The following is a 55580-nucleotide window of genomic DNA, read 5'->3' as shown; positions in this document are numbered from 1 at the left end:
AAAGGGGCGGATCGGTGGCCGATATCGAAGCAGCGCGCAAGGAGTTCCAGCGGATCGACACCGACGGCGACGGTTTCATCACCGCCGCCGAGTTCAAGACCGCTCTGGCCCAGGGGGGCGACTGGAACGTCACCGAGTCGGTGGCCGAGGTCATCATCAAGACCCGCGACCTCAACGGCGACAAGGTCCTGTCGTTCGACGAGTTCTGGGCGTACCTGAACAAGTGACGCTCGCCCGAGGGGCGCCGGCGCGGTGTGCGCCGGCGCCCCTTCGTCATGCCCGGCGGCGGTATCGCCCCGGTGCCCTGCCGTACTCCCGTTTGGAGCCCGGCTCGCGCTCCTCCAGCTCCATGCCCAGCAGTTCCACGGCCGCCCGCAGCGAGCGGTCGGCGCCGACCGGGGCCGGCAGGTGCACGACCTCGGGGAGCTCGGTCAGCAGGCGGTGCGTACGACCGCGGTCCAGCGAGGCCGCCGGCACCGTCGAGGAGTCCGGCCGGCACACGGGCAAGATCGTCGTCCGCGTCCGAGTCACCCGTTCGGACGGCTCACGGAATAGCCTGGAGAGGGCCGGGGTTGTCGCCGACCAGACGTATGCGTGTGCATCGACCCGAAAGGCAAGGCCTGTCATGAAGATCGGCATCATCGGCGCGGGCAACATCGGCGGCAACCTCACCCGGCGGCTGACCGCCCTCGGGCACGACGTCTCCGTGGCCAACTCCCGAGGCCCGCAGACCCTCACCGAGCTGGCCGAGGAGACCGGCGCGACGCCGGTGCCGGTGGAGGAGGCGGCGCGGGACGCGGAGATCGTCGTCGTCACCGTCCCCCTGAAGGCCGTTCCGGACCTGCCCTCCGGCCTGCTCGACGGGGCCGCCGAGGGCGTCGCGGTAATCGACACCGGAAACTACTACCCGCAGCAGCGCGACGGGAAGATCGCCGGGATCGAGGACGAGGGCCTGACCGAGAGCCGCTGGACCGAGCGGCAGATCGGGCACCCCGTGATCAAGGCCTTCAACGGCACCTACGCCGTCGACATCCTGGAACGCCCGCGCCCGGCCGGCGCCCCCGACCGGCAGGCCCTCCCGGTGGCGGGCGACGACGAGGCGGCCAAGCGGAAGGTCAGGGCGCTGATCGACGAGCTCGGCTTCGACACCGTGGACGCCGGCGGCCTCGACGACTCCTGGCGCCAGCAGCCGGGCACCCCGGTGTACGGCCTGCGCGAGGGCGTCGACGGGGTGACGAAGGCGCTGTCCGAGGCGAGCCCCGAGCGTACGGCGGACTTCCGGGCCTGACGCGGTCGGCTCAGACGATCTCCAACGGCCGGTGCGGCCCCTCCGGCAGCTCGACCCCGACCGGATCCCCGGGCCGCACCACGCCTCCGCGCAGGACGACACCCATGATCCCGGCCCGGTGCCGGACCGCACCGTCCGCGCCCCGCCCGACCACCTGCTTCAGCAGCCCGCTGCGGAAGTTGTCGATCTGCAGACACGGGTTGCGCAGCCCGGTCACCTCGACGACGGCCTCGTCCCCGAGCCGCAGCAGCGCGCCGACCGGCAGGCCGAGCAGGTCGATCCCCCGCGTGGTGACGTTCTCCCCGAGCTGCCCGGCCGCGACCTCGAACCCGGCCTCCCGGACCTCGCCGAACAGCTCCTCGTGGATGAGGTGCACCTGCCGCAGATTCGGCTGCGAGGGGTCCCGGGCCACCCGCGACCGGTGCTTCACCGTCACCCCGGCGTGCACGTCACCCTCGACACCGAGCCCCGCGAGCAGCGTGATGCTCTCCCGGTTGGGCTTGGTGAACGAGTACGTCTCGTTGCTGCTGACCGCGGCGACCGAACCACCCGACATGAGAATCTCCCCTCGTCCCTACGGGGAATGATCTCTCACTCAGGCGCCCGCGGCCCACTCCTTGAGCGCCGCCTTGCTCGCGAAGTCCGCCACATCCTTGTCGTGCGGTTCGCTGGAGTACTGGTGGAAGCGCCACTTGGCCTTGATCCGGGGCTTGCCCGCCGTGACGTAGTCGGCGATCCAGAGGCCGTCGCCGGCGTACGAGGTGCGGTCGATGTCGAGCCAGAAGTTCCTGTTGGCGTAGAGGATCACCCGGTTGTTCGGCCTGAGCGCCTTCACCTTGCGGATGAACGAGTCCTTCTCCGCGTTGCTCGCGTGCGTCCCGGAGCTCGTCGTCTCCCAGTCCACGGCGAGGATGTCGCCCGCCTTCTCGGGGGCGTGCTTGACGAAGTACTCGGCCTGGGCCTCGAGGTTGCCCGGCCACAGGAAGTGGTAGAAGCCGACGACCAGACCCGCGTCCCGGGCGGTCTTCGTCTGCGCGGCGAGTCTCGGGTTGACGTACGAACGGCCCTCCGTCGCCTTGATGAAGGCGAAGGAGAGGCCGTCCGTACCGTACGAGGCGGACTGGAACGCGCTGACGTCGATTCCGTGCAGCATGGGGGGACTCCCTGAAGTGCTGTGGTGGGGAGAGGAGTTGCGGCACCCCATACTTTAGGACGTCAACTTCTCGCGGCCACCGAACTCAGCACGGATGCCGGCTTCGCCGCCCAGTCGGAAGTGATCAGACTCGCGTGGTCCGCGGCCAACAGCGCCAGCCGGGCGGCCACTTCGGCGTCCGTGGGTGCGGTCGAGGAGATCGCCGGGGAGACGCCGGCCGCGTCCGTCATGATCAGGATGTAGTGGTTCGCCGAGTAGAAGGACGTGTCGTAGCCGTTGTTCACGTACGACGCCGCGTCACCGTCGAAGAAGACGAACCACGGCCGGATGGAGCTGTCGTAGCGGGCGGTGCGCGGGTCGCCGCCCGCCGCGCCGAGCACCGCGGGGAAGGCCTGCGCCGCCGAGATGTTCCCGGCCGCGTACAGGTCGCGCAGGTGGTCGCCGTACTCCTCGTCGGTCCAGTAGTGGTCGAAGGGGTTCTGCTGCTCGACCGTGCCGGGGATGAGCTCGAAGAGGAACTTGCCCTTCATCGCGTCCCGCGTCGGCCACGCGTTCGCCTTCGCCGCCGCGTCGAGCGTGGAGTAGGAGGAGCCGAGCAGGTCGGCCGGCCTGAAGACGCTGCCGCCGAGCTTGCGCGAGACCAGCGTGTCGAACTCGTCGGGGCCGAGGCCGACGTTGTTGTTGAACCCCACCTTCATCTCGACCTTGACGACGACGGGAGCGTGGTCGGGGTGGAGCTGCTGCCAGGCCGCCATGTTGTCCAGGCAGCTGCCGAGGTCCTGGTTGCGGCTCTTGCTGTAGAGCTCGCTCGGCGTGGCCGCCTTCTCGCAGTTGTTGTCGTTGCCGAGCGGGTTGCTGTGGCTCACCCGCCACCGCCTGCTCAGACTGTCCGCGTACACGTCCAGCTCCAGCAGCGAGGCACCGGAGTCCAACGCCTGTGCCCAGTAGGTGTACTTGGCCTTGTCGTACGCGTTGTGCGTTCCGATCGCGGTCGTCTCCGAGAACTTCGGCGACGCCGCCTGGGCGTTGCCCGGTACCGCCATCAGCATCGCGGCCGCGCCCAGCAGCGCCGCCCACCGTCTCACCACGCGCATGCGTCAGATCCCCTTCGCCGTCACCGAGTTGGCGGCAGCGTAGGGGCAGACGGTTACTGATGGGTAGACCCGGGTGGAACGTCATTCTCCGCCAGGCGGAGGGGAGTTCAGCACTCGATGATGTTCACGGCGAGTCCGCCGCGGGCGGTTTCCTTGTACTTGACGCTCATGTCGGCCCCGGTGTCCTTCATGGTCTTGATGACCTTGTCGAGGGAGACCTTGTGGGAGCCGTCGCCGCGCATGGCCATCTTCGCCGCCGTGACCGCCTTCACCGCGGCCATGCCGTTGCGCTCGATGCACGGGATCTGGACCAGGCCGCCGACCGGGTCGCAGGTCAGGCCCAGGTTGTGCTCCATGCCGATCTCGGCCGCGTTCTCGACCTGTTCGGGCGAGCCGCCGAGGACCTCGGCGAGGGCGCCCGCCGCCATCGAGCAGGCCGAGCCGACCTCGCCCTGGCAGCCGACCTCGGCGCCGGAGATGGAGGCGTTCTCCTTGAACAGCATGCCGATGGCGCCGGCGGCGAGCAGGAAGCGGACCACGCCGTCCTCGTCCGCGCCCGGCACGAAGTTGATGTAGTAGTGCAGGACGGCGGGGATGATGCCGGCCGCGCCGTTCGTCGGCGCGGTGACCACGCGGCCGCCCGCCGCGTTCTCCTCGTTCACCGCCATCGCGTAGAGCGTGATCCACTCCATCGCGTGCGCCAACGCATCGCCCTCGGCGCGCAGTTGACGCGCCGACATCGAAGCCCGGCGCCGGACCCGCAGGCCACCGGGCAGGATGCCCTCCCGGGACATGCCGCGGGACACGCACGCCTGCATGACGCGCCAGATCTCCAGCAGCCCGGCCCGTATCTCCTCCTCGGTGCGCCAGGCCTTCTCGTTCTCCAGCATCAGCGCGGAGATCGACAGCCCGGTCTCCTCGGTCAGGCGCAGCAGCTCGTCGCCGGTCCGGAAGGGGTACTTCAGCACGGTGTCGTCGAGCTTGATGCGGTCCGCGCCCACCGCGTCCTCGTCGACGACGAAGCCGCCGCCCACCGAGTAGTAGGTCTTCGACAGCAGTTCGGCGCCGGAGGTGTCGAACGCCCACACCGTCATGCCGTTCGCGTGGTAGGGCAGCGCCTTGCGGCGGTGCAGCACCAGATCGTCGTCGAAGGAGAACCCGATCTCGTGCTCGCCGAGCAGCTTCAGCAGCCCCGCGGTCCTGATCGACTCCACGCGCTCGTCCGCCGTCTCCACGTCCACCGTCCGCGGCGAGGCGCCCTCGAGACCGAGCAGTACCGCCTTGGGCGTGCCGTGCCCGTGGCCGGTCGCGCCGAGCGAGCCGTACAGCTCGCAGCGCACCGAGGCGACGGAGGGCAGCAGGCCCTCGTTGCGCAGGCGGCGGGCGAACATGCGCGCCGCGCGCATCGGGCCGACCGTGTGGGAGCTGGACGGGCCGATGCCGATCGAGAACAGGTCGAAGACCGAGATGGCCACGGGTACTCCTCAGTGCAGGGGTGGCGGGGCACCCGCTCACGGGTGCCCCACCGGGGACTTACTTGTTCAGGCCGGCGTACAGCGGGTGCTTGTCGGCCAGGGCCTCGACCCGGGCCTTCAGTCCGGCCGCGTCGTACGACGGCTTCAGCGCCTCGGCGATCACGTCGGCGACCTCGGCGAAGTCCTCCGCCGTGAAGCCGCGGGTCGCCAGCGCCGGCGTACCGATCCGCAGCCCCGACGTGACCATCGGCGGGCGCGGGTCGTTCGGAACCGCGTTGCGGTTGACCGTGATGCCGATCTCGTGCAGCCGGTCCTCGGCCTGCTGCCCGTCCAGCTCGGACTCGCGCAGGTCGACCAGGAGCAGGTGCACGTCCGTCCCGCCGGACAGGACGTTCACCCCGGCCTCGCGGGCGTCGGCGGCCGTCAGCCGCTCGGCGAGGATGCGCGCACCCTCCACCGTACGCCGCTGGCGCTCCTTGAACTCCTCGCCCGCGGCGACCTTGAAGGACACCGCCTTCGCCGCGATCACGTGCTCCAGCGGACCGCCCTGGAAACCGGGGAAGACCGAGGAGTTCAGCTTCTTCGCGAAGTCGGTGCTGCGCGCGAGGATGATGCCGCCGCGCGGGCCGCCGAGCGTCTTGTGCGTGGTGGAGGTGACGACGTCCGCGTAGGGCACCGGGTTGGGGTGCAGCCCCGCCGCGACCAGGCCCGCGAAGTGGGCCATGTCGACCCACAGGTACGCCTCGACCTCGTCGGCGATCCGGCGGAACTCGGCGAAGTCCAGCTGCCGCGGGTACGCCGACCAGCCCGCGATGATCACCTTCGGGCGGTGCTCCTTGGCGAGCCGCTCCACCTCGGCCATGTCCACCAGGCCGGCGTCGTCGACGTGGTACGCGACCACGTCGAACTGCTTGCCGGAGAAGTTCAGCCGCATCCCGTGGGTGAGGTGCCCGCCGTGGGCGAGGTCCAGACCCAGGATGGTGTCGCCGGGCTTGGCCAGCGCGAACAGGGCCGCCTGGTTGGCGGAGGCGCCGGAGTGCGGCTGGACGTTGGCGTACGCGGCGCCGAACAGCTCCTTCACCCGGTCGATGGCGATCTGCTCGGCGACGTCGACGTGCTCGCAGCCGCCGTAGTAGCGCCGGCCGGGGTAGCCCTCGGCGTACTTGTTGGTCAGCACCGAGCCCTGGGCCTCCATGACCGCCAGCGGAGCGAAGTTCTCCGACGCGATCATCTCGAGGGTGGACTGCTGGCGCCCGAGTTCGGCGTCGACCGCGGCCGCGATCTCCGGGTCGAGCTCGTGCAGGGACGTGTTCAGGACAGACATGCGTCTACGGCTCCTCAGCCGGCGTTCTGGGCGGTGTACTCGTCGGCGGAGAGCAGGTCGGACGGCTCCTCGGTGACCCGCACCTTGAACAGCCAGCCGCCCTCGAAGGGGGCCGAGTTGACCAGGGACGGGTCGTTCACCACGTCCTCGTTGATCTCGGTGACCTCACCGGTGACGGGGGAGTACAGGTCGCTGACCGACTTGGTCGACTCCAGCTCGCCGCAGGTCTCGCCCGCGGTCACGGCGGAGCCCACCTCGGGAAGCTGGGCGTAGACGACGTCGCCGAGGGCGTTGGCCGCGAACTCGGTGATGCCGACCGTCGAGACGCCGTCCTCGGCGGCCGACAGCCACTCGTGCTCCTTGCTGTAGCGCAGCTGCTGGGGGTTGCTCATGGCCTGAATTCTCCTGTACGCGCGGGAGTGCTGGTGAATGGGGGACTGCTGGAAACGCGAGTGAGCAGGGCGGATGTGCTCGGCGTCACGTCCGTGCGGGAAGCCGCCCGCTCCAGTGTCTACTTCTGCCGCTTGTAGAAGGGCAGTGCCACGACCCCGTACGGCTCGTGGCTGCCCCGGATGTCCACGCCGACCCCGGGCGTGCCCGGCGCCGCGTGCGCCGCGTCGACGTACGCCATGGCGATCGGCTTGCCCAGCGTGGGGGAGGGGGCGCCGGAGGTGACCTCGCCGATCACCTCGCCGCCGGCGACGACCGGGTACCCGGCGCGCGGCACGCGGCGGCCCTCGGCGACCAGGCCGACCAGGACCCGCGGCGGGTTCTCCTGCGAGCGTGCGGCGGCCGCCTCCAGGGCCTCGCGCCCCACGAAGTCGCCCTCCTTGTCGAACTTCACCACCCGGCCCAGGCCGGCGTCGAAGGGCGTCAGCGCGGTGCTCAGCTCGTGCCCGTACAGCGGCATACCCGCCTCCAGGCGCAGCGTGTCCCGGCAGGACAGTCCGCAGGGGACGAGCCCGGCGCCCTCGCCGGCCTTGGTCAGCGCCTGCCACAGCTCGACGGCGTGTTCCGGCCGTACGAAGAGCTCGAAGCCGTCCTCGCCGGTGTAGCCGGTGCGCGCGATGAGCGCCGGGACGCCGGCGACCGTGCCCGGCAGGCCGGCGTAGTACTTCAGGCCGTCGAGGTCGGCGTCGGTGAGGGAGGCGAGGATGCCGGGGGACTCGGGGCCCTGCACGGCGAGCAGCGCGTAGGCGTCCCGGTCGTCGCGCACCTCGGCGTCGAAGCCCGCGGCCCGCTCGGTGAGGGCGTCCAGGACCACCTGGGCGTTGGAGGCGTTGGCGACGACCATGTACTCGGTCTCCGCGAGCCGGTAGACGATCAGGTCGTCCAGGATGCCGCCGTCGGCCCGGCAGATCATGGTGTAGCGGGCGCGGCCCACGCCGACCGAGGCGATGTTGCCCACCAGGGCGTGGTTCAGCAGGGCGGCCGCCTGCGGGCCGGTCACGGTGATCTCGCCCATGTGGGAGAGGTCGAAGAGGCCCGCCTTCGTCCGCACGGCGAGGTGCTCGTCGCGCTCGGAGCCGTAGCGCAGGGGCATGTCCCAGCCGGCGAAGTCGGTCATCGTCGCGCCCAGCGAGCGATGCAGGGCATCGAGCGCGGTACGGCGGATTTCGGTACTGCTCATCGGACGGTCGTCTCCCAGGGCGTTGAACATGACGGACGAGGTCATGACGGGCGAGGTCGTTCCTCCCCATCTGTCATCGGAACCTGAGAGGTTCGCCATGACCGCGGACGGCATGGCTTGCACCGTGGGTGGGACCGCCGAGGACGGCGGCCCGCTTTTCAGATGTGCCTCGCCCGCGCGGTAACGGGGCCTGAGAGATTCAAGGGAGGGACTTGCTCCTTCGGCGCCCCAGCGACGCAGACGTACTGGGGACTCTCCCGCGCGGATTCAAACGGCCGGTATGCAGTTGGCGCGCACATCATTGCACGCCCCGCCCGGCCCGTGGCAGGCCGCATCTGTAACAGGCCTGTGGCGGGAAAAGAACCGAACCGCGAGAGATCCTGCATTACCTTCCCTTTACAAACAGTGGGGAGAAGCTTTCCTGGCCCCGCAGGAAGGACGATCACGGTGAACAGGACCACGGTGTACGCCACGACCTCGGCGGTCACGCTGCCCGAGCAGCCCGCGGCCCCGGCCCGCGAGCGGTGCGGCGAGGGACCGGCGCGGGTCGTCCGAGACCTCCGTGACCGCTCGGGCCGCAGTCCGCACGCCCTGCTCTTCGGCCCCCGTGACGTCGTCGTCGTCACCGGCCTGCCCGGCAGCGGCAAGTCCACGCTGATGAGCCGCGCGGTGCGGGGCGTACGCGTCGACTCCCAGGACACCCGGGACCGCTGGGAGGCCCGCGCCCCGCGCCTGCTGCCGTACGCGGTCTACCGCCCGCTGGTCCGCCTCGCCCACTTCGCCGGCCTGCGCCGCGCCCTGCGGCAGGGGAAGGGCGTCGTCGTGCACGACTGCGGCACCCAGGCCTGGGTCCGCGACTGGCTGGCCCGCGAGGCCCGCCGCCGGGGCGGTGCCCTGCACCTGCTCCTCCTGGACGTCACCCCGCGCACTGCGCTGGAGGGCCAGCGCGAGCGCGGCCGGGGCGTCTCCCGCTACGCCTTCCTGCGCCACCGCACCGCGGCCGCCCGCCTGATCCGCTCCGTCGAACGCGGCGACCTCCCCACGGGCGTCACCACAGCCCTCCTCCTGGACCGCCCCGCAGCGGACACCCTCACGAGAATCACGTTCACCGCCTGACCGGCGGCGTCGCTGCGGGCTCGGGGGGCCTCGGCCTGGGGGCTCGCGCGCGGCTCGCAACCCGCCCCCCACCGGCGGCCCCGCCGCGCGCGTCGCGGCGCGCCCCCGAGCGGGAGTCGGCGCGTGCGCGGAGGGGCTCAGTGACGGCCTCGGCCCCGGCGCTCGTGCCCGGCTCGCACCCCGCCCCCGCCCCACCGGCGGCCCCGCCGCGCCCGCGCCGCTGGGCGTGAGTAGGCGCGTGCGCGGCCGGGGCCGCTGTCGGCTCGGGGACGGCCTCGGCCGAGGGGCTCGGGCCCGTCTCGGGGCCCGCCCCCCACCGGCGGCCCCCGCCGCCAGACTCACCCGCCTGCGCGTCGCGGCGCGCCCCCGAGCGCGAGTCGGCCCGTGCGCGGGGAGGGCCCGCTGTCGGCTCAGCGACGGCCTCGGTCCAGGCACCCGCGCCCGTCTCGCAACCGGCCCCCCCCACTGGCGGCCCGCCACGAGAACCGCCTCGCCGGGCGCGTCGTGGTCCGCCCGCACCACTGCGCGTGAATCGGCGCGTGCGCGGAGAGGGGCTGCTGCCGGCTCGGCGACGGCCTCGCCCAGGGGCTCGTGCCCGTTTCGCACCCCGCCCCCGCTCCACCGACAGCCCCGCCGCGAGGCCCGCGCCACCGGGCGTGAGTCGGCCCGTGCTCGCAGGGGGCGGCTGTCGCCTCAGCGTCGGCCTCGGCCCCGGCGCTCGTGCCCGGCTCGCACCCCGCCCCCGCCCCACCGGTGGTCCCGCCGCAAGGCTCGCCCGGCTGCGCGTAGCGGCGTGCCGTCGAGCGCGAGTCGGCCCGTGTGCAGAGGGGGCCGCTGTCGGCTCAGCGACGGCCGCGGCCCAGACGCTCGCACCCGCTCGCACCCTGCCGCGAGGCTCGCCCCGTCGCGTGCGTCGTGGCACGCCCGCGCCACCGGGCAGAAGTCGCCCCGTGCTCGAGCAGGGCCCCGTGTCGGTCGTACCCGCTAGCCTTGCCAGCCTCAGCAGTGGTTCTCAGCAGGCGGTCGTAGACAGATGGACTTCCCAGCGGATCTCCCCGCGGACTTTCCCACGCAGGCGCACCCCCATCCGCACGGCGGTTGGCCCGGCAACGAGCTGGAGGAGGTGTTGTCGGCCTCCCTCGGCGTGCCCTCCGCCGGCGGCCGGATCATCGAGGTGCTGGGCCGCAGCTACCTGTGGATCCCGCTGCCCAACGGCGGCGCGGAGACCGGCCCCGTCGACCTGCCCACGGTGGAGCTGGAGGGCCAGGCCTTCGTCCCGGTCTTCAGCTCCGAGGAACAGTTCCGGCAGGTCGTCGGCAGCCACATGGCGTACACGATCGCCCCGGCCGTCGACTTCGCCCGCGGCCTGCCCCCGCAGGTGGGCCTGATCGTCAACCCCGACGGCGTGGTCGGCATCCCCCTGCCGCCCGCCGCGGTCGCCGAGCTGTGCCGCGTGGGCCGCACGCCCCTCGACGGCCCCGCCGCCGGCGGCCGGGTCAAGCTCTACGAACCGGACTGGCAGGACGACCCGATCGACTTCCTGGCCGCGGCCTCGGCGGAGTTCGCGGAGACGGGCGTGGTCGTCACGGCCCGCCGCTGCCTCGCTGCCGTGGAGACGGCCGACCCGGTGATGTTCGTCGGCGTGGAACTCTCCCAGTGGGAGGGCGACCTCAGGGCCCTCCCGCTGCAGGCCCTGGAGAGAGCGGTGACCCGGATCCCCACCCAGTGGCCGGTGAACCTGGTCCTCCTGGACGTCACCGACGACCCGGTCGCGGTGTGGATGAGGGACCAGGTGCGGCCTTTCTACACGAGGGACCACCTCTAGACCGCGCGGCGGCGACGCCCTACGCACCACGGGTCCGGAGCCACCGGGCGCTTAAGCTGTCACTCAATGCGGGGCAACTTCTCGAAGGGGCGGTACGACAGGTGAGCGCGAGCCTCAGCGGCAGCGTCGAGCACATGCTGCGCCAGGTGACGCCCGGGCGCTACGACGCCTACGAGGCACTCCTCCGCGCCCTCGCGACCCCCGGCTCGGGTCAGATCTGGATGCTCCTGTGGCACGGCCAGGCCGGCTCGCCGGACGCCCAGTACGGGAACATGGAGGTCGACGGCTACGGCTACGCCCCCTGCGTCACCTCGGCCCAGGAACTGAGCGCCAGCGGCTGGAACAGGTCGTACGAGGTGGTGGACGGCCTCGACGTGGCCCGCACCCTCTACCCCGACCACTTCGGCCTCTGGCTCAACCCGCACGCCCCCGGCGGCGGCGTCGGCATCCCGTGGCTGGACCTGCGCCGGGTCGCCACCGGCCTGGAGCGCCAGCCGGCCGGGCCGCTCCGGCTGTCGGAGCCCGCCATCGAGATCCCGCAGTTCTACGCCCTCCTCGCGCAGAACGCCCACCGCACCCCCGCCGTACGCTCTCTGCGCCGCGCGTGGGTGCAGCCGGCGCTCGGCGCGCCGTACCTCGCCATCGGCCTGGACGTGTACGACACCAGCCCCGGCGCCGTCGACTCCGTCCGCGCGATGATGCAGCAGTCCGTCGGCGCCGTACCCGACGGGCTGCCGGTGTCGACCGTGGCGATGTCCGACGACTACGACCCGGTCGCGCTGTGGATGCGCGCCAGTGCCCGCCCCTTCTACGACCGCGAGGCCCACGCCCCCGCGGCCGCCCCCGCCCAGGCGCCCGCGGCGGGCTACGGCTACCCCCCGGTGCGGGGCGGGTACTGAGTGTCCGCTTGGAGCGACACGGACTGAGACGCGCGGCTTTGGTTCAGACCGGAGAAGACGTTCTTCGCGCGTAGATACAGCCGACTGATCCACTTGTAAACCAAATGTCCGAAAAAATTCCCGTCCGGCCCCCGTTACCCACTGTCCGGATAACGGAACCCACCAGCCCGCATCACGTTTACGCATCCATTCACCGCCAAGTCTGGCAACAGATCGCCAAAGCGTTGAAGACTCCCGCTCCAGGGGACTTCGTCCCCGTGTACGACGGCTGATCACGCCGCCACAGCGGCAAGTGCGGGCCGGCCACCGCCGGTTGAATCGAAGAGGGGTCCCTGCCAGATGACGGCACCATTGCACGAGCCGACTGCGGAAGCGGCCCCGAGCGCGGCCGAGGAAGCAGCGGTTGCCACAGCCGGCGCCAAGGCCGTACAGGGTCGTTCCCTGGGCCGGATCGCCTGGGAGCGCCTGAAGCGGGACAAGCTCGCCCTGTCGGGCGGCGTCGTCGTGCTCCTCCTCATCCTGGTCGCGCTCTTCGCCCCCCTGATCGCCCACGCGTACGGTCAGGACCCCGACGCCTACCACGAGAGCCTGATCGACCCCCTGTTCAGCACGCCCAAGGGGTCCCTCGGCGGCATCAGCGGGGAGCACTGGCTCGGTGTCGAGCCGGTCAACGGCCGCGACATCTTCGCCCGGGTCCTCTACGGCGCCCGGATCTCGCTCCTCGTCGGCTTCCTGTCCGCGATCGTCGCCGTCGTACTCGGCACGATCCTGGGCATCCTGGCCGGCTTCTTCGGCGGCTGGGTCGACTCGGTCATCAGCCGTGTCATGGACGGCCTGCTGGCCTTCCCGCAGCTGCTGTTCATCATCGCGCTGGTCTCCGTCATGCCCAACGAGATGCTGGGGCTGACCGGCTCCAGCGTCCGTGTGTTCGTGATGATCCTGGTCATCGGCTTCTTCGGCTGGCCCTACATCGGGCGAGTGGTGCGCGGCCAGACGCTCTCGATGCGTGAGCGGGAGTACGTCGAGGCGGCACGGTCCCTGGGAGCCGGGCGGTTCTACATCCTGTTCAAGGAACTGCTGCCCAACCTCGTCGCACCGATCATCGTCTACACGACGATGATGATCCCGACCAACATCCTCACCGAGGCGGCACTCAGCTTCCTGGGTGTGGGCGTCAAGCCGCCCACGTCCTCGTGGGGACAGATGCTGTCGACCGCGATCGACTACTACGACTCGGACCCGATGTACATGATCGTCCCGGGCGTAGCGATCTTCATCACCGTTCTGGCCTTCAACCTCTTCGGTGACGGCGTGCGGGACGCGCTGGACCCGAAGGGTTCCCGCTGACCGCCCCACCGCAAGCGTCCCGTGGCACCAGCACGGGGTCTCTCATCAAATCCGGAGGATCCGAGATCGTGACTACCCAACGCACCTCAGGGCGGCGCAAGCAGGCGTTGGCCGCTGCTGCCGCGGTCGCCGGGCTGCTGACCTTGGCAGCGTGCGGCGGCGGCAACGACAAGGGGGGCTCGTCGTCCGGCGCAGCCGGCTTCGACGCCGCGAACAACAAGGTCGCCCAGGCCTCGCAGGTCAAGAAGGGCGGCACCCTGAAGTTCGTCAGCACCCAGGACGCCGACTTCTGGGACACCACGCGCGGCTACTACGGCTTCATGTGGGACTTCGCGCGCTACTACAGCCGTCAGCTGCTCACCTACAAGACCCAGCCGGGCGCCGAGGGTGCGAAGCTCACCCCGGACCTCGCCACCGACATGGGTCAGGTCTCCTCCGACGGCAAGACCTACACCTTCCACCTGCGTGACGGCGTCACGTGGGAGGACGGCAAGGCCATCACCTCGCAGGACATCAAGTACGGCATCGAGCGCGTCTGGGCGCAGGACGTGCTGTCCGGCGGTCCGATCTACCTCCAGCAGATGCTCGACCCGAACAACACCTACAAGGGTCCCTACAAGGACACCTCGAAGGACAAGCTCGGTCTGAAGGCGATCTCCACGCCCGACGCCAAGACGATCGTCTTCCACCTGCCCAAGGCGAACTCGGACTTCCCCGAGGTCCTCGCCATGGTCACGGCGTCCCCGATCCGCCAGGACAAGGACACCAAGGCCAAGTACACGCTGCACCCCTTCTCCTCCGGCCCGTACAAGTTCCAGTCGTACAGCCCGGGCAAGGGTCTGGTCCTGGTCCGCAACACCAACTGGAAGGCGTCCTCGGACCCCGTCCGCAAGGCGTACCCGGACAAGATCACGCTGGACATCTCGTCCAACCAGAACGACTCCGACCAGCGTCTGATCAACGGCGACTACGACATCGACGCCAGCCAGACGGGCCTCGGCCCGCAGGCGCGCCAGATCGCCCTGAAGCAGCACAAGGGCAACCTGGACAACCCGGTCTCCGGCTTCATCCGCTACGCGGTCTTCCCGCAGACGGTCAAGCCGTTCGACAACATCCACTGCCGCAAGGCCGTGATCTACGCCGCCGACCACGTGTCGATCCAGACCGCGCGCGGTGGCCCGGTCGCCGGTGGTGACATCGGCACCAACATGCTCCCGCCGTCGGTCGCCGGCTCCGAGGGTCAGAAGTACGACCCGTACGGCATCTCCGGTGCCAACAAGAACGGCAACGCCGACCTGGCCAAGAAGGAGCTGAAGGCCTGCGGCAAGCCGAACGGCTTCAGCACCACCATCGCCGTCCGCAACAACAAGGCGCAGGAGGTGGCCACGGCCACGTCCCTGCAGGCGTCGCTGAAGAAGGTCGGCATCAACGCCGACATCTACCAGTACGACGGTTCGCAGAGCTCCGGCATCATCGGCGCCCCGGCGAACGTGGCGAAGAAGAAGCTCGGCATCATCATCATGGGTTGGGGTCCCGACTTCCCGACCGTCCAGGGTTACGGCATCCCGCTGTGGAGCAGCCACTACATCCTGCAGAGCGGCAACAACAACTTCGCCATGATCAAGGACAAGACGATCGACGGCCTGTTCGACCAGTACATCGGTACGCAGGACGAGGCGAAGAAGACCCAGATCGCCACGGACATCAACCACAAGGTGAGCGAGGGCGCGTACTACCTGCCCTTCACCTTCGAGCGCCTGCTGAACTTCCGCTCCTCGCGGATCGGCAACGTCTACACGTCGAACGCCTTCAGCGGCTACTACGACTTCGTCAACATCGGTCTGAAGTCCACGAAGTAAACCCGGCACACCCGCCGAACGGCACGAAAGGCAGGTGAAGGCCGGCGCGGCGGGACCGTGGGCCACCGGAAGACCTCCGGCGGCCCGCGGTCCTGCGGCGGGCCGTTAGCTGTGCTCGCTTACCTCATCAGGCGGCTCTTCGCCGCCGCAGTGATGCTGGTGGTCATCATCCTGGTGGTCTTCTGCATCTTCTTCCTCGTCCCCAAGTGGGCGGGCGTGGACATCGCCTCAAGTTTCGTGGGCAAGCAGGCCGACCCGGCGTCGGTGGCAGCGGTGCGCGAGAAGCTGGGACTGAGCGACCCGATCTTCGTTCAGGTCTGGCACTTCTTCAAGGGCATCTTCGTCGGCCGCACCTACTCGGCCGGCGGCGACGTCACGCACTGCGCCGCCCCCTGCTTCGGCTACTCCTTCCGTACCGAGCAGGACGTCTGGCCCGTGCTCACCGACCGCTTCCCGGTGACCCTGGGTCTGGCGCTCGGTGCCGCCGTGCTGTGGCTGGTCTTCGGTGTCGCGGCCGGTGTGCTCTCCGCGCTCAAGCGGGGCAGCCTGTGGGACCGCGGCGCGATGGTCATCGCGCTCGGCGGTGTGTCCCTCCCGATCTACTTCACCGGTCTGCTGTCGCTGGCGATCTTCAGCTACGGCCTCGGCTGGATCGACGGCAAGTACGTGCCCATCACCGACAGCTTCACCGGCTGGCTGGGCGGCATGATCCTGCCGTGGGTCACCCTCGCGTTCCTGTACGCGGCGATGTACGCCCGGATCACCCGCGCGACCATGCTGGAGGTCCTCGGCGAGGACTACATCCGCACGGCGCGCGCGAAGGGCCTCAAGGAGCAGGTCGTCATCAGCAAGCACGCCATGCGCTCGACGATGACGCCCATCCTGACCATGCTCGGCATGGACCTCGGCGCCCTCATCGGCGGCGCGATCCTGACCGAGACGACGTTCAGCCTGCCCGGCCTCGGCCAGGCCGTGCTCAACGCCATCAAGACCCAGGACCTGCCCATCATCCTGGGCGTCACCCTGATCACTTCTCTCGCGGTGCTGATCGCCAACCTCGTGGTGGACGTCCTGTACGCCGTGATCGACCCCCGAGTGAGGCTCGCATGACGGAACTGAGCAAGAGCGGAGCTGCCGTGGGCGAGCCCACGAGCACCTCGCCCGCCCCGACGTCCTTCCTGGAAGTGCGCGACCTGAAGGTGCACTTCCCGACCGACGACGGCCTGGTGAAGTCCGTCGACGGGCTCTCCTTCACGCTGGAGAAGGGCAAGACCCTCGGCATCGTGGGCGAGTCCGGCTCCGGCAAGTCGGTGACCTCGCTCGGCATCATGGGCCTGCACACCGCCGGCCAGTACGGCAAGCGCAAGGCGCAGATCTCCGGCGAGATCTGGCTGGACGGCACCGAGCTGCTGTCCGCCGACCCGGACGAGGTGCGCAAGCTGCGCGGCCGCGAGATGGCGATGATCTTCCAGGATCCGCTGTCGGCCCTGCACCCGTACTACACGATCGGCCAGCAGATCGTGGAGGCGTACCGGATCCACCACAACGTCGACAAGAAGACCGCGAAGAGGCGCGCGGTCGAGATGCTCGACCGGGTGGGCATCCCGCAGCCGGACAAGCGGGTGGACAACTACCCGCACGAGTTCTCCGGCGGTATGCGCCAGCGTGCGATGATCGCGATGTCGCTGGTGAACAACCCCGAGCTGCTCATCGCGGACGAGCCGACGACCGCCCTGGACGTGACCGTCCAGGCGCAGATCCTGGACCTGATCCGGGACCTGCAGAAGGAGTTCGGCTCGGCGGTCATCATCATCACCCACGACCTGGGCGTCGTCGCCGAGCTCGCCGACGACATCCTGGTGATGTACGGCGGCCGCTGCGTGGAGCGGGGTCCGGCGGAGAAGGTGTTCTACGAGCCCCGCCACCCCTACACCTGGGGCCTGCTCGGCTCGATGCCGCGCCTGGACCGCGAGCAGCAGGAGCGGTTGATCCCGGTCAAGGGCTCCCCGCCCTCGCTGATCAACATCCCGTCCGGCTGCGCCTTCAACCCGCGCTGCCCCTACGCGGACATCCCCAAGGACAACGTCACCCGCACGGTCCGCCCCGAGCTGACCGAGGTCGGCAGCCAGCACTGGGCTGCCTGCCATCTGACGCAGGAGCAGCGGGAGCGTATCTGGATCGAAGAGATTGCGCCGAAGCTGTGAGCGAGGACAAAGCTGTGACCACTCCCGCGAAGAGCGAAGGCACGGCGGCCGTCAAGGACGGGGGCGCGCCGGGCGAGACGCTGCTGAAGGTGACCGGGCTCCAGAAGCACTTCCCGATCAAGAAGGGCCTGCTGCAGCGGCAGGTCGGCGCCGTGCGCGCGGTCGACGGCATCGACTTCGAGGTCCGCTCCGGCGAGACCCTCGGCGTCGTGGGCGAGTCGGGCTGCGGCAAGTCGACGATGGGCCGGCTGATCACCCGGCTGCTCGAACCGACCGCCGGCACCATCGAGTTCGAGGGCAAGGACATCACGCACCTCGGCGTGGGCGGTATGCGCCCGATGCGCCGCGACGTGCAGATGATCTTCCAGGACCCGTACTCCTCGCTGAACCCGCGCCACACCATCGGAACGATCGTCGGGGCCCCTTTCCGGCTCCAGGGCGTCGAGCCGGAGGGCGGGGTCAAGAAGGAGGTGCAGCGGCTGCTGTCGGTGGTCGGTCTCAACCCCGAGCACTACAACCGCTACCCGCACGAGTTCTCCGGCGGTCAGCGCCAGCGCATCGGCATCGCCCGCGCGCTCGCCCTGAAGCCGAAGCTGGTCGTGGCGGACGAGCCGGTCTCCGCGCTGGACGTGTCGATCCAGGCCCAGGTCGTGAACCTCATGGACGACCTCCAGGAGGAACTGGGCCTGACGTACGTGATCATCGCGCACGACCTCTCGGTCGTCCGGCACGTCTCGGACCGGATCGCGGTGATGTACCTCGGCAAGATCGTCGAGCTGGCGGACCGGGACTCGCTGTACCGGGCGCCGATGCACCCGTACACCAAGGCCCTGATGTCGGCGGTGCCGATCCCGGACCCGCGGCGCCGGAGCGCCAAGAGCGAGCGCATCCTGCTCAAGGGCGACGTGCCCTCGCCGATCTCCCCGCCGAGCGGCTGCCGCTTCCACACCCGGTGCTGGAAGGCGACGGAGATCTGCCGGACCACCGAGCCGAAGCTCGTCGAGCTCAAGCCCGGCCAGCAGGTCGCCTGCCACCACCCGGAGAACTTCGCGGACCAGGCCCCGCAGGACACCGTCCTGCTGACCGCGGCCAAGGAGGCGGCCGAACTGGTCGCCGACGAGGTCCTCGCGGAGTCGGCGGAGACGTCGGCGGCGGTGGCGGCGGAGGTCGCGGAGCAGGCCGAGCAGGCCGGGCCCGCCAAGGCCGAGCCCACGGAGCCCGCCGAGCCGGCGGAGCCCGCCGGGTCTGCCGAGTCCGCGAAGTCCGGTGCCGACGCGGCCGAGAGCCAGGAGTCAACCGACAAGTAACGCATGACAAGTTGGCAAAGTCATGCACATGACCGAACGGGAGAGTCAAGAGTCGTCCGTGTCCGACTTATCGGCACACGCTCGAAAGGGACGGCTCATGAAACTCTCCCGTTCGGCACGTTTAGGGGCCCTCGCTACCGCGGCGGCCTCTTTCCTTGTCGTCGCCGCGTCCTCCGCCCCCACCCCGGGCGCCCCAGGCATCGGCGACTCCTACTTCCCGCTGCTCGGCAACGGCGGCTTCGACGCCCGGCACTACGCCCTCGACGTGGCGTACAACCCGGACACCGACCGCCTCGACGGCCGTACGACCCTCACCGCCCGCGCCACCCGGAATCTCTCGTCCTTCGACCTCGACCTGCAGAAGCTGCAGGTCACCCGGGTCGAAGTGAACGGCAGACGCGCCGACTTCACCCGTGACGGCGACGAACTGCGCATCACGCCCAAGGGAGTTCTGCGCAAGGGCCGCGACTTCCGGGTCGCCGTCACCTACGGCGGTGTCCCCGAGGCCCTGAACGGCCCCATCGTCTTCGGCTCCGACTACGGCTGGATGAAGACCCCCGACGGTGTCTTCGTCGCCTGCGAACCCAACGCCGCCTCCACCTGGTTCCCCTCCAGCGACCACCCCGCCGACAAGGCCACCTACGACATCCGCATCAAGGCCCCCAAGGGCCTGACCGGCGTCTCCAACGGCCGGCTGGTCTCGACGTACGACAAGGGCGACTCGACGTACACGCACTGGCGCGAGAGCAGGCCCATGGCGACCTATCTCGCGACCGCGACGATCGGCAAGTTCGACGTGAGGACCGGCCGGACCCCGTCCGGCACACCGATCTACGTCGCCATCGACCCGGTCCTGGCGAACAGCAACAACGTCGACGTGTACGCCGTCACGGCCGCCGCCACCGACTACTGGTCGCAGGTCTTCGGCCCCTACCCCTTCGAGGAGACCGGCGCGATCGTCGACGACATGCCCGAGGCCGGGTTCTCCCTGGAGGTGCAGAGCAAGCCCGCGTACTCGGCCGTGCGCAACGAGACGACCATCGTGCACGAGCTGGCCCACCAGTGGTTCGGCGACTCGGTGTCGGTGGAGCGCTGGAAGGACATCTGGCTCAACGAGGGCTTCGCCACCTACGCCCAGTGGCTGTGGGCCGAGCACCAGGGCACCCGCAGCGCCCACGACTCCTTCCTGGCCGCCTACAACGCCCGCCCCGCCGACAACCCGTTCTGGCAGATCACCGTCGCCGACCCGCAGCGCGACACCATGTTCGCCTCCGCGGTCTACCAGCGCGGCGCGATGACCCTGCAGGCGCTGCGCGAGCGCATCGGCGACAAGGCGTTCTTCGAGCTGCTGCCCACCTGGACGCGCATCCACCGCTACGGCAACGCCAACACCGCCGAGTTCATCCGCCTCGCCGAACGGATCTCCGGCCAGAAGCTGGACGACCTGTTCCAGAAGTGGCTCTACACGACGGGCAAGCCCGCCCTGTAAAAACCCCTGCGTAAGAATGTGGGGTGCTTCAGCAACTGTTCAGCCCCTCCGTCCAGCACACGCTCGATCTCATCGGCATCTTCGTGTTCGCCATCTCCGGCGCGCTGCTGGCCGTCCGCAAGAACTTCGACGTCTTCGGCATCGCCGTCCTCGCCGAGGTCACCGCGCTGGGCGGAGGGCTGTTCCGGGACCTGGTCATCGGCGCCGTACCGCCGGCCGCCTTCACCGATCTCGGTTACTTCCTCACCCCGCTGCTCGCCGCGCTCCTGGTCGTCTTCCTGCACCCGCAGGTGGAGCGCATCCAGTTCGCGGTGAACGTCTTCGACGCGGCCGGCCTCGGCCTGTTCTGCGTCGCCGGCACGACGAAGGCGTACGAGTACGGACTGAACCTCACCTCGTCGGCCACCCTCGGCCTCGCCACCGCCGTCGGCGGCGGTGTGCTGCGCGACGTCCTCGCCAACGAGGTGCCGTCCCTGCTGCGCTGGGACCGCGACCTCTACGCGGTCCCGGCGATCGTCGGCGCCACCATGGTCGTGCTGTGCATCCGCTACGACGCCCTCTCCCCGTTCACCAGCGGCCTCGCGGTCGTCACCGCCTTCGTCCTGCGCCTGCTCGCGATGAAGTACCACTGGCGAGCGCCGCGCGCGTGGAACCGCCGCTCGACGGTGCGAGAGGAGTAGTGCCGCGCGCCCGGTGCTGGCCCATCTGCACCGACAGCCAGCGGAACGCCGGGACCACCTGCGGCCGCCACAGCGCCATGTTGTGGCCGCCCGCGCTCCTCGGGATGAAGATCACGTGGACCGTCGTGGGGGCCTTCGCGGTCTGTTCCAGGGCGACTCCCGCCTCGTAGCCGTCGCGCGGCTGGCCGGAGATGTACAGCGCGATACGGGGCGGTGTGAGCGCCTTCTTCAGCAGCAGATAGGGGTTGTTCGCCGCCCGGATCCGCAGGTTCTGCGCGGCGAGCGAGTTGCGTTCGCCGATCGGGTCGTTGTAGCCGGACATGCTGACGGCGGCCATGTAGCGGTCCGGGTGGGCGACGGCCAGCTTCACCGCGCAGTGCGCGCCCGCCGAGTACCCGGCGACCGCCCAGCCCCTGGGGGCGGGCTGCGCCCGGAAGTTGTCCGTGATCATCTTCGGTACGTCGATGCTCAGCCAGCTGTCGGCGTTGACGGTGCCGGGGATGTTGGCGCAGCCCGTGTCGACGCCGGCCAGCAGGTTGGTGCGGGGGGCGACCAGGATGAACGGCGAGACCTCGCCGCTTCGCATCAGCGGGGCCAGCTGCGCGCTCGCGTGCAGCGAGCCGAACCAGGCCTTCGCGGACCCGGGGTAGCCGGGCAGCAGCTCGACGACGGGGAACTTGTGGTGGGCGTACTTCGGCTCGCCGTACTGGGGCGGCAGCCAGACGTAGACCTCGGCGTTGACGCCGGAGACGCGGCCCTTGAGCTGGGTCTCGCGCACTCCGCGCATGCCCGGGCCGGTGGCCGCGGTGAAGTTCTGCCGCACCTTGGGCAACCGTTTCAGCGCTATGCCGCCGGTGCCGTCGGCGCCGAGGTTGGCGGCCTGCTGCACATGGTTGCCGGTGCCGAGGAGGTCGGCCCAGTTGTCGTACAGGCTGTTGGCGTTGTTGACGAGGACGAAGACGAGCGCGACCGCGGTGCCCTGGGCGAACAGCACCATGAACATCCGGGCCACCGCGCGCAGGGCTCGGGGCCCGCGCACCCGCGACCACAGGACGAGCGGCAGTATCAGGGCGACCGCGAACAGCACGATCAGGGTGTAGAGGAACGGAGTCCCGGTGAGGCTCATGTCCCCATAGAGGGCCGGGAACGGGCCCGGGTTGAGGACGAGTGCGGACACTTACCAAGAAATTGCCGGTATCTCACCCAGGAGACGGCGTCGGGCGCATGCGTCACACCGTCGTCATACTCAAAGCTACCGCTTAGTAATTTCCTGTTGTACGGTTCATCCATGCCAGAAGCAGCCTCCGCCGCGGCCCCGACGCGGGCCACGATCGGCGACAGCGAGTTCGACCGCGACACCGCGCTCACCGCGCGCGCCCCCGGCGTCTACGACATCGACCTCTCCGCCGGCTGGACCATCATCAACGCCGTCAACGGCGGCTACCTGCTGGCGGTCCTGGGCCGCGCCCTCGCGGACACGCTGCCGCACTCGGACCCCTTCACCATCTCGGCGCACTACCTCACCGCGTCCCAGCCGGGCCCGGCGGTCGTGCGCACGGAGACGGTCCGCACCGGCCGCACCCTCTCCACCGGCCAGGCCTCCCTCCTGCAGTACGACGAGGAGGGCCGCGAGGTGGAACGCATCCGCGTGCTGGCCTCCTACGGTGACCTGGACGCCCTCCCCGACGACGTGCGGACGACCGCCGCGCCGCCCGCCATCCCGCCGCTGCAGGAGTGCTTCGGCCCCCAGGACGGCCCCTCGCCGGTCCCCGGCAGCTCGGCCATCACCGACCGCCTGATGATCAAGCTGGACCCCGCCACCCTCGGCTGGGCGCTCGGCGCCCCCTCCGGCAGGGGCGAGATGCGGGCCTGGTTCGGCCTCGCCGACGGCCGCGATGCCGACCCGCTCTCCCTCCTGCTCGCGGTGGACGCGCTCCCGCCCACCGCCTTCGAGATCGGCCTGAAGGGCTGGGTCCCCACGGTCGAACTGACGGTCCACGTCCGCTCCCGTCCGGCCCCCGGCCCACTGCGCGTCTCCATCACCACCCGCAACCTCGCCGGCGGCTTCCTGGAGGAGGACGCCGAGGTCTGGGACAGCTCCGACCGCCTGGTCGCCCAGTCCCGCCAGCTCGCCCGCGTCAGGCTCGGCTGAGCGGCTTCCGCCCCAGCCACGCCGCCAGTTCCCCGTAGGTGTCGGCACCTGCGGGGGTCGGTACGGCCGACGCGAAGGGGGTGTCCGCGTCCCGCTCGGGCTCGGACAGCACCCGGCGGGCCGTGGCGAGGGCGAACTCGGCCAGTTCCGGGTCGAGCCCGAGGGGGTGGCCGAGGGACTCGGAGAGGTCCCAGGTGTGGGTCACCAGCTCCATCACGTAGCCCGACAGGGCCGCCCGGCCCGGGACCTCGCCCCAGGGCACCCGCACCGGCGCCTCCATGCGGGCATCGCTCTCCCAGGCCTTGATCACCCGCGTGCGGACCTCCTCGTACGCCGTCGTCCAGTCCTCGTCCGCGACACCCTCGGCGAAGGGGTGCACGGCCATGCCGTCGCCGCCCTCGCCGACGACCGCGATGCGCAGGCTGCCGCCGACCATGTGGGACAGAAGCGTGCGGACGTCGTACTCCACGCAGGGGGTGGGACCGTCGAGCTGCTCGGGCCGGACGGTCCGGATCAGCGCGGCCACCTGCTCGGTGGCACGGGCGTACAGGGGGCGGGGGTCGATGGCGTTCATGTGCTGCCTCTCTCTGGTGGGCCGGCCCGAAGCCGGTGGGCCGACAACCGAAGAGTCCACGGATAACCTGACAGTTTCCGTCAACATTTGCCGACGGGTTCGCGGGACTGGATCCTGGTGCCGTGAAAGCCGACCGCCTGCTGTCGATCCTGCTGCTCCTGCAGACCCGTGGCCGTGTCCCCGCGCACGAACTGGCCGAGCGGCTGGAGGTGTCGGTGCGCACCATCTACCGGGACGTCGAGGCCCTGTCCGCCTCCGGTGTCCCCGTCTACGCCGAGCGCGGGCGGCACGGCGGTATCGAGCTGCTCGCCGGCTTCCGTACGGACGTCACGGGGCTGACCGCCGACGAGTCCCGCGCCCTGTTCGTCCTGGCCGCCCAGGGCGCGCACGCGGCCCTCGGCCTGGACGCCGCCCTCGGTTCCGCGCTGCGCAAGGTGATGGCCGCGCTGCCGGCGCCGCACCGCCCGGCCGCCGAGGTGGCCAGCCGCCGCATCCTCGTCGACGCCACACGTTGGAAGGGCGGCCCGCAGAAGGCCGTCGACCTCGACGTGCTGCAGGACGCCGTGTTCGCCGACCGGCGCCTGAGGCTGCGCTACCGGCACAGCGGGGAGCAGGAGCCGCGGACGTACACCGTGGACCCGTACGGCCTCGTGTCGAAGGCCGGCGTCTGGTACCTGGTCGCCGACCGGCGGACCGAGCCGCGGCTGTTCCGGGCCGACCGGGTGCGGTCGGCGACAGTCCTGGACGATCCCGTGCGGCGCCGGCCCGGCGTCGAACTCGCCGACGTCTGGGAGGTGTTGCGCCGCCAGGTCGAGGAGCGCCCGGGCGGCCTCGACGTCACCGTCCGGGTCCGGCGCGACCGTCTCGACATGTTCCTGCGCCTGAACGCCCCGCAGCTCGCGCGGCTCCCGGACACCGACGGCGAGGGCGAGTGGGTGACCGTCGGGCTGTCGTACGGGGTGGTGGGCGAGGCGCGGCAGCTGCTGCCGTTCGCCGACAGCGTGGAGGTCCTCACGCCGCCCGAGGTGCGCGCGGAACTGGCCGCGGCGTCCGCCTCTGTCACGGCCCTGTACCAGCGGGCTGGGGACACCGATTCGTGAAGTCGCAGGCCGGCGCGGTTGGTTGACGTCCGCTTTACCTGAATCACAGGCCGGCGACAGACCGCCCTCAAGGAAGCCCTAAGCGCCGTTGATTGAGTGCCCGCCTCAGGACTCCCTCATCCTCCTTGGAGTTGTTTCTCATGAAGCGTGTGCGTCTCGTTCCCGCGGTGGCGTTGCTGGCGCTTGCGCCTCTGGCTCTGGTGGCGTGCGGCTCGGGCGACTCCTCGTCGTCCTCGGACAGCGGCAACTCCGGTCAGCAGCAGACATGTTCGGCACCCACCGGGAACGCCTCGGGCAGGCCGAGCGGTGTCCCCTCGGGTGCCCCGACGGGCACGGCCAAGCCGACCAGCACTCCCACGGGCATGCCCAGCGGCGCACCCAGCGGTGCCCCCGGCGGGGGTCAGGGAGGCGGTCAGGGCGGTCCCGGCGGCGGCATGGGCGGCTGTGGCGGTCCGGGCGGCGGAGGCCAGGGCGGCGCCGCGCCGAGCGGTGCCCCCACCGGGCAGCCGACGGCGGCGGCCACCAAGAGCTGACCGGCGCAGCGGGCGTACGAAGGGGGCGGCACCCCCGGTGAACGGGGTGCCGCCCCCTTTCGTGTCGTCCGGGGCCCCGGCCCGTTCAGTCCAACCAGTGCTGCCGTCCGATGCTGATCAGCCGCATCTGCCGGGTCGCGACCTGCGTGATCCGCTCCCGGTCCTCCTCGGTGCCGTCCAGGGCCTCCAGGAAGAGCGAGGCGGTGATCAGCATCTGGTCCACGTACAGGTGGGCCAGCATCAGCAGGTCCTCGTCGCTCCAGCCCTCGGCGTCACGGTCCTTGGCGAGCTCGGCGCTCACCTCCTCGGCGAACCGGGCCAGTTGGTCCCGGATCGCCTCCCGCACCGACTGAACTCCGCCATGTCTTTCACGGGCGATAAAACGGACATGGGCTGGGTACGCGTCAACATGACCGGCAATCAACTCAATGGCGCGTGCGATGCGTTCGTCACTGTTGTCCGCCGCGGTCACCGTCGTGCGGATCATGGGATGAAGGCTGCCCAGGGCCTCCTCGACCAGGGCCACGCCCAGATCCGCAATGGAGCGGAAGTGCCGGTAGAAGGCGGTCGGTGCGACGCCGACGGCGCGGGTGACCTCGCGCAGGCCGAGGCTGCTCAGGCTCTGCCCCTCCAGCAGGCCGAGCGCGGCGTCGAGGAGCGCCTGCCGGGTCTTCAGTTTCTGGGCCTGCCGGATGCCGAGGGTGTGACTCATGTCATCCAGTTAACAACTGTTCTCTGGATTTGAAAAGCGGGGGAACACGCTAGACTCTAGAGTCAGTGAACAACTGTAACTACAACTGTTCACCGAAACGTAACGAGAGCGTCCCTCGGGACGTCGAAGGGGGAGATCCCATGCTGTTCCTGGTCGCCGCACTCATGCTCTTCGGCGCCGTGCTGGGCACCGTCGCCCACGCGCCGTTCACCTTCACCCTGGTCGCCGCCGCCCTGATCGCCGCCTGGCTCGGCATCTTCGCGCTCCGCGAGCGCCACGGCCGCCGCACCCACTGACCCCGCCGCCCCTACGTCCTGCCGGGAGCTGACCCGCCATGCAACTCACCGCCCCTGCCAACGGCACCACCTCCACCCCGACCCGCCGCGACGCCGACGGCATGGCCGTCGCGTCCTTCATCCTCGGCCTCGTCGGCCTGCTCGTCCTGAACGTCTTCCTGGGCCCGATCGCCATCGCTCTCGCCGGCGCGGCCCTGTGGCGCGGCACCAAGCGCCGCGGACGGGCCTTCCTCGGCCTGACCCTGGGCGTGGCCGACCTCGTGGTCCTGGCGGTCGCGATGGAGATGTCCAACACCGTCTCCTGGAGCCTGTGAGCCGCGGCGGGCACCTCCCGGGGAGCCTTGGCCCGAGACCGTCGACACCGGACCCGTAGAATCGGGCCCACCATGGCTTACCTCGACCACGCCGCCACGACCCCGATGCTCCCGGAGGCGGCGGAGGCACTGACCGCCCAGCTGAGCATCACCGGCAACGCGTCCTCACTGCACGCCTCAGGCCGGCAGGCCCGCCGCACGGTCGAGGAATCCCGCGAAACCCTCGCCGAAGCGCTCGGCGCCCGCCCGAGCGAGGTCGTCTTCACCTCCGGCGGCACCGAGGCCGACAACCTCGCGGTGAAGGGCCTGTACTGGTCACGCCGCGACGCGGACCCGGCCCGCACCCGTGTCCTCGCCAGCCCCGTCGAGCACCACGCGGTCCTCGACGCCGTGCACTGGCTCGGTGAACACGAGGGCGCCACCGTCGAGTACCTCCCCGTCGACTCCCACGGCCGAGTTCACCCCGACACCCTGCGCGAGGCCCTCGCCCGCAACCCCGAGGACGTCGCCCTGGCCACCGTGATGTGGGCCAACAACGAGATCGGCACGGTCCTGCCGGTCCGCGAACTCGCCGACGTGGCGAATGAGTTCGGCATCCCGCTGCACGCCGACGCCGTCCAGGCCTTCGGCCAGGTCCCCGTCGACTTCGCCGCCTCCGGCCTCGCCGCGATGACCGTCTCCGGCCACAAGATCGGCGGCCCGTACGGCATCGGCGCCCTGGTCCTGGGCCGCGAGTACACCCCCGTACCGGTCCTGCACGGCGGCGGCCAGGAGCGCCATGTCCGCTCCGGCACCCTCGACGTCCCGGCGATCGCCTCCTTCGCCGTCGCCGGCCGCCTCGCCGCCGAGCAGCGCGAGTGGTTCGCCACCGAGATCGGCGCCCTGCGCGACAGCCTGGTCGAGGCGGTGCGTACGGCGGTGCCGGACGCCATCTACGGCGGCGACCCGGTCGACCGGCTCCCCGCCAACGCCCACTTCACCTTCCCCGGCTGCGAGGGCGACTCCCTGCTGCTGCTCCTCGACGCCCAGGGCATCGAGTGCTCCACCGGCTCCGCGTGCACCGCCGGCGTCGCCCAGCCCAGCCACGTCCTGCTGGCCACCGGCGTCGCCCCGGACCTGGCCCGCGGCACCCTGCGCTTCTCCCTCGGCCACACCTCCACGGAGGCCGACGTGGAAGCGGTCGCCAAGGCGATCGGCCCGGCGGTCGAGCGTGCTCGAGCCGCCGGGCTGACCTAGCTCACCGCGGCGAGCTAACTGTCCGTCACCATCAGGGACGCCATCATGCCCTCGTCCTCGTGCTGCAGCAGATGGCAGTGGAGCATGTACATGTAGGTGTCGTCGGAGAAGTCCGTGAACTCCATGGCGATCTCGATGGAGCCGCCGCCGACCACCTCGTAGGTGTCGAACCAGCCGAGGTCCACGCCGGTCGGATCCTCGCCGTTGATGGAGATCAACTGGTAGGGCACGTCGTGGAGATGGAACGAGTGCTCCAGCTGGGTGTCGTTCTTGATCGTCCAGATCTCCTTGGCACCCAGCGTGGTGCTGATCATCGCCATGGACGACATGCTCGTCCCCGCCGACCCGTTGATCGTCATGGTCGTGCCGCTCTGGCCGAGCGTGATGGTCCGGGCGGTGAAGTCGCTGGTGTCGTACCGGTCGATGGTGTTGAGCGAGCTCGGCAGGTCGTCCGGGGTGTCGGTGCCGGACGCGGTGATCGCCAGCACGTCGTAGGTGCCGCTGCCGCCGCGCACCCAGCCGGTGGTGACGACGGCCTGGAGCGTGACCGCGTCCGACAGGTCCAGCACGAACTCCGCGCGGGCGCCGGCCACCAGCCGGATGCTGGTCACCTCGGTGGCCGCGGTGAGATAGCCCTGGTCGGTGGCGATCTGGTTCAGCGTGCCGCCGTCGCTGCGCTGGATGGTGATGATGTCCGACGGCGAGGCGTTCAGGCACCGGAAGCGGGTGCGGGTCTTCGTCGCCGTGAACGTCAGCGTGGTGTCGTCGACGTTCGTGCCGTTCAGCAGCAGCGGGAAGCTCAGACCGCTGCTCAGGTAGCCGGTGAGGTTGTACTTGAGGTCGCCGCTGCTGTCGGTGGCCAGGCTCTGGAAGATGAGCGGGATGTCGTCGGTGCCGTAGGTGCTGGGCAGGTCCGAGGACGCGGTGGAGTCGTCCTCCACGATGATCATGCCGGCCAGGCCGTGCACCGCCTGCTTGGCCGTGGTGCCCAGGGCGTGCGGGTGGTACCAGAGGGTCTTGGCGTCGTCCTTGACCGTGAACGTCGGGGACCAGGTCTTCCCGTCGGCGAAGGCGACCTGGGGGCCGCCGTCCATCTTGGCCGGGACGTGCGCGCCGTGGAAGTGGACGGTGGTGTCCTCGCCCAGGCTGTTGGTGATGTCGAGCAGGACCGTGTCGCCCTTGGTCCACTTCATCGTCGGGCCGAGGAAGGACTGGTTGTAGCCCATCGTGTCGCTGGTGACCCCGGAGAGGACCTCCGCGGTGCCGGTCTTCGCCTCCAGGGTGAAGGTGGTGGTGCCGTCGGAGGTGGTGCCCTCGAGGAGGTCCGGGACGGTGAGGGTGGCGGTGGCGGTCGCCGCGCTCGCCTTGTTCCTCCCCGCCTCGGTCAGCAGGGAGAAGGCGCCGCCCGCCCCCGCGACCGCGCCGAGTCCCACCCCGGCCATGCCGCCGAGGAACCTGCGCCGGTGCATGCCCTTGCCGCCGGAGGCCCGGCCGGCCTTGGTGTGCCTGGTCTTCTTCTCGCTCCTGCTGCCCGCGTCGCTCGTGCGGCGATCGGGCTCGGTGATGTCAGCCATGGCCCGGGATGTTTGACCCGAGGGCTGTGCGAGGACTGGGCCGAAGTTAGGAGCAGGCCGCACGCGCTGTGAACGCGCCGTGAGCGGGAGGTCACTCAACTCACCTGAGGAGACTGCCGAGTTGGGGTCCCGCAGGTCACCTCCGCCGGGCGGGACGCAACGGACACGCGGCGCACGCCCGCTACCCACAGCATCACGATTTCATCACTGCCTACGGGCCTGTTCGGCCCGCCGCACGAGACGTATGTACCGGTCCCAGTCCCAGTACGGCCCCGGGTCGGTGTGGTCCGTCCCCGGCACCTCCACGTGCCCGATGACGTGCTCCCGGTCGACGGGTATGCCGTACCGCCCGCAGATCCCCGCCGTCAGCCGCGCCGAGGCGGCGTACATCGCGTCCGTGAAGGAGGACCTCCGCTCCACGAAGCCCTCGTGCTCGATGCCGACGCTGCGTTCGTTGTACTGCCGGTTGCCCGCGTGGTACGCCACGTCCAGCTCGCGGATCATCTGGGTGATCCGCCCGTCCCGGCGGACGATGTAGTGGGCCGCGGCCTGGTGGGCGGGGTCCTGGAAGGCCTTCACCGCGCTCGCGTAACCGCCCTGCGTCACATGGACGACCACCCGGTCTATCGGGTAGTCGTCCGGCCGGTCCGCCCGCCGGAAGTTCCCCGGCGAGGCCCCGACCCACCGCGCGCCCCGGAAGTCCACCGCGCCCGCCACCCGCGGCTTCTCCACGCCCGGCAGCCGCCACCACAGGTGCGACAGCTCCTCGCGGGCCAGCGCCGCGGTGCCGACGGCGGCGGCCGCCCCGCCGACGATCAGCGCGCGCCGCCCCAGCCGCCTGTCGGCGTCCCCGGACCTCTTCTCCGCCCCCATGTGATCGTCAACGGATACTCGCGGGCCCCGGTTCCCGGACCCCCGTACCCTTGAAGGGCTATGACTGACATCCCGCAGCCCACCCGCCCCCTCCGCGTCCTCGCCGCCATGTCCGGCGGCGTGGACTCCGCCGTCGCCGCCGCCCGCGCGGCCGAGGCCGGCCACGACGTGACCGGCGTCCACCTGGCGCTCTCCGCGAACCCGCAGTCGTTCCGCACGGGCGCGCGTGGCTGCTGCACCATCGAGGACTCGCGCGACGCCCGCCGCGCCGCGGACGTCATCGGCATCCCGTTCTACGTCTGGGACCTCGCCGACCGCTTCCGCGAGGACGTCGTCGAGGACTTCGTCGCCGAGTACGAGGCCGGCCGCACCCCGAACCCCTGCCTGCGCTGCAACGAGAAGATCAAGTTCGCTGCCCTGCTGGACAAGGCGCTGGCCCTGGGCTTCGACGCGGTCTGCACCGGCCACTACGCCAGGATCGTCGAACTGCCGGACGGCTCCCGCGAACTGCACCGCGCCTCCGACATGGCCAAGGACCAGTCGTACGTCCTCGGCGTGCTCGACGAGAAGCAGCTCGCCCACGCGCTCTTCCCGCTGGGCGACACCGTGACGACCAAGGACGAGATCCGCGCCGAGGCCGAGCGCCGCGGCCTCGCGGTCGCCAAGAAGCCCGACTCGCACGACATCTGCTTCATCGCCGACGGCGACACCCAGGGCTTCCTCGCCAACCGGCTCGGCAGGGCCGAGGGCGACATCGTCGACGAGTCCGGCACCAAGGTCGGCACGCACGAGGGCGCGTACGGCTTCACCATCGGCCAGCGCAAGGGCCTGCGCATCGGCACCCCGGCCCCCGACGGCAAGCCCCGCTACGTCCTGGACATCTCGCCGGTGGACAACACGGTGACGGTCGGCCCGGCCGCCGCCCTGGACGTCACCGCCCTGACCGCCGTCCGGCCCCGCTGGTGCGGCACCGCCCCGACGGGCCCCGGCACCTACACCGCCCAGCTGCGCGCCCACGGCGGCGAGACCGAGGTCACCGCCGAACTCGTCGACGGCGAACTGCGGGTGACCTTCACCGAGCCGGTCCGCGGCGTCGCCCCCGGCCAGGCGGTCGTCCTCTACGACGACACGCGCGTGGTCGGCTCGGCGACGATCGCGACGACCACGCGCGCGAGGACGGCGACTTCGGTCGGCTGACCCCTCAGAGGAACTCGGCCAGCGCCGGCGCGAGAACGTTCGGGTCCACCATGTGGGTCTGGCCCTCCAGCACCCGGTACGTCCCCTGGGGTGCGGAATCGGCCACCGCCCGGGCGGCCTCGCGCATCCAGGCGGGGCTCGCGCCGCCCGCCAGCGAGAGCACCGGCACCCCGATGTCCGCCAGCCGGGCCTCGGGCACCAGGCCGTCGCCCAGCACGGCGTCGTCGTACGCGAGGGTCGGCGCGATCGCCTCCATGCCGGCCCACATGGGGGAGTTCCGGGCGCCCTGGATCATCTCCTCGGCCAGCCCGGTCAGCCGGAGGAACAGCTCCACGGCGTCACCGCGCCGGCCCGCGCCGAGCGCCTCGGTGAGGTTCCGGGTGTACTCGGCGCGCTCCTTCGCACCACCCTCGTAGACGGCGTACGGCACCTCGTACACGGCGACGTTCCGCACCGGCAGCCCGCTCGCCGCCGCCTCCAGCACCAGCGCGCCGCCCGAGGAGATGCCGTACAGCGACGCCTCGCCGCCCACCGCGTCGATCAGCGCCGCGAGGTCCTCGACCTCCCGGGCGACCTCGTAGGGCTGCGTGTCGCCGCTCTGCCCGCGCCCGCGGCGGTCGTAGCAGACGGCGGTGAAGCGCTTCGCGAGGAGCCCGGCGAGCGGGGCCACGGTGGCGCCCGTCGACATCGCCCCGCTCACGAGGACGACCGCCGGGCCCTCACCGGCCCGCTGGTACGCGAGGGAGGTGCCGTCGCGCGAAATGGTGTTGTTGTCCATGTCTGTGGAGACTGCCCCACCGCGGCGAAATAATCTCCCTCAGACGCTCACGACACCTCGACTTCGTAGAAGCAGAGGTGGTCCTTGATCCGCGCGACCGCCGGCTTGGGATCGGGGTAGAACCACACCAGATCCGGCGCGTCCGGCAGCGACCAGTAGGACGCGGTGCCCTTGAACGGGCAGTAGGTGTGGGTCTCGGAGGGCTTCAGCAGGTCCATTCGTACGTCCTCGGCGGGGATGTAGTACCGCACCGGACAGCCCGTCTCCCTGAGCACCAGGGGCCGTTCGCTCTCCGCCAGTACCTGATCGCCGTGCACCACGCGCACGTGCCGGTCGCCTTGCTCGATGGTGATCGTGTGTCCTTGGGCCATGAAGGGACAAGCGTTCGCGGGCCCCCGGTTCTTCCCGCGTACCGTGACCCGCATGCGTATCTGCGTCTTCCTCTCCGCCGCCGACCTCGACGACCGCTACACCGGACCCGCGCGCGAGTTCGCGGAACTGCTGGGCAAGGGCGGCCACACGCTCGTCTGGGGCGGCTCGGACGTCGGCCTGATGAAAGTGGTCGCCGACGGCGTGCACGCCGCGGGAGGGCGGCTGTGCGGGGTCTCCGTGGACTTCCTCGCGGCCAAGGCGCGGCAGGGCGCCGACGAGATGGTGATCGCCCGCGACCTCGCCGAGCGCAAGCGGCTGCTGCTGGAGAAGTCCGACGCGGTGGTGATCATGGTCGGCGGTACGGGCACCCTCGACGAGGCCACCGAGATCCTGGAGCTGAAGAAGCACGGCCACACCGACAAGCCGGTGGTGCTGCTGAACACCGCGGGCTTCTACGACGGCCTCAAGGAGCAGTTCCGCCGCATGGACGACGAGGGCTTCCTGCCGCGCCCGCTGACCGACCTGGTGTTCTTCGCGGAGGAGCCGGTGGGGGCGCTGGCGTACCTGGAGGAGAGCCAGGGCATCGAGTAGCCGCCGGCGGGTGCGAGCATGGCGGGCATGGCTACACATGTGATCACCGGGGCGGGCTCCGGCATCGGCGCGGCCGTCGCCCGCCGCCTCCACGCGCGCGGGGACGAACTCGTGCTGCACGCGCGCGACGCGGGACGCGCGAAGGAGCTGGCGGCCCGGTTCCCGGGCGCGCGGACGCTGGTGGGGGATCTCGCCGACCCGGACAAGCTGTCCTGGGCGTTCTCGCACCAGTCGCTCCCGGACCGCGTGGACTCGCTGCTGCACATCGCCGGCGTGGTCGACCTCGGCCCGGTCGGCGAACTCACCCCCAAGTCCTGGCGGCACCAGCTCAACGTCAACCTGATCTCGCCGGCCGAACTGACCCGCCACTTCCTGCCCCAGCTGCGGGCCGCCCGCGGGCACGTGGTGTTCGTCAACTCCGGCGCGGGTCTCACCGCCCACGCCGACTGGTCCGCGTACGCCGCCTCCAAGCACGGCCTCAAGGCCCTCGCCGACTCCCTGCGCCACGAGGAGCACGGCAACGGCGTCCGCGTCACCTCCGTCTACCCGGGCCGCACCGCCAGCCCCATGCAGGCCAAGGTCCACCAGCAGGAGGGCAAGGAGTACGACGCCGCCCGGTGGATCGACCCCGAGTCGGTCGCCACGACCATCCTGATGGCGATCGACCTTCCCGAGGACGCCGAGGTCAACGACCTGACGGTGAGGCCGGGGCGGTGACCGGCTCCCTGTTCGGCGCGGCCACCGGCATCGGCTCCATGCCCGGCGGTGACGCCCGGGAGACCGCCAAGGCCGTCACCGGCACCTTCGAGGACTTCCCCCACCTGCCCGAGCTCCCCGCCCGCGGCCCCGGCGCGGACATGATCGGCCGCACCGCCGGGATGCTCGTCGAGCTGTACGCGCGGGTGGAGCCCAGCGGCTGGCGGCTCGGGGACCGGCCGGGGCGCGACACCAAGCGGGCGCGGTCCTGGCTCGGCGAGGACCTCGACGCCCTGGAGGAGTTCACCCAGGGCTACGAGGGCCCGCTGAAGGTGCAGGCGGTGGGCCCCTGGACGCTCGCGGCCAACCTGGAGCTGAGGAACGGCGAGGCGGCCCTCGGCGACCCCGGCGCCTGCCGGGACCTGGCCGCGTCGCTCGCCGAGGGCCTGCGGCTGCACCTGGCCGAAATCGGCCGGCGCATCCCCGGCGCACGACTCGTCCTCCAGCTCGACGAACCCTCCCTCACCGCCGTGCTGCGCGGCCAGGTGAGGACCGCCAGCGGCTACCGCACCCACCGGGCCGTGGACCGGCAGGTCGTCGAGGCGACCCTCCGCGACGTCCTCGGGGTGCACGGCGACGGCCCCACCGTGGTCCACTCCTGCGCACCGGACGTCCCCTTCGCCCTCCTGCGAAGGGCGGGCGCGGCGGCGGTCTCCTTCGACTTCTCGCTTCTCACCGAGCGTGACGACGACGTGATCGGCGAGGCGGTGGAAGGGGGCACCCGGCTGTTCGCCGGTGTCGTACCGGGCACGGACGGCCGATTGTCGGACCCTGCCGGTAGCGTCATGGGTGTCAGGACGTTGTGGCGCAGGCTGGGGCTGCGGCCGGGGCTTCTCGCGGAGGCGGTCACGATCACGCCGTCGTGCGGACTCGCGGGCGCCTCGCCCGAGTACGCGCGCGCGGTGCTCGCCCACTGCGTCCGGGCGGCGAGATCTCTCGCGGACAACCCAGAGTAACGGGAGGACAACACGGTGGCCGGCGACAAGCAAGCGGAGACGACGGTGCCCGCCGAGGCACGGGAGAAGCACGCGCAGCTCGCTGAGCAGATCGAGGAGCACCGCTTCCGGTACTACGTGAAGGACGCTCCGGTCGTCAGCGACGCGGACTTCGACAAACTCCTGCGCTCCCTGGAGGCGCTGGAGGACGAGTACCCCGAGCTGCGCACCCCGGACTCGCCGACGCAGAAGGTCGCCGGCGCCTACGAGACCGAGTTCACCTCCGTCGAGCACCGCTCGCGCATGCTCTCCCTGGACAACGCCTTCAACGACGAGGAACTCGCCGCGTGGGCCGACCGCGTCGCCAAGGACGTCGGCGGCTCCGCCTACCACCTGCTGTGCGAGCTGAAGGTCGACGGCCTCGCCGTCAACCTCACCTACGAGCACGGCCGTCTCACGCGCGCGGCGACCCGCGGCGACGGCCGCACCGGCGAGGACATCACGCCCAACGTCCGCACGATCGCGGAGATCCCGGACCGCCTCAAGGGCGACGAGGTCCCCGACCTCGTGGAGATCCGCGGCGAGGTCTACTTCCCGATGGAGAAGTTCCTCGAACTCAACGAAAGGCTGGTCGCCGCCGGTGACAAGCCGTTCGCCAACCCCCGCAACGCGGCGGCCGGTTCGCTGCGCCAGAAGGACCCGCGGGTCACCGCCAACCGGCCGCTGCACATGGTCGTCCACGGCATCGGCGCCCTGGAGGGCTTCGAGGGCATGACCCGCCTCTCCGAGGCGTACGACCTGCTCAAGACCTGGGGCCTGCCGACCTCCCGGCACAACAGGGTCGTCGACGGCCTCGACGGCGTAAGGGAGTTCATCGCGTACTACGGCGAGAACCGGCACTCCGTGGAGCACGAGATCGACGGCGTCGTCGTCAAGCTCGACGAGATCCGCCTGCAGGGCCGCCTGGGCTCCACGGCCCGCGCCCCGCGGTGGGCGATCGCCTACAAGTACGCGCCGGAAGAGGTCAACACCAAGCTCATCGACATCAAGGTGGGCGTCGGCCGCACGGGTCGCGTCACGCCCTACGCCCAGGTGGAGCCGGTCACCGTCGCGGGCAGCGAGGTCGAGTTCGCCACGCTGCACAACCAGGACGTCGTCAAGGCCAAGGGGGTGCTCATCGGCGACACCGTGGTCATCCGCAAGGCCGGTGACGTCATCCCGGAGATCCTCGGGCCGGTCGTCGACCTGCGGGACGGCAGCGAGCGGGAGTTCGTGATGCCGAGCGAGTGCCCGGAGTGCGGCACGCCGCTCAGGCCGATGAAGGAGGGCGACATCGACCTCCGCTGCCCCAACGGGCGCACCTGCCCGGCCCAGTTGCGGGAGCGGGTCTCCTACCTCGCGGGCCGCGAGTGCCTGGACATCGAGCACTTCGGGGACGTGGCCGCCGCGGCGCTCACCCGTCCGCTGGAGCCGGCCGACCCACCGCTCGTCGACGAGGGCGACCTCTTCGACCTCACGGTGGAGAAGCTGCTGCCCATCAAGGCCTACGTCCTGGACCAGGACAGCGGCCTCCCCAAGCGGGACCCCAAGACCGGTGAGGAGAAGGTCGTCACGGTCTTCGCCAACCAGAAGGGCGAGCCCAAGAAGAACACCCTGGCGCTGCTGGAGAACATCGAGGCGGCCAAGAGCCGCCCCTTCGCCCGGTTCCTCAACGGCCTCTCCATCCGCCACGTCGGCCCGGTCGCCGCGCAGGCCCTCGCCCGCGAGTTCCGCTCCATCGACCGGATCGAGCAGGCTTCCGAGGAGGAGCTGGCGAGCACCGACGGCGTCGGCCCGATCATCGCTGCCGCGCTCAAGGAGTGGTTCGCGGAGGACTGGCACCGGGAGATCGTCCGCAAGTGGAAGGCCGCCGGAGTCCCGCTGGAGGACCAGTCGTCCACCGAGGACGAGGGTCCGCGCCCCCTCGAGGGCCTCACCGTCGTCGTCACCGGCACCCTGGAGAACTTCACCCGCGACGGCGCCAAGGAGGCGCTGCAGACCCGCGGAGCGAAAGTCACCGGTTCCGTTTCGAAGAAGACGTCCTTCGTCGTCGTGGGTGACAATCCTGGTTCGAAGTACGACAAGGCGATGCAGCTCAAGGTGCCTGTGCTCGACGAGGACGGCTTCACCGTCCTGCTGGAACAGGGACCGGAGGCGGCGGCCGAAGTTGCGCTTCCGACAGAGGAGTAGCGGTTGAAGGCCACCTGTTCGGCGCATACCAGATGCATACGGGTGGCCGGGGTCATTCGGGCAACCGTCTGCGACCGCTGCCCGTGGAAGCCTTCTGCGGCCTACTGTTGAGATGTGCGCCTGCCGTGCCCAGCTGCGGTCGGGGCATCCCCGTGCTCCTGGTGGGCAAGGGGAAGGGTTTTCCAACGCGGCGCCGTGGATGGATGTCGGGCATCGGGCCGCGTGGCGTGGGCACCGCCGGCTGTGAGAGGGACGGGAATGGAACCGACCGAGAGCGCCGCCCCGGACTCACGGCTGCGCCGACGCCGGGTCACCGGTGCCTGGCTGCCGAGCCGGTGGACCGGGCGGCCGTCGGAGCGTCCGGGCGCGGAGGGGCGCGGCACCGGACAGTACACCGTGACGGACGTCCGCGGCGTGCCCCCGCTCACCGGCGGACACCCGCCCTCGCCCGCGGACGGCACCGACCCCGAACGGCACCTGTCCTGGCCGGCGCTGCCCGCGACGGTCGTCTCGGCCGCCGCGTTCGTCCTGGGCGCCGGGTTCTACCAGGCGTTCACCGGCACGCACGCACTGTTCCCCTCCGGCACGGTCGGCTGGTCCCTGGCCGTGCTGACCGGCATCATCGTCGGCCACCTGGTGATGCTCGGCCGCTCCCGCTGGTGGGGCGGCACGGGCTCCGGCGCCGCCCTCACCCTCGCCGTCCTGATGCTCTACGGCTGGGTCGCGGCCGGCATGGTCAGCCTCACCGTCGTCGTGCTGGTCGGCATAGCCAGGCGGGGACGCTGGAGGGCCGGCGTGCTGCACGGCTCGGTCGACATCCTCGGCATCGGCGCCGGCGCCCTCGTGCTCGGCGCCTTCGGCCGGGTGCCGTCGGTCGAGACGCCGTGGAACCCCGACACCTGGACGGTCTACACCGCCCCCGAGGTCGTCCTGGTCGCCACCGCCTACCTCCTGGTCACCCGCACCCTGCTGTGGTACCTGCACGCACCGCGCGGCGGACTGCCCACCGTCGCCCGCACCGCCCTGGTCAGACAGGGCCTGGTCGCGGTCGCCCTGCTCGGCATCGCCCCGCTGGTGTGCGTGGTCGCGGTCGCCCAGCCGGTGCTGCTGCCGCTCTTCGCCATCCCGCTGATCGCCCTCGACTCCACCCTGTGGATCGCCCGGGCGCGGGCCGAGGAGCAGCTGCGCGACCCGCTGACCGGACTGCCCAACCGGCAGTGGCTGCTGGAGCGGATCTGGACCGCGCTCGACGACGCCGAGCGCATCGGCGCCCGGTCCGCCCTGATGCTCATCGACCTGGACCGCTTCCGGTCCGTCAACGACACCCTGGGCCACCTCGCCGGTGACCGGCTGCTGCTGCAGATAGCCGACCGGCTGCGGGTGGCACTGCCGCGCGGGGCGGAGGCCGCGCGGCTCGGCGGCGACGAGTTCGCCGTTTTACTGCCCGTCGCCGACTCCACGACGTCCGCGACCCGGGTCGCCCGCGGCCTGGTCACCGCGCTCAGCTCCCCGCTCGACCTCGACGGACTCACCCTCGTCCTGGAGGCCAGTGCGGGCGTCGCCGTCTTCCCCGACCACGCCCTGGACGCGGAGGGGCTGCTGCGGCGGGCGGACGTGGCGATGTACCAGGCGAAGCGGGACCGTACGGGCGTGGAGGTGTACGAGTCCAAGCGGGACTCGAACACGCCGGACCGGCTGGGGCTGCTGGGCGATCTGCGGCGCGCGCTGGACGCGCACGAGGTGCAGCTGCACTACCAGCCGAAGGTCCGCTTCGACGGACAGGTGGCGGGGCTCGAGGCGCTGGTGCGGTGGGTGCACCCCGAGCGGGGGAAGGTGCCGCCGGACGAGTTCATAGCGATAGCCGAGTCCTCGGGGCTGATGCCCCATCTCACCGAGTACGTGCTGGAGACGGCGCTCGGGCAGGTGGCCGAGTGGCGCTCGCAGGGCCTGTACGTGCCGGTGGCGGTCAACGTCTCGCCGCGCGATGTGCACACGCCCGGGTTCGCGGGCTCGGTGGCCGCGCGGCTCGCCCGGCACGGGGTGCCCGCGGGGGCGCTCCAGCTGGAGATAACGGAGCACGTGCTGCTGGAGGACCCGCAGCGGGCCGCGGACACGCTGGCCGCGCTGACGGCGCACGGCGTGAAGATGTCCCTGGACGACTTCGGCACGGGCTACTCGTCCCTGGTCCACCTGCGCCGGCTCCCGGTCAGCGAGCTGAAGATCGACCGGTCCTTCGTGGCGCGGCTGGCCGTCGACACCGAGGACGCCGAGATAGTCCGCTGCACGGTCGACCTCGCCCACTCGCTCGGCCTGCTGGTCGTCGCGGAGGGCGTGGAGGACGACGAGACCTGGGAGCGGCTGCGGGACCTCGGCTGTGACGCCGTACAGGGCTGGCTGGTGGCCGCGGCCATGCCCCCCGAGGAGACCACGGCATGGCTGCGCGCCCGCGGCTCCCGCGGCTGGCAGCGGCCACGGGCCGCCCTGCCGGCGGCCGAGTAGCCCCGGCCCCCGGCGCACCTCAGAGTGCGGCCGTGAAGTGGCCGATCAGCAGGGCCAGTCGCTGGTCGTGGGCCCGCTCCGGGAGCCGGCCGCTGCGCATCAGCGTGACCAGGCCGTGCAGTCCCGCCCAGTAGGTCTCGGTCAGCAGGCCGATGTCCTCGCCCTCCGCCGCGATCGGCTCCACCACAGCGACCAGCTCCCCGAACGCCTCCTGCAGCGGTGCCGGGGCCTCCGGGGTGGCGAACGGCAGGTCCACCGCGTGGGTGAACATCGCGTCGTACAGGGCCGGCCGCCGGCGTCCGAAGGACGCGTACGCCTCGCCCACCGCCGCCAGCGCCTCGCGCGGGCCCTCGGCCGCCGTACGCGCCGCCCGTAGCTCCACCGCCAGGTCCGCGCAGCCCTGTACCGCGACCGCCGCCATGATCGCGTCCTTGCCCTTGAAGTGGCTGTAGAGGACGGGCTGGCTGTACTCGATCTCCGCCGCCAGGCGGCGGGTCGTGACCGCGTCCCAGCCCTCGGCCTCCGCCAGCTCCCGCGCGGCCGTGACGATCAGCCGCTCGCGTTCCGCTCGTTCGCGCTCCCGGCGCGTCTGAATCGACATGCCAGAAATTCTAGCAGTGCTAGCGCTTCTGTCGATGCTCTGCTAGCGTCGATCGTGTTCCTAGCGCTGCTAGCAAAAGGAGAACCGTCATGACCGTGGCCGCCTACACCCTGGCCGTCCTGCTCGACCTGTTCTGCCTGTTCCTCGGCTACCGCTTCCTGTTCCAGCCCGGCCCCTCCGCGGCCGGTTACGGCGTCCCGGCCGACCCCGCGGGCGACGCCGGCGCCTACCTCACGATCAAGGGGCTCAGGGACGGCGCCCTCGGCGTCGCCGGCCTCCTCGTACTGGCCTTCGCCGGCGCGCACGCCGAGGCCTGGTTCATGGTCGGCGTCGCCCTCATCCCGTTCGGCGACACCCTGATAGTCCTGCGCAACGGCGGCGCGAAGGCCGTGGCCTTCGGGATCCACTTCGCCACCGCGATCGTTGTACTGATCAGCGCCGGACTGCTCTTCGCGGTCTGACGGCGTCCGCAGCGAGACACAGGGGGAACCGAGACATGTCGCTGTTCGTGCCGAAGTTCGACGAAACCGTGCTGGTCCGCGACGCCGAGGCCGAGGTGGTCGGGGGAGACCCCGTCGCCGTGCGGCTGCTGGCCGACAGCAGCGCCAGCGGCGGCGCGCTGTCCACCGTGCGCGTCACCCTCGCCGAGGGCGCCGACGGAGCCCGTCCGCACGTGCACCACAACTCCGCCGAGATGTTCTACCTGCTCGACGGCGCCGCCGAGGTCCTCTCCGGCGACGACGTCGTCACCGCCGAGCGCGGCGACCTGATCATCGTCCCGCCGGACCGGCCGCATGCCTTCTCCGCCGCCCCGGGCGCCACGGCGGACCTGCTCATCGTCATCACGCCGGGCGTGGAGCGCTTCGAGTACTTCCGCCACCTCCAGCGCATCCGCCTCGGCGAGGCCACGGTGGAGAGCCTCCTGGAGGTCCAGGAGCTCTACGACAACCACTTCCTGAAGAGCGAGGCCTGGGACGCCCGACGGTAAGCGAGGGAAACCGTTTAACGGCCCAAGCCTTCAGCCCCCTAGGATTGGGCCCAAACCACACACACTCACCCCAGAGGAACGCTGCATGCCTGGCATCACGCGCGAGGAGGTCGCCCACCTCGCCCGGCTGGCGCGTCTGGAGCTGAAGCCCGAAGAGCTCGAACACTTCGCGGGACAGCTGGACGACATCATCGGCGCGGTCGCCCGCGTCAGCGAGGTCGCCGACCAAGACGTACCGCCGACCTCGCACCCGCTCCCGCTGACCAACGTCATGCGGCCGGACGAGGTCCGTCCCTCGCTCACCCCCGAGCAGGCGCTCTCCGGCGCCCCGGCCCAGGAGCAGCAGCGTTTCAAGGTGCCGCAGATCCTGGGGGAGGACTGATCACGATGACGGACATCATCAAGCTCACCGCCGCCGAGACCGCCGAGAAGATCGCCTCCGGCGAGCTGACGGCCGTCCAGGTCGCCGAGGCCCACCTGGCCCGCATCGAGGCCGTCGACGAGAAGGTGCACGCCTTCCTGCACGTCGACCGCGAGGGCGCCCTGGCCCAGGCGCGCGCCGTGGACGCCAAGCGCGAGCGGGGCGAGAAGCTCGGCCCCCTCGCCGGCGTCCCGCTGGCGCTGAAGGACATCTTCACCACCGAGGGCATTCCGACGACCGTCGGTTCGAAGATCCTCGAGGGCTGGATCCCGCCGTACGACGCCACCCTCACCAAGCGCCTCAAGGCCGCCGACGTCGTCATCCTCGGCAAGACCAACATGGACGAGTTCGCCATGGGGTCGTCGACGGAGAACAGCGCCTACGGCCCGACCGGCAACCCCTGGGACCTCACCAAGATCCCGGGCGGCTCCGGCGGTGGCTCCTCCGCCGCGCTGGCCGCGCACATGGCGCCGCTGGCCATCGGCACCGACACCGGCGGTTCCATCCGCCAGCCGGCCGCCGTCACCGGCACGGTGGGCGTGAAGCCGACCTACGGGGCGGTCTCCCGCTTTGGCATGGTCGCCTTCTCGTCCTCCCTCGACCAGGGCGGCCCCTGCGCCCGTACGGTCCTGGACGCGGCCCTCCTCCACGAGGTCATCGCCGGCCACGACCCGCTGGACTCCACCTCCATCGACGCCCCCGTCCCGCCGGTCGTCGAGGCCGCCCGCAACGGCAGCGTCGAGGGCATGCGCGTCGGCGTCGTCAAGCAGTTCCGCGGCGAGGGCTACCAGGCCGGTGTCATCCAGCGCTTCGACGAGTCCGTCGCCCTCCTCAAGGAGCTGGGCGCCGAGATCGTCGAGCTGGACTGCCCGTCCTTCGACCTCGCGCTGTCGGCGTACTACCTGATCGCCCCCTCCGAGTGCTCGTCCAACCTCGCCCGCTTCGACGGCCTGCGCTACGGCCTGCGGATCGGCGACGACGGCTCGCACTCCGCCGAGGAGGTCACCTCCCTCACCCGTGAGGCGGGCTTCGGCCCCGAGGTCAAGCGCCGCATCATGCTCGGCACGTACGCCCTGAGCTCCGGCTACTACGACGCCTACTACGGCTCCGCGCAGAAGGTCCGCACGCTCATCACGCGGGACTTCGAGAAGGCCTTCGAGCAGGTCGACGTCATCGTGTCGCCGACCACGCCGACCACCGCCTTCGCGATCGGCGAGCGCGCCGACGACCCGATGGCGATGTACCTGGCCGACCTGTGCACCATCCCGACCAACCTCGCGGGCAACGCGGCCATGTCGCTGCCCTGCGGTCTGGCCCCGGAGGACAACCTCCCCGTCGGCCTGCAGATCATCGCCCCGGCACTGAAGGACGACCGGCTCTACAAGGTCGGCGCCGCCGTCGAGGCCGCCTTCGTGGAAAGGTGGGGGCACCCGCTCCTGGAGGAGGCTCCGTCGCTGTGAGCAAGCTGTCCAAGGCCAAGGACTTCAAGAAGTCCAAGTCCGGCACGTACCTGTCCATGGCCACCACTGCCTTCGGCGCTGTCGCCGTCGTCAAGCAGATCAAGAAGGCCCGACTGGAGAACGACACGCTGCGGCTGATCGACGCCACCGTCTCCGCCGCCGCGATCGTCACCGGCCTCGCCATCCTGTACCGCGAGCTGAAGCGGCTGGGCGACGACGACGTCCTGCTGGGCTGAGAGGGAAGTTTCACCGTGACCACCACGACCGACCTGGTGTCGTACGAGGACGCGCTGGCGTCGTACGACCCCGTCATGGGCCTCGAGGTCCATGTCGAACTCGGCACCAAGACCAAGATGTTCTGCGGGTGTTCCACCGAACTGGGCGCCGAGCCCAACTCGCAGACCTGCCCGACCTGCCTCGGCCTGCCCGGCGCGCTCCCGGTCGTCAACGCGATCGGCATCGAGTCGGCCATCAAGATCGGTCTCGCGCTGAACTGCGAGATCGCCGAGTGGTGCCGCTTCGCCCGGAAGAACTACTTCTATCCGGACATGCCGAAGAACTTCCAGACCTCCCAGTACGACGAGCCCATCGCCTTCAACGGCTACCTCGACGTGCAGCTGGAGGACGGCGAGACCTTCCGCGTGGAGATCGAGCGCGCCCACATGGAGGAGGACACCGGCAAGTCGACCCACGTGGGCGGCGCGACGGGCCGCATCCACGGCGCGTCGCACTCGCTGCTGGACTACAACCGCGCCGGTATCCCGCTGATCGAGATCGTCACCAAGCCGATCGTCGGCGCGGGCGAGCGCGCTCCCGAGGTCGCCCGGGCGTACGTCCGTGAGCTGCGCGAACTCATCAGGGCCCTCGGCGTCTCCGAGGCCCGCATGGAGATGGGCCAGATGCGCTGCGACGTGAACCTGTCGCTGCGCCCGCACGGCACCGAGAAGTTCGGCACCCGCTCGGAGACGAAGAACGTCAACTCGCTGCGGTCCGTCGAGCGTGCGGCCCGCTTCGAGATCCAGCGGCACGCGGCCGTGCTGTCGTCCGGCGGCACGATCGTGCAGGAGACCCGGCACTTCCACGAGGACACGGGGTCCACGACCTCGGGCCGGGTCAAGGAGGAGGCCGAGGACTACCGGTACTTCCCCGAGCCGGACCTGGTACCGGTCGCCCCGTCCCGCGAGTGGGTCGAGGAGATCCGCGCCGGGCTGCCGGAGCTGCCGCTGGCCCGCCGCAACCGGCTGCTCGCCGAGTGGGGCATCTCCGCCACCGACATGCAGGCGATCCTCAACGCCGGTGCGCTTGACCTGATCGTCGCCACGATCGACGCCGGGGCCGACGCCGCCTCCGCCCGCAAGTGGTGGATGGGCGAACTGGCGCGCAGCGCCAACGAGTCGGGCAAGGCGCTGGAGGAGCTGGCGATCACCCCGGCGCAGGTCGCCCGGGTCACCGAGCTGGTCGCCAAGGGCGACCTGAACGACAAGCTCGCACGCCAGGTCATCGAGGGCGTCCTCGCGGGCGAGGGCACCCCGGACGAGGTCGTCGACAAGCGCGGTCTGAAGGTCGTCTCCGACGAGGGCGCCCTGACCGCCGCCGTCGACGAGGCCATCGCCGGCAACCCGGGCGTCGCCGACAAGATCCGCGGCGGCAAGGTGGCCGCGGCCGGCGCCCTGGTCGGCGCGGTCATGAAGGCGACCCGCGGCCAGGCCGACGCGGCCCGCGTCAAGGAGCTGATCCTGGAGAAGCTGGGCGTCAGCGAGGGCTGAGGGACAGTCACAGGCGGTACGGCCCCGGAGGCATGGTCTCCGGGGCCGTACGGCATTCTACCTACGGCGTCCCACGACCCGGACGAACCCCAGCGCGCGGCCCTCGTCCACGCGCACCATCTCGCCGACCCGGCGGGCCATCGTGCGGTGGAACTCCTCCGGGCTCTCCTCGGCGACCACCTCGCACCACAACAGCCAGTCCTTCCAGCCGTCCTGAAGCCAGTCGGCCGTCTCCACCTCGACGGCGCCGCCGCGGGTCCAATGGCGGCGCCACCAGTCGGCGGAGTGGAAGCACCAGAAGTCGGGCTCCCACCAGGGCCGCAGATGCTCCGGCGGCTCGGTGCCCGTGATTTCGTCGCGAAGTGCAGGTACGACGACGCCGATCCGCCCGCCGGGCTTCAACAACCGGGTGAGAGTGGGCAGATAGAGGTCGTCGGTGCCGAAGTACTGGTACGCGTCGATGGACACGATCGCGTCGAAGCCGCCCTCCGCGAAGGGCAGATCGTGCGCCTCCGTGTGCACGGGCAGCACCCGGTCGGCGAAGCCCGCCTCGGCGATGCGGCGGGCGTTGTCGTCGGGCTTGACCCACAGGTCGGCGGCGGTGACCTCGGCGTTGAACTCCCTGGCCAGGAAGACCGAGGTCATCGCCCGGCCGCAGCCGAGGTCGAGGACGCGCGCGCAGGGGCGCAGGGCGTCCAGGCCGAGGGCGGGGGCCAGCCACTCCAGCAGCCACAGGGCGTTCGGGCCCATCTGGTTGTCGACGACCCAGCGGGCGTTGTAGCCGCTGCTGCGCGGGTAGAGGGGGTGGTTCAGGCGGTCAGACAGGTCGTCGTTCGTGGTCCTGGTGTCGGACATCGGTGAACGGGCTCCTTGGGATCTTCGTAGTGGAAGTCGATGCGTAGGAGCTCGGTCGGACCTTCAAAAAATGCACCCGCTTCGGTCGTCGGCGAGGGGCCGGTGACGGCTGTCCCGCGGAAGCTAACAGGTGCGCGGTTCGCCTCGCAGCCGGTTTCCCGGGCGGACGCGCTACGCTCGCCCGCCATGAGCGGACGAGATGATTCCGAGATACGGGACGTCGAGGACGACATGGCCTACGACGCCCGCCGGGCCCGCTGGACGGCGGCCGGCACGGGCACGCTGCTGACCCTCGCCGGGCTGGCCGCGGCCCTGCTGCGCCTGACCGGCTCCGCCCCGGCCCTGGTGCCCGGCGCCTACGGCTTCGGCGCCGCCGTGTGCGCGCTCGCCTCGGTGCTGGGCTCCCGGGGGCACACCCGGCGCGCGCTGTGGTTGCTGGTCGCCGGGGTGATGGTGATGGCGCTGGGAGATCAGTTCGACTAGGTGACAGAGTGTTCGTTACTGTCCTGTGATCTGCCTCCCACTCTTGTGAACAAGGCCATCAATCACATAAACGATCACATCTGCCTGCAAATATGGACCCCGCATTGCTCATGTGTTCTTTGCGGGCTGTTCATGTTGTGAACGACTGTTCCACGACTGTTCCCGGCCAAAGATCCACAAATCGTTCCCGGGAGCTCGTTCGTGGCAGCCCTTGCACGCTGGTGTGTCCGGCACCGCCTCGTCGCGGTGCTGCTCTGGCTCCTCGCCTTCGGCGGGGTGAGCGCGGCTGCCGCCGTCACCGGCTCGGCGTACTCGAACGACTACGAGGCCCCCGGCACCGAGTCGGGCGCCGCCACCAAGCTGCTGCAGCGGGGCTTCCCCGGACTCGGCGGTGACAGCGACACCGTCGTGTGGCACGTGAAGTCCGGCACCGTCCGGGCCGCCGACGTCGAGCAGACGATGAACCAGACCCTGGACAAGATCGCGGACCTGCCCGGTGTGGCCTCCGTGAGCAGCCCCTACGACGGCCAGGGCGCCGGCCGGATCAGCTCCGACGGGCACACCGCGTACGCCACGGTCACCTTCGACCACCGCGTGGAGGACATCAGGAAGTCCGAGGTGGAGGCCGTCGTCCGCACCGCCGAGGCCGCCCGGGCGGACGGACTCCAGGTGGAGCTGGGCGGCAGCGCCGTCGCGCTCACCGAACCGAGCGGCGGGCACGTCGCCGAGGTGGTCGGGGTGGCCGTGGCGGCCGTCGTGCTGTTCCTCGCCTTCGGCTCGCTCGCCGCCTCGGTGCTGCCCATCGCCACCGCGCTGGTCGGCGTCGGCACCGCGTACGCCTCGATCGTGCTGCTCGGCCACGCCATGACGGTCGCCGACTTCGCGCCCATGCTCGGCATGCTGATCGGACTCGGCGTCGGCATCGACTACGCGCTCTTCATCGTCACCAGACACCGGCGCGGGCTCAAACGCGGGCTGTCGGTGACCGAGGCGGTCACCAACGCCGTGACGACCACCGGACGAGCCGTGGTCTTCGCGGGTGCCACCGTTTGCATCGCCCTGCTGGGGATGCTCATACTCCGGCTCGGCTTCCTCAACGGCGTCGCGATCGCCGCCTCGCTGACCGTCGTCCTCACGGTCGCCGCCTCCGTCACCCTGCTGCCCGCCCTGCTGTCCCTCATCGGCATGCGCGCCCTGAGCCGGCGCGAGCGCCGACGGCTGGCGGAGCAGGGACCCCAGCCCGAGCTGCCCACCGGGCTGGCCCACCGCTGGTCGGCGTTCGTCGAGCGCCATCCCAAGGTCCTCGGCGTGGTGGCGCTCGCCGTGATGGCGGTCCTCGCGCTGCCCACCCTCTCTCTGCACCTGGGCACCTCCGACCAGGGCAACGACCCCAAGTCGTCCACCACCAGGCAGGCCTACGACCTGCTCGCCGAGGGCTTCGGTCCGGGCGTCAACGGCCCCCTCACCGTCGTCACCAAGGTCAACGGCGCCGAGGACCGGCTCGCTCTGGACAACCTCGACGCCACCGTCCGCACCACCGAGGGCGTCGCCTCGGTGAGCCCGGTCACGTACGGCGGCGGCGGGACCACGGCCTACTTCACGATCGTGCCGACCTCCGAACCGCAGTCCCAGAAGACCAGCGACCTCGTCGACCGGCTGCGCACCGAGGTGCTGCCGCGCGCCGAGACCGGCACCGCGCTCGACCTCCACGTCGGCGGCGTGACGGCGTCGTACGACGACTTCGCGGGCGTCATCGTCGGCAAGCTGCCCCTGTTCGTCGGCGTGGTCATCGGCCTCGGCTGCCTGCTTCTGCTGCTCGCCTTCCGGTCCGTCGGCATCCCGCTGAAGGCCGCGGCCATGAACGTCGCCGCGGTCGCCGCCGCCTTCGGCATCGTCGTGGCGATCTTCCAGTGGGGCTGGGGGAGCGAACTGCTCGGCCTCGGCCGCGCGGGCCCGATCGAGCCATTCCTCCCCGTGATCATGGTGTCCGTGCTCTTCGGGCTCTCCATGGACTACCAGGTCTTCCTGGTCAGCCGGATGTACGAGGAGTGGCTGGAGACGGGCGACAACCGGCGGGCCGTCCGCGTCGGCCTCGCCGAGACCAGCCGCGTGATCAACTCCGCCGCGGTCATCATGATCTCGGTCTTCCTGGCCTTCGTCCTCAGCGGCGACCGCGTGATCGCCATGTTCGGCATCGCGCTCGCCTCCGCCGTCGCCCTGGACGCCTTCGTCCTGCGCACCCTGCTGGTGCCCGCCCTCATGCACCTGCTCGGCGGCGCCAACTGGTGGCTGCCCCGCCGGCTGGACGCCTGGTTGCCCCGCATCAGCATCGAGCCGCCCGAGTGCCGTGCCGCCCATGAAAGGCTGGCCGAGGCGACGGACGCCGAGGTGGCGGACGTACTGGCGGAGGGTGAGCAACGCGATGTACGCGATATCACTGGGTGACGGCGCCGAGCTGCGGCCGCTGGAGCCGTGGCACGCCGAGGAGTTCCTGGCGCACCTGGAGCGCGGCCGGGAGTTCATCGGGCGCTTCATCCCGTTCGGCTCGCAGGCCGTCGACCTGGCCTCGGCACGCGCGACGCTCCAGCGGTACGCCGACATGCGGGCCGCGGACACCGCCTCGTACCACGGCATCTGGCTGGACGGAAAGCTCGTCGGCGGGGTGCTCACCCTGAACTTCGACGCGGCGACCGGCAACGCCGAGGTCGGCTGCTGGCTGGAGCCCGCCGCCACCGGGCGCGGCCTGATCACCCGGGCGATGCGGATACTGATCGACTGGGCGGTCGAGGAGCGCGGCATCCACCGGATCGAATGGGTCGCCGCCTCCGGGAACGAGCCCAGCCTGAACGTCGCCCGGCGCCTGGGGATGACCCGCGATGGCGTACGGCGCGAGGCGCACCCCTATCGTGGGGTGCGGCACGACCTGGAGGTGTGGTCGATCCTCGCCCCGGAGTGGCGTCAAGCACGCGCGCGTGCCGCACACAACGATCATTAAGATCCCTCTCAGAGAGCGTCCGTACGGTGCCAGACATGGGAACCAAGACAGTTGACGAGGCCGGCACGACCGAGGCCACCGAAGTGAAGCCCGAGGACGAGGCGGCGGCCGCCGCCGAGGCCGAGGCCGCCGAGGAGACCGAGGAGGCGACCGCCGAGGCCGACCTTGTCGAGGACGGCTCCGAGAGCGGCCAGGAGGGCGCCTCCGGCGTCGGCCAGGGCGCGGGCGCCGTCGTCGCCGCAGCCCTCGGCGTCGTCTCGCTCACCGGGAGCTGGGTCGGCACCGTGGCCGCCGCCCGCCAGACCCTCGTGGGCCAGCTGCAGACCTCGTCCTCGGCGAGCGTCGCCAAGCAGATCAAGGCCGTGTACGGCGACGCCTGGCAGGCCAGCGCCCTGTGGGGCGGCGTCTTCGCCCTGCTCGCGCTGATCGTCGGCGTCGTGGTCCTCGTCCGGCCGGCGTTCGGCGCTCCCGGCAGGCCGCAGGCCGCCTGGATCAAGTCCGTCGCCTGGGGCGGGGTCGCCCTCGGTGTCATCGGCCTGCTCCTGGCCGTCCTCAAGTACACCGACGTCCTGCTCGGCCTGCCGTCCGCGGGCTGAGTCACCGCAGGTCCACAGGGGTCTTAGGCGGTCCGTAAGCACCTTACGGACCGCCTGAGGCCCCTTACCCGCGTCTAAGGCCCCGGGCGCCCCGCAAGATGCGGAACTCTCCCGATGTGACGGACCCCCCTTGGAGACGAAAGTTGAGGCATCGCAGCAAGCGAAGCCGGAACAGACTCTCCCGAGGGGACACACCATGTACGAGTACGAGATCGCGCAGTTCCGTTCCGCCGAACTGATCCGCCGCGCCGATCACGAGCGCCTCGCCCGCGAGGCCGTCCGCGAATCCCGCCGCGAAGCCGCGGAACGCTCCACCGAGACCGAGTCCCATACCTCCCGCCACCGCCGCCCCAGGTTCGCCAGGGCAGCGTGAACACGGGGGATGCCGGGCGGGCCCTCTCAGCCCGCCCGGCAGACTCGGTCCGTCCGGTGTTTGTGGACCATGCCGGGCCGGCAATTCCAGTTCGTCCTGCGTCCGAGGACGCCCGTCCTGCCTCTGAGGACGCCGGCCCGGCAATTCCAGCCCGTCCGGCGTTTGAGGACGAGGCCCGTTCAGGGCCGAAGCGGGGGTCTGGGGGCGGCAGCCCCCAGGTAACGGCAACCGCGACCCCGGGGCGCACCCGGCAGAACGGCCCCCCGAAAACCGCTCCCCCCGCATCCGCCCCGCATGCGATGCTCGCCCCCGTGGAGACCAGGTCCGTCAGTCCGGTGTTCGTCGGCCGAGCCGAAGAGCTGGGCACACTCAACGACGCGCTCGCCCGTGCCGCCGCGGGCGAGCCGCAGGCGTTGCTGATCGGCGGCGAGGCCGGCGTCGGCAAGACCAGGCTCGTCGAGGAGTTCGCCACCGAGGCCTGCCGCCGCGGAGCCGTCGTCGCCCTCGGCGGCTGCGTCGAGATCGGCGCCGACGGACTGCCCTTCGCCCCGTTCTCCACGGCCCTGCGCGCCCTGCGTCGCGAACTGCCCGAGGAGTTGGCCGCCGCGGCCGCCGGCCAGGAGGAAGAGCTCACCAGGCTGCTGCCCGAACTGGGCGACCCCGGCTCTGGCCGCCACGACGAGGAGGGCATGGCCCGCCTCTTCGAACTCACCGCCCGCCTCCTGGAACGCGTCGCCGCCGACCGCACGGTCGTCGTCGCCCTGGAGGACCTCCACTGGGCCGACGCCTCCACCCGCCACCTCCTGGCCTACCTCCTGCGCACCCTGCGCTCCGGCCGCCTCGTCGTCCTGGCCACCTACCGCGCCGACGACATCCACCGCCGCCACCCGCTGCGCCCCCTGCTCGCCGAACTCGACCGCCTGCGCACGGTCCGCCGCATCGAACTCGCCCGCTTCACCCGCACCGAGGTCGGCCGTCAGCTCGCCGGCATCCTCGCCGCCGAACCGGACCCCGGCCAGGTCGAGGAGATCTTCGAACGCTCCGACGGCAACGCCTTCTTCGTCGAGGAACTCGCCGTCTGCGCCACCGAGGGCTGCGGCACCGGCCTCACCGACTCCCTGCGCGACCTGCTCCTGGTCCGCGTCGAGCGCATGCCCGAGAGCGCCCAGCGCATCGCCCGGATCGTCGCCGAGGGCGGTTCCACCGTGGAGTACCGGCTGCTCGCGGCCGTCGCCGGGCTCGCCGAGGACGACCTCATCGAGGCCCTGCGAGCCGCCGTGAACGCCAACATCCTGATCGCCACGCCCGCCGGCGACGGCTACCGCTTCCGCCACTCCCTGGTCCGCGAGGCCGTCGGCGACGACCTGCTGCCCGGTGAGCGCTCCCGCCTCAACCGCCGCTACGCAGAGGCCCTGGAGGCCGACCCGACGCTCGTCCCCGCCGACGAGCGCGTCATGCGCCTGGCCAGCTACTGGTACCACGCCCACGACCCGGCCAAGGCCCTGCCCGCCGTGCTCGACGCCTCCGTCGAGGCCCGGCGCCGGCACGCCTACAGCGAGCAACTGCGGCTCCTGGAGCGGGCGATGGAGCTGTGGGACACCACCCCCGAGGCGGTCCGGGACGAGCTGCGGCCCATCGACTACACCGAGGTCTACCCTCCCTGCGGCTGCGACCCCGCCACCACCCCGCTGCGCTACCTCGACCTGATGGCCGAGGCCGCCGTCGCGGGCCGGCTGTCCGGGGAACGCGAACGCGCCCTGAAGATCACCAAGCGGGCCCTGCACCTCCTGGAGGAGGAGGGCGACCCGCTGCGCGCCGCCTGGTTCTGGACCCAGCGCGCCGTCATGGTGCAGAACCTGGCCCGGGGCGACGGCTGGAAGGAACTCGCCACCGCCCAGGAGCTCGTGCGCGGCCTGCCGCCCTCCGAGGTGCACGCCGAGGTGCTCACCCACGTCGCCGGCTGGTCGATGCTGCGCGCCCCCGGTCCCGAGGCCCTGTCCGCCGCCGAACGCGCGGTGGAGTACGCGCGGATGGTCGGCGCCCGCGAGACGGAGATGAACGCCCGTCTCACCCTCGGCACCCTGATGGTCGACTCGGGAGACGTCGAAGCGGGCCTCGCCGTGATGGGCGAGGTCAAGGACCAGGCCCAGCGGGACGGCATCGCCACGGTCGCCGGCCGCGCCCACGTCAACCTGCCGTCCGAGCTGGAGGCGGTGGGACGCTCGCGCGAGGCCGTCCCCGTCCTGGAGGAGGGCACCGCCTACGCGCGCCGGTACGGCCTGCTGAACACCGAGGCGTGGGTGTGGTCCAACCTGTCCGACTCGCTGTACTCCCTGGGCCGTTGGGACGAGGCGGTCGAGGCGGCGGACAAGGCGCTGCGGCGGGGGCAGAGCGCCAAACCGCAGGGCGCGGCCGCGCTGAAGCTGGCCCAGGTCGCCCTGGGCAGGGGCGACGTGGCGGAGGCGGCACGCCAACGCGACGCCGCCGAACGCTACTTCGGCACCCACGACCCCATGCCCCAGCAGTCGCTGCCCCTCGCCGCCCTCACCGTCGGCGTCGCCGCGGCCGAGGGCCGTCTCCTCGACGTCCGCGCCGAGGTGCGGCGCAGCCTGGACGGCGGCGTCCCGCCCGGCACCCAGCGCTACGTCTGGCCGCTTCTGCTCGGCGCCGCGACCGCCGAGGCCGAGGCCCGCGCGCTGCCCGCGGTCCAGCAGGGCCGTACCGAGGCGCTCGAAGGCCTCTTCGAGGCCGCCAAGCGGCTCACCACCGTCGTCCCGGTGTGGCTCGCCCATGAACAGTGGGTCCGCGCCGAACTCGCCCGCGCCGAGGGCCGGGACACCGTGGACACCTGGTCGGAGGTGGTCACCGCCTTCGAGAGCCTGGACCGCCCCTACGACCTCGCCCGCGTCCGCCACCGACTGGCCGCGGCCCTGCTGGGCGCGGGCGGCGACGACGAGCGCGACCGGGCCACGGAACTGCTGCGGCTGGCCCACGCCGTCGCCGCCCACCTCGGCGCCCGACCGCTCGGCGACGCGGTCGCCCTCCTCGCCCAGCGCGCCCGACTGGCCCTGACCCGCGTCCCGGAACAGCGGCCCGCCGACCCGGCCGAGGCCCTCGGCCTGACCAGCCGCGAACGCGACGTGCTGCGCCTGGTCGCCGCCGGCCGCACCAACCGCCAGATCGCCGAGGAACTCTTCATCTCGCCGAAGACGGCCAGCGTCCACGTGTCGAACATTCTGGGCAAGCTCGGCGTCTCAGGAAGGGGGGAGGCGGCGGCGACGGCACACCGGCTCGGGCTGTTCGCCGCCGACGCGCTCGACCCGGCCCGGTGAGCCACCGACGAGAAGGCAGGGACCGTGTTCAACGCATTCGAGGAACTCTTCGCACCCGGCCGCAAGCACACCCACGACGAACGCAAGCGACTGGAGCTGAGCCGCGAGGACGTCGGCGACAACGACCCCGGACGCGGCCCGATAGACCTCGACTCCGGCAAGGTCGTCATACGCCCGCCCGGAACCGGCGACGAGGCGGACACCGAGGCGTGACGCCAGGCCCTAGCTGACCTCCAGCTCCAGGATCCGGTCGTCGCCGCCCTTCGGCGCGCCCCGTCCGTCGGTGTTGCTGGTGGTCAGCCACAGCTTGTCGCCGCCCGCCGAGACCACCGTGCGCAGGCGGCCGTAGGTGCCGGTGAGGAAGGCCTGCGGGTCGGCCGAGGCCTCGGTGCCCTTCAGGGGGATGCGCCACAGACGCTGTCCCTTCAGCCCGGCCATCCACACCGAGCCCTCGGCGTAGGCGATGCCGCTGGGGGAGGCGTCGTCGGTGTGCCACTGGGCGATGGGGTTCTGGTACTTGCCGTCGGACGACCTGCCCTCGGCGTTCGGCCAGCCGTAGTCGGCGCCCGGCTTGATCGCGTTCAGCTCGTCCCAGGTGTCCTGGCCGAACTCCGAGGCGAACAGGCGCTGTTCGCGGTCCCAGGCCAGGCCCTGCACGTTGCGGTGGCCGTACGAGTACACCGCCGAGTCGGGGAAGGGGTTGCCGGGGGCCGGCTCGCCCTCGGGGGTCAGACGGAGGATCTTGCCGCCCAGGGACTTGGTGTCCTGGGCCAGACCGCGGTCGCCGCTCTCGCCCGTGCCCGCGTACAGCATGCCGTCCGGGCCGAAGGCGATCCGTCCACCGTTGTGGATGTAGCCCTTGGGGATGCCCTTGAAGATCGTGTCCGGCGCGCCCAGCTGTTCGCCGGCGGGCTTCTTCGGGTCGTACAGCACGCGGACGATGCGGTTGTCGGAGGCGGAGGTGAAGTAGGCGTAGACCATGTGGTCCGACGCGTAGTCGGGGGAGAGGGCGATGCCGAGGAGGCCGCCCTCGCCGTTCGGGGAGACGCCGGACACCTTGCCCAACTCCGTCTTGCCGCCGGTCTTCTCGTCGACCCTGGTGATCGTGCCCCGGTCGCGGGAGGCGACGAGGAGACCGCCGCCGCCGGGGAGCGCGGCCAGGCCCCACGGGGTGTTCAGGCCCGTGGCGACCGTGCGCACCACCTTGACCGAGCCCTTGGCCGACGGGGCCTGCTCGCCCGCCTGCCGTGAGGGGGAGGCGCTCGTGGCACCGCGGCTGCCGCCCGAGGAACCGCCGTCGCCGCCACCGGAGGAGCAGGCGGCCGTCAGCAGGAGGGCGGTCGTGGCGAGTAAGGCCGGCACAGCTCGTCGTAGCACGGTCCTGGTCCCTTCGAAGCGGCGGTCGGGCGGGGGGCTCTCCCTGTCCTACGACCGCGCGCGCTCTCCAGGTTCCCGGTCGGGCGGTGTCGAACCCGCGGCCGGCGCGGACACGGTCGCGGACCCGCCGTCGCTCAGTCCCAGGATCCCTGCGCCCTCGGCAGCTTCGCCACCTCGGCCAGGTCCTGGGGCGTCAGCCGCAGAGTGGCCGCCGCCGCGTTCTCGGCCGCCCACCGCTCCCGCTTGGTGCCCGGGACGGCGACCACGTGCCGGCCCTGCGCCAGCACCCACGCCAGGGCCACCTGCGCCGCGGTCACGTCCTCGCCGTGCCGGGCCGCGACGCGGCGCAGGCCGGCCACGATCGGCTGGTTGGCGGCCATCATCTCCGCGGTGAAGCGCGGGTGGCGGGCGCGCACGTCGTCCGCCTCGAAACCCTCGCCGGGGGTCAGGGTCCCGGTGAGGAAGCCGTTGCCGAGCGGCATCGCGGCCAGGAAGCCGACGTCACGCGCCTCGCACCACGGCAGCAGCGCGTCGAGGGCGTCCGGCGACCACACCGACAGCTCGGCCTCCACCGCGCTCACCGGGAACACCTGCTGCACCCGCCGCAGCTGCAGAATCGTTGCGTCGTGCAGCCGGCCCCCCGAGCGGCGCCCGCCGCGCGCACCGACCGCGCACAGCCCCAACGCCCGTACCTTTCCCGCCCGTACGAGCTCCGCCATCGCGCCCCACGTCTCCTCCACGGGTACCTCGGGGTCCGCGCGGTGCAGCTGGTACAGGTCGATGACGTCCGTCTGCAGCCGCCGCAGCGACGCGTCGCAGGCGCGCTTCACATAGCCGGGGCGGCCGTTGGCCACGATGTGCTGCTCGCCGACCAGCAGCCCGACCTTCGTCGACACGAACGCGTCCGCGCGCCGCTCCTTGA

At 71.2% G+C, this 55580-nt stretch carries 54 protein-coding genes, 1 pseudogene and 1 riboswitch (1 of these 56 cut by a window edge); of the genes and pseudogenes, 36 read left to right on the top strand and 19 right to left on the bottom strand.

Going from position 1 to position 55580, the window contains the following annotated elements:
• Nucleotides 1–14 precede the first annotated feature (14 nt).
• The gene (locus ACIGDI_RS31685) at nt 15–227 is read left to right on the top strand and encodes an EF-hand domain-containing protein (protein WP_058923062.1); all 213 of its coding nucleotides are present in this window, start codon (nt 15–17) and stop codon (nt 225–227) included.
• 94 nt (nt 228–321) lie between these two features.
• Here ACIGDI_RS31685 and ACIGDI_RS31680 read toward each other — a convergent pair.
• A pseudogene (locus tag ACIGDI_RS31680) lies at nt 322–462 on the bottom strand (cupin domain-containing protein); the annotation flags it as partial.
• 163 nt (nt 463–625) lie between these two features.
• Between ACIGDI_RS31680 and ACIGDI_RS31675 the strand changes: the two are divergent.
• Entirely contained in the window at nt 626–1288 is a 663-nt protein-coding gene (locus ACIGDI_RS31675) for an NADPH-dependent F420 reductase (RefSeq protein WP_399903776.1), read from the top strand.
• Between the two features lie 10 nt (nt 1289–1298).
• Here the strand turns inward: ACIGDI_RS31675 and ACIGDI_RS31670 are convergent, their stop codons facing one another.
• The 7 genes from ACIGDI_RS31670 to gcvT all read right to left on the bottom strand — a co-directional run bounded on the left by ACIGDI_RS31670 (nt 1299) and on the right by gcvT (nt 7964).
• On the bottom strand, nt 1299–1844 hold the full coding sequence (locus ACIGDI_RS31670) for an MOSC domain-containing protein (protein WP_399903773.1): 546 nt from the start codon (nt 1842–1844) through the stop codon (nt 1299–1301).
• Between the two features lie 39 nt (nt 1845–1883).
• Complete coding sequence (locus ACIGDI_RS31665; protein ID WP_399903770.1) at nt 1884–2441, bottom strand: glycoside hydrolase family 25 protein; 558 nt, start codon at nt 2439–2441, stop codon at nt 1884–1886.
• A 62-nt stretch (nt 2442–2503) separates the two neighbouring features.
• Complete coding sequence (locus tag ACIGDI_RS31660; RefSeq protein ID WP_399903767.1) at nt 2504–3535, bottom strand: phosphatidylinositol-specific phospholipase C domain-containing protein; 1032 nt, start codon at nt 3533–3535, stop codon at nt 2504–2506.
• A 107-nt stretch (nt 3536–3642) separates the two neighbouring features.
• Nucleotides 3643–5010 carry an L-serine ammonia-lyase gene (locus tag ACIGDI_RS31655; RefSeq protein WP_399903764.1) on the bottom strand — a complete coding sequence of 456 codons (1368 nt, stop codon included), beginning with the start codon at nt 5008–5010 and terminating at the stop codon, nt 3643–3645.
• A gap of 58 nt (nt 5011–5068) precedes the next feature.
• Nucleotides 5069–6334: a serine hydroxymethyltransferase gene (gene glyA, locus ACIGDI_RS31650; protein ID WP_399903761.1), complete on the bottom strand. Its 1266-nt coding sequence runs from the start codon at nt 6332–6334 to the stop codon at nt 5069–5071.
• A 14-nt stretch (nt 6335–6348) separates the two neighbouring features.
• Entirely contained in the window at nt 6349–6726 is a 378-nt protein-coding gene (gene gcvH, locus ACIGDI_RS31645; protein WP_108015535.1) for a glycine cleavage system protein GcvH, read from the bottom strand.
• Between the two features lie 119 nt (nt 6727–6845).
• Entirely contained in the window at nt 6846–7964 is a 1119-nt protein-coding gene (gcvT, locus tag ACIGDI_RS31640) for a glycine cleavage system aminomethyltransferase GcvT (RefSeq protein ID WP_399903758.1), read from the bottom strand.
• 168 nt (nt 7965–8132) lie between these two features.
• A riboswitch (glycine riboswitch) is annotated at nt 8133–8234 on the bottom strand.
• Nucleotides 8235–8411: 177 nt separating this feature from the next.
• Here gcvT and ACIGDI_RS31635 point away from each other — a divergent pair.
• From ACIGDI_RS31635 to ACIGDI_RS31590, 10 genes are all read left to right on the top strand, one after another.
• Nucleotides 8412–9080 carry an AAA family ATPase gene (locus ACIGDI_RS31635; protein WP_399903755.1) on the top strand — a complete coding sequence of 223 codons (669 nt, stop codon included), beginning with the start codon at nt 8412–8414 and terminating at the stop codon, nt 9078–9080.
• Nucleotides 9081–10113: 1033 nt separating this feature from the next.
• Nucleotides 10114–10905, top strand: a complete 792-nt coding sequence (locus ACIGDI_RS31630; RefSeq protein WP_399903752.1) for an enhanced serine sensitivity protein SseB — start codon at nt 10114–10116, stop codon at nt 10903–10905.
• Nucleotides 10906–11039: 134 nt separating this feature from the next.
• The gene (locus ACIGDI_RS31625) at nt 11040–11804 is read left to right on the top strand and encodes an enhanced serine sensitivity protein SseB C-terminal domain-containing protein (RefSeq protein ID WP_399903854.1); all 765 of its coding nucleotides are present in this window, start codon (nt 11040–11042) and stop codon (nt 11802–11804) included.
• A 339-nt stretch (nt 11805–12143) separates the two neighbouring features.
• Nucleotides 12144–13151 (top strand): ABC transporter permease, encoded by a 1008-nt coding sequence (locus ACIGDI_RS31620; RefSeq protein WP_390626722.1) that lies wholly within the window; start codon nt 12144–12146, stop codon nt 13149–13151.
• A gap of 68 nt (nt 13152–13219) precedes the next feature.
• A complete protein-coding gene (locus tag ACIGDI_RS31615) occupies nt 13220–15010 on the top strand; it encodes an ABC transporter substrate-binding protein (protein WP_200703853.1) in 1791 nt (596 codons plus the stop codon).
• Nucleotides 15011–15121: 111 nt separating this feature from the next.
• Nucleotides 15122–16120: an ABC transporter permease gene (locus ACIGDI_RS31610; protein ID WP_399903749.1), complete on the top strand. Its 999-nt coding sequence runs from the start codon at nt 15122–15124 to the stop codon at nt 16118–16120.
• The gene (locus ACIGDI_RS31605; protein WP_399903746.1) at nt 16117–17214 is read left to right on the top strand and encodes an ABC transporter ATP-binding protein; all 1098 of its coding nucleotides are present in this window, start codon (nt 16117–16119) and stop codon (nt 17212–17214) included. Before ACIGDI_RS31610 ends, ACIGDI_RS31605 begins: the two co-directional genes overlap by 4 nt.
• 14 nt (nt 17215–17228) lie before the next feature.
• Nucleotides 17229–18521, top strand: a complete 1293-nt coding sequence (locus tag ACIGDI_RS31600; protein WP_399903743.1) for an ABC transporter ATP-binding protein — start codon at nt 17229–17231, stop codon at nt 18519–18521.
• 97 nt (nt 18522–18618) lie between these two features.
• Complete coding sequence (locus ACIGDI_RS31595) at nt 18619–20010, top strand: M1 family metallopeptidase (protein ID WP_399903740.1); 1392 nt, start codon at nt 18619–18621, stop codon at nt 20008–20010.
• 23 nt (nt 20011–20033) lie between these two features.
• Complete coding sequence (locus ACIGDI_RS31590; protein ID WP_200703858.1) at nt 20034–20690, top strand: trimeric intracellular cation channel family protein; 657 nt, start codon at nt 20034–20036, stop codon at nt 20688–20690.
• On the opposite strand, the gene ACIGDI_RS31585 is transcribed toward ACIGDI_RS31590, so the two are convergent.
• Nucleotides 20599–21816, bottom strand: coding sequence for an alpha/beta hydrolase (locus tag ACIGDI_RS31585; protein ID WP_399903736.1), 1218 nt, complete (start codon nt 21814–21816; stop codon nt 20599–20601). The two genes, ACIGDI_RS31590 and ACIGDI_RS31585, sit on opposite strands and share 92 nt — an antisense overlap.
• A 162-nt stretch (nt 21817–21978) precedes the next feature.
• Here ACIGDI_RS31585 and ACIGDI_RS31580 point away from each other — a divergent pair, with 162 nt between their 5' ends.
• Nucleotides 21979–22842, top strand: coding sequence for a thioesterase family protein (locus tag ACIGDI_RS31580; protein ID WP_399903733.1), 864 nt, complete (start codon nt 21979–21981; stop codon nt 22840–22842).
• Here ACIGDI_RS31580 and ACIGDI_RS31575 read toward each other — a convergent pair.
• Nucleotides 22829–23416 (bottom strand): TIGR03086 family metal-binding protein, encoded by a 588-nt coding sequence (locus tag ACIGDI_RS31575; protein WP_399903730.1) that lies wholly within the window; start codon nt 23414–23416, stop codon nt 22829–22831. The two genes, ACIGDI_RS31580 and ACIGDI_RS31575, sit on opposite strands and share 14 nt — an antisense overlap.
• Before the next feature lie 122 nt (nt 23417–23538).
• On the opposite strand from ACIGDI_RS31575, the gene ACIGDI_RS31570 reads away from it, so the two are divergent.
• The gene (locus ACIGDI_RS31570) at nt 23539–24516 is read left to right on the top strand and encodes a helix-turn-helix transcriptional regulator (protein WP_399903727.1); all 978 of its coding nucleotides are present in this window, start codon (nt 23539–23541) and stop codon (nt 24514–24516) included.
• Between the two features lie 618 nt (nt 24517–25134).
• Here ACIGDI_RS31570 and ACIGDI_RS31565 read toward each other — a convergent pair.
• Complete coding sequence (locus ACIGDI_RS31565) at nt 25135–25761, bottom strand: TetR family transcriptional regulator (protein ID WP_399903724.1); 627 nt, start codon at nt 25759–25761, stop codon at nt 25135–25137.
• A 140-nt stretch (nt 25762–25901) separates the two neighbouring features.
• On the opposite strand from ACIGDI_RS31565, the gene ACIGDI_RS31560 reads away from it, so the two are divergent.
• The 3 genes from ACIGDI_RS31560 (at nt 25902) to ACIGDI_RS31550 (ending at nt 27607) form a co-directional block, all read left to right on the top strand.
• On the top strand, nt 25902–26057 hold the full coding sequence (locus ACIGDI_RS31560; RefSeq protein ID WP_174267089.1) for a hypothetical protein: 156 nt from the start codon (nt 25902–25904) through the stop codon (nt 26055–26057).
• Nucleotides 26058–26095: 38 nt separating this feature from the next.
• Nucleotides 26096–26371: a DUF4190 domain-containing protein gene (locus ACIGDI_RS31555; RefSeq protein ID WP_200703864.1), complete on the top strand. Its 276-nt coding sequence runs from the start codon at nt 26096–26098 to the stop codon at nt 26369–26371.
• A 72-nt stretch (nt 26372–26443) separates the two neighbouring features.
• Entirely contained in the window at nt 26444–27607 is a 1164-nt protein-coding gene (locus tag ACIGDI_RS31550) for a cysteine desulfurase family protein (RefSeq protein ID WP_399903721.1), read from the top strand.
• A 14-nt stretch (nt 27608–27621) separates the two neighbouring features.
• On the opposite strand, the gene ACIGDI_RS31545 is transcribed toward ACIGDI_RS31550, so the two are convergent.
• Together ACIGDI_RS31545 and ACIGDI_RS31540 are read right to left on the bottom strand one after the other, a co-directional pair.
• Nucleotides 27622–29181: a multicopper oxidase family protein gene (locus ACIGDI_RS31545; RefSeq protein WP_399903718.1), complete on the bottom strand. Its 1560-nt coding sequence runs from the start codon at nt 29179–29181 to the stop codon at nt 27622–27624.
• Between the two features lie 204 nt (nt 29182–29385).
• Entirely contained in the window at nt 29386–30054 is a 669-nt protein-coding gene (locus ACIGDI_RS31540; protein WP_399903715.1) for an N-acetylmuramoyl-L-alanine amidase, read from the bottom strand.
• Nucleotides 30055–30114: 60 nt separating this feature from the next.
• Here ACIGDI_RS31540 and mnmA point away from each other — a divergent pair, with 60 nt between their 5' ends.
• Nucleotides 30115–31251, top strand: a complete 1137-nt coding sequence (gene mnmA / locus ACIGDI_RS31535; RefSeq protein ID WP_399903712.1) for a tRNA 2-thiouridine(34) synthase MnmA — start codon at nt 30115–30117, stop codon at nt 31249–31251.
• 4 nt (nt 31252–31255) lie between these two features.
• Here mnmA and ACIGDI_RS31530 read toward each other — a convergent pair whose 3' ends face one another.
• Both ACIGDI_RS31530 and ACIGDI_RS31525 read right to left on the bottom strand, forming a co-directional pair.
• On the bottom strand, nt 31256–32029 hold the full coding sequence (locus ACIGDI_RS31530) for an alpha/beta fold hydrolase (RefSeq protein ID WP_399903709.1): 774 nt from the start codon (nt 32027–32029) through the stop codon (nt 31256–31258).
• Between the two features lie 47 nt (nt 32030–32076).
• Nucleotides 32077–32400: a DUF427 domain-containing protein gene (locus ACIGDI_RS31525; RefSeq protein WP_399903706.1), complete on the bottom strand. Its 324-nt coding sequence runs from the start codon at nt 32398–32400 to the stop codon at nt 32077–32079.
• A gap of 52 nt (nt 32401–32452) precedes the next feature.
• On the opposite strand from ACIGDI_RS31525, the gene ACIGDI_RS31520 reads away from it, so the two are divergent.
• From ACIGDI_RS31520 to ACIGDI_RS31500, 5 genes are all read left to right on the top strand, one after another.
• A complete protein-coding gene (locus ACIGDI_RS31520; protein WP_384814800.1) occupies nt 32453–32992 on the top strand; it encodes a TIGR00730 family Rossman fold protein in 540 nt (179 codons plus the stop codon).
• Nucleotides 32993–33010: 18 nt separating this feature from the next.
• Nucleotides 33011–33709, top strand: coding sequence for an SDR family oxidoreductase (locus tag ACIGDI_RS31515; protein WP_200700207.1), 699 nt, complete (start codon nt 33011–33013; stop codon nt 33707–33709).
• A gap of 38 nt (nt 33710–33747) precedes the next feature.
• Complete coding sequence (locus ACIGDI_RS31510) at nt 33748–34704, top strand: methionine synthase (RefSeq protein WP_399903851.1); 957 nt, start codon at nt 33748–33750, stop codon at nt 34702–34704.
• 15 nt (nt 34705–34719) lie between these two features.
• Complete coding sequence (ligA, locus tag ACIGDI_RS31505; RefSeq protein ID WP_399903701.1) at nt 34720–36912, top strand: NAD-dependent DNA ligase LigA; 2193 nt, start codon at nt 34720–34722, stop codon at nt 36910–36912.
• 258 nt (nt 36913–37170) lie between these two features.
• Entirely contained in the window at nt 37171–39411 is a 2241-nt protein-coding gene (locus tag ACIGDI_RS31500; protein WP_399903699.1) for a putative bifunctional diguanylate cyclase/phosphodiesterase, read from the top strand.
• Between the two features lie 19 nt (nt 39412–39430).
• On the opposite strand, the gene ACIGDI_RS31495 is transcribed toward ACIGDI_RS31500, so the two are convergent.
• Entirely contained in the window at nt 39431–40012 is a 582-nt protein-coding gene (locus tag ACIGDI_RS31495; protein WP_399903696.1) for a TetR/AcrR family transcriptional regulator, read from the bottom strand.
• An 89-nt stretch (nt 40013–40101) separates the two neighbouring features.
• Here ACIGDI_RS31495 and ACIGDI_RS31490 point away from each other — a divergent pair, with 89 nt between their 5' ends.
• From ACIGDI_RS31490 to gatB, 6 genes are all read left to right on the top strand, one after another.
• Entirely contained in the window at nt 40102–40473 is a 372-nt protein-coding gene (locus tag ACIGDI_RS31490) for a DUF4267 domain-containing protein (protein WP_390626735.1), read from the top strand.
• Between the two features lie 35 nt (nt 40474–40508).
• Nucleotides 40509–41000 (top strand): cupin domain-containing protein, encoded by a 492-nt coding sequence (locus ACIGDI_RS31485; RefSeq protein ID WP_399903693.1) that lies wholly within the window; start codon nt 40509–40511, stop codon nt 40998–41000.
• 85 nt (nt 41001–41085) lie between these two features.
• On the top strand, nt 41086–41382 hold the full coding sequence (gene gatC, locus ACIGDI_RS31480; RefSeq protein ID WP_030231941.1) for an Asp-tRNA(Asn)/Glu-tRNA(Gln) amidotransferase subunit GatC: 297 nt from the start codon (nt 41086–41088) through the stop codon (nt 41380–41382).
• 5 nt (nt 41383–41387) lie between these two features.
• Complete coding sequence (gene gatA / locus ACIGDI_RS31475; RefSeq protein ID WP_399903689.1) at nt 41388–42881, top strand: Asp-tRNA(Asn)/Glu-tRNA(Gln) amidotransferase subunit GatA; 1494 nt, start codon at nt 41388–41390, stop codon at nt 42879–42881.
• Nucleotides 42878–43117 (top strand): hypothetical protein, encoded by a 240-nt coding sequence (locus ACIGDI_RS31470; protein WP_058923023.1) that lies wholly within the window; start codon nt 42878–42880, stop codon nt 43115–43117. Before gatA ends, ACIGDI_RS31470 begins: the two co-directional genes overlap by 4 nt.
• Before the next feature lie 15 nt (nt 43118–43132).
• Nucleotides 43133–44647: an Asp-tRNA(Asn)/Glu-tRNA(Gln) amidotransferase subunit GatB gene (gene gatB / locus ACIGDI_RS31465; RefSeq protein WP_399903685.1), complete on the top strand. Its 1515-nt coding sequence runs from the start codon at nt 43133–43135 to the stop codon at nt 44645–44647.
• A gap of 57 nt (nt 44648–44704) precedes the next feature.
• Here the strand turns inward: gatB and ACIGDI_RS31460 are convergent, their stop codons facing one another.
• Nucleotides 44705–45502: an SAM-dependent methyltransferase gene (locus ACIGDI_RS31460; protein ID WP_399903682.1), complete on the bottom strand. Its 798-nt coding sequence runs from the start codon at nt 45500–45502 to the stop codon at nt 44705–44707.
• A 186-nt stretch (nt 45503–45688) separates the two neighbouring features.
• On the opposite strand from ACIGDI_RS31460, the gene ACIGDI_RS31455 reads away from it, so the two are divergent.
• From ACIGDI_RS31455 to ACIGDI_RS31425, 7 genes are all read left to right on the top strand, one after another.
• Nucleotides 45689–45985, top strand: coding sequence for a hypothetical protein (locus tag ACIGDI_RS31455; protein ID WP_399903679.1), 297 nt, complete (start codon nt 45689–45691; stop codon nt 45983–45985).
• Between the two features lie 201 nt (nt 45986–46186).
• Nucleotides 46187–48430, top strand: a complete 2244-nt coding sequence (locus ACIGDI_RS31450) for an MMPL family transporter (protein WP_399903677.1) — start codon at nt 46187–46189, stop codon at nt 48428–48430.
• Nucleotides 48408–48980: a GNAT family N-acetyltransferase gene (locus ACIGDI_RS31445; RefSeq protein WP_399903674.1), complete on the top strand. Its 573-nt coding sequence runs from the start codon at nt 48408–48410 to the stop codon at nt 48978–48980. The genes ACIGDI_RS31450 and ACIGDI_RS31445 overlap by 23 nt, the downstream gene beginning before the upstream one ends.
• 35 nt (nt 48981–49015) lie before the next feature.
• The gene (locus tag ACIGDI_RS31440; RefSeq protein ID WP_399903671.1) at nt 49016–49576 is read left to right on the top strand and encodes a hypothetical protein; all 561 of its coding nucleotides are present in this window, start codon (nt 49016–49018) and stop codon (nt 49574–49576) included.
• 196 nt (nt 49577–49772) lie between these two features.
• Nucleotides 49773–49949, top strand: coding sequence for a hypothetical protein (locus ACIGDI_RS31435; RefSeq protein ID WP_200700193.1), 177 nt, complete (start codon nt 49773–49775; stop codon nt 49947–49949).
• A 299-nt stretch (nt 49950–50248) separates the two neighbouring features.
• On the top strand, nt 50249–53281 hold the full coding sequence (locus ACIGDI_RS31430) for an AAA family ATPase (RefSeq protein WP_399903667.1): 3033 nt from the start codon (nt 50249–50251) through the stop codon (nt 53279–53281).
• 24 nt (nt 53282–53305) lie between these two features.
• Entirely contained in the window at nt 53306–53494 is a 189-nt protein-coding gene (locus ACIGDI_RS31425; protein WP_399903664.1) for a DUF6191 domain-containing protein, read from the top strand.
• Between the two features lie 9 nt (nt 53495–53503).
• Here ACIGDI_RS31425 and ACIGDI_RS31420 read toward each other — a convergent pair whose 3' ends face one another.
• Together ACIGDI_RS31420 and ACIGDI_RS31415 are read right to left on the bottom strand one after the other, a co-directional pair.
• On the bottom strand, nt 53504–54658 hold the full coding sequence (locus ACIGDI_RS31420) for a PQQ-dependent sugar dehydrogenase (RefSeq protein ID WP_399903661.1): 1155 nt from the start codon (nt 54656–54658) through the stop codon (nt 53504–53506).
• Between the two features lie 134 nt (nt 54659–54792).
• Nucleotides 54793–55580 carry the 3' portion of an aldo/keto reductase gene (locus ACIGDI_RS31415; protein ID WP_399903658.1) on the bottom strand. It continues 211 nt past the right edge of the window, so 788 of the gene's 999 nt are visible here — the last part of the coding sequence; its start codon lies off the right edge, out of view; the stop codon is at nt 54793–54795.

The sequence above is a fragment of the Streptomyces sp. NPDC085900 genome, assembly GCF_044540925.1.
In the GTDB taxonomy this organism is placed as follows: domain Bacteria; phylum Actinomycetota; class Actinomycetes; order Streptomycetales; family Streptomycetaceae; genus Streptomyces; species Streptomyces gilvifuscus.
Note: the sequence above shows the minus strand (reverse complement) of the source record. Positions and strands in the feature narration are given on the sequence as shown.

Bases quoted from the DNA above. Each gene is read 5' to 3' on its own strand.
- ACIGDI_RS31675 (WP_399903776.1), top strand. From the start codon at position 626: ATGAAGATCGGCATCATCGGCGCGGGCAACATCGGCGGCAACCTCACC.
- ACIGDI_RS31670 (WP_399903773.1), bottom strand. From the start codon at position 1,844: ATGTCGGGTGGTTCGGTCGCCGCGGTCAGCAGCAACGAGACGTACTCG.
- ACIGDI_RS31665 (WP_399903770.1), bottom strand. From the start codon at position 2,441: ATGCTGCACGGAATCGACGTCAGCGCGTTCCAGTCCGCCTCGTACGGT.
- ACIGDI_RS31660 (WP_399903767.1), bottom strand. From the start codon at position 3,535: ATGCGCGTGGTGAGACGGTGGGCGGCGCTGCTGGGCGCGGCCGCGATG.
- glyA (WP_399903761.1), bottom strand. From the start codon at position 6,334: ATGTCTGTCCTGAACACGTCCCTGCACGAGCTCGACCCGGAGATCGCG.
- gcvH (WP_108015535.1), bottom strand. From the start codon at position 6,726: ATGAGCAACCCCCAGCAGCTGCGCTACAGCAAGGAGCACGAGTGGCTG.
- gcvT (WP_399903758.1), bottom strand. From the start codon at position 7,964: ATGAGCAGTACCGAAATCCGCCGTACCGCGCTCGATGCCCTGCATCGC.
- ACIGDI_RS31630 (WP_399903752.1), top strand. From the start codon at position 10,114: ATGGACTTCCCAGCGGATCTCCCCGCGGACTTTCCCACGCAGGCGCAC.
- ACIGDI_RS31625 (WP_399903854.1), top strand. From the start codon at position 11,040: ATGCTGCGCCAGGTGACGCCCGGGCGCTACGACGCCTACGAGGCACTC.
- ACIGDI_RS31620 (WP_390626722.1), top strand. From the start codon at position 12,144: ATGACGGCACCATTGCACGAGCCGACTGCGGAAGCGGCCCCGAGCGCG.
- ACIGDI_RS31605 (WP_399903746.1), top strand. From the start codon at position 16,117: ATGACGGAACTGAGCAAGAGCGGAGCTGCCGTGGGCGAGCCCACGAGC.
- ACIGDI_RS31595 (WP_399903740.1), top strand. From the start codon at position 18,619: ATGAAACTCTCCCGTTCGGCACGTTTAGGGGCCCTCGCTACCGCGGCG.
- ACIGDI_RS31585 (WP_399903736.1), bottom strand. From the start codon at position 21,816: ATGAGCCTCACCGGGACTCCGTTCCTCTACACCCTGATCGTGCTGTTC.
- ACIGDI_RS31580 (WP_399903733.1), top strand. From the start codon at position 21,979: ATGCCAGAAGCAGCCTCCGCCGCGGCCCCGACGCGGGCCACGATCGGC.
- ACIGDI_RS31575 (WP_399903730.1), bottom strand. From the start codon at position 23,416: ATGAACGCCATCGACCCCCGCCCCCTGTACGCCCGTGCCACCGAGCAG.
- ACIGDI_RS31565 (WP_399903724.1), bottom strand. From the start codon at position 25,761: ATGAGTCACACCCTCGGCATCCGGCAGGCCCAGAAACTGAAGACCCGG.
- ACIGDI_RS31560 (WP_174267089.1), top strand. From the start codon at position 25,902: ATGCTGTTCCTGGTCGCCGCACTCATGCTCTTCGGCGCCGTGCTGGGC.
- ACIGDI_RS31555 (WP_200703864.1), top strand. From the start codon at position 26,096: ATGCAACTCACCGCCCCTGCCAACGGCACCACCTCCACCCCGACCCGC.
- ACIGDI_RS31550 (WP_399903721.1), top strand. From the start codon at position 26,444: ATGGCTTACCTCGACCACGCCGCCACGACCCCGATGCTCCCGGAGGCG.
- ACIGDI_RS31545 (WP_399903718.1), bottom strand. From the start codon at position 29,181: ATGGCTGACATCACCGAGCCCGATCGCCGCACGAGCGACGCGGGCAGC.
- ACIGDI_RS31540 (WP_399903715.1), bottom strand. From the start codon at position 30,054: ATGGGGGCGGAGAAGAGGTCCGGGGACGCCGACAGGCGGCTGGGGCGG.
- mnmA (WP_399903712.1), top strand. From the start codon at position 30,115: ATGACTGACATCCCGCAGCCCACCCGCCCCCTCCGCGTCCTCGCCGCC.
- ACIGDI_RS31530 (WP_399903709.1), bottom strand. From the start codon at position 32,029: ATGGACAACAACACCATTTCGCGCGACGGCACCTCCCTCGCGTACCAG.
- ACIGDI_RS31525 (WP_399903706.1), bottom strand. From the start codon at position 32,400: ATGGCCCAAGGACACACGATCACCATCGAGCAAGGCGACCGGCACGTG.
- ACIGDI_RS31520 (WP_384814800.1), top strand. From the start codon at position 32,453: ATGCGTATCTGCGTCTTCCTCTCCGCCGCCGACCTCGACGACCGCTAC.
- ACIGDI_RS31515 (WP_200700207.1), top strand. From the start codon at position 33,011: ATGGCGGGCATGGCTACACATGTGATCACCGGGGCGGGCTCCGGCATC.
- ACIGDI_RS31510 (WP_399903851.1), top strand. From the start codon at position 33,748: ATGCCCGGCGGTGACGCCCGGGAGACCGCCAAGGCCGTCACCGGCACC.
- ACIGDI_RS31500 (WP_399903699.1), top strand. From the start codon at position 37,171: ATGGAACCGACCGAGAGCGCCGCCCCGGACTCACGGCTGCGCCGACGC.
- ACIGDI_RS31495 (WP_399903696.1), bottom strand. From the start codon at position 40,012: ATGTCGATTCAGACGCGCCGGGAGCGCGAACGAGCGGAACGCGAGCGG.
- ACIGDI_RS31490 (WP_390626735.1), top strand. From the start codon at position 40,102: ATGACCGTGGCCGCCTACACCCTGGCCGTCCTGCTCGACCTGTTCTGC.
- ACIGDI_RS31485 (WP_399903693.1), top strand. From the start codon at position 40,509: ATGTCGCTGTTCGTGCCGAAGTTCGACGAAACCGTGCTGGTCCGCGAC.
- gatC (WP_030231941.1), top strand. From the start codon at position 41,086: ATGCCTGGCATCACGCGCGAGGAGGTCGCCCACCTCGCCCGGCTGGCG.
- gatA (WP_399903689.1), top strand. From the start codon at position 41,388: ATGACGGACATCATCAAGCTCACCGCCGCCGAGACCGCCGAGAAGATC.
- ACIGDI_RS31460 (WP_399903682.1), bottom strand. From the start codon at position 45,502: ATGTCCGACACCAGGACCACGAACGACGACCTGTCTGACCGCCTGAAC.
- ACIGDI_RS31455 (WP_399903679.1), top strand. From the start codon at position 45,689: ATGAGCGGACGAGATGATTCCGAGATACGGGACGTCGAGGACGACATG.
- ACIGDI_RS31445 (WP_399903674.1), top strand. From the start codon at position 48,408: ATGTACGCGATATCACTGGGTGACGGCGCCGAGCTGCGGCCGCTGGAG.
- ACIGDI_RS31440 (WP_399903671.1), top strand. From the start codon at position 49,016: ATGGGAACCAAGACAGTTGACGAGGCCGGCACGACCGAGGCCACCGAA.
- ACIGDI_RS31435 (WP_200700193.1), top strand. From the start codon at position 49,773: ATGTACGAGTACGAGATCGCGCAGTTCCGTTCCGCCGAACTGATCCGC.
- ACIGDI_RS31430 (WP_399903667.1), top strand. From the start codon at position 50,249: ATGCTCGCCCCCGTGGAGACCAGGTCCGTCAGTCCGGTGTTCGTCGGC.